This window comes from Bradyrhizobium sp. BRP19 (assembly GCF_020194195.1).
GTDB lineage: Bacteria > Pseudomonadota > Alphaproteobacteria > Rhizobiales > Xanthobacteraceae > Bradyrhizobium > Bradyrhizobium yuanmingense.
This window is the reverse complement of the sequence record NZ_JADYVZ010000006.1, coordinates 281,698-335,618: the sequence shown is the minus strand read 5'-3', so window position 1 is coordinate 335,618 and position 53,921 is coordinate 281,698. Positions and strand designations below refer to the sequence as shown.

Genomic DNA, 53,921 nt, shown 5'->3' with positions numbered 1-53,921 from the left:
CGCGGGAGTCGGCCGAGCCGGCGGAGCCGCCGCCCCCTCCCGCAGCGGCTCCGCCGGCTCGGCCGACTCCCGCGCCTGCGCCTACGGCAACACCGCCTGCTCCGACAGCCGCGCCCCCGGCCCGCCCCGGCGCGCCTGCGCCGGCAGTCACGCCGGCTCCAACGGCGACACCGACACCGACGACGCCACCTGCGCCAACCGCAACGCCGGCTCCCGGCAGCACGCCCGGCGCACCGCCGGCTGGTCGCCCCGGCGCACCTCCGCCCGGCGTACGTCCTGGCGCGCCGCCGCCCCCGCCGGGATCACCCGCACCCGGCGCCACGCCCGCTCCAACGGCAACGCCCGCGCCCGGCAGCACGCCGCCACCCCCGCCGCCCGGACGTCCGGGGTCGGCAACGCCCGCGCCCGGCGCAACCCCGGCCCCGACAGCGACGCCAGCCCCGGGGCAGCAGGGTGGAACGCCTCCTGCCGGCGCGCCCGCCGCCGGGACTCCGGCTGCGCCGCCGCAGGCTGGTGCGCCCGCCCGGCCGTCGGCACCTCCGGCCGGCGCCGCGGCTCCGACCGTGGTGCCCGGCACGCCGGCCGCAGCGCCGCCGCCCGACCGGGCACAATACAGACCGCCGACGGTCGCGCCGGCTTTCCGCGCCGCGCCGACAGTCGCCGCGCCCCTGCCGCCGCCGCCGCGTCCGCAGCAGCGTGACCTGACGCCGCTCGCGATCGGCGCGGGCGTGGTGGCCGGCGCCGTGATCGGCGCCACCATCGCCGATATCCATAACCAGCGGCGCGAGGTCGTCGAAGGCGGCCGCACCGTCTACACCGAGCCGGACCGCATCATCATCCGCGATCCGGGCGGGCAGGCTTACGTCCGCGGCAACGATCTCTATCGCTTCCGCTATGGCGCCCGCGACATCCGCACCGACACCGTCGGCGGCGAAACCCGCACCGTCGTGATCCGTCCCGACGGCAGCGAGGTGATCACCGTGGTCGGGCCGGACGGCTCGCTCCTGCGTCGTATCCGCCGGGACCCGCGCGGACGCGAGATCGTGATCATCGACAACACCTACCGCGATCCGCGGGCGGTCGGCGGCTTCTACGTCGACGTGCCGCCGCCGGTGGTCAACATTCCCTACGATCGCTACATCGTCGACGCCCAGGAGGCGCCGCCGCAGGTGATCTACGAAACGATGCGGGCTCCGCCGGTGCAGCGGATCGACCGGCGCTACTCGCTCGACGAGATCCGCTACAGCCCGAATGTTCGCATGCAGATGCCGAGCATCGACGTCAACACGATCAACTTCGAGACCGGATCGTGGACCATTCCGCCGGATCAGGCGGCGCGGCTGCAAGTGATCGCCGACGGCATCAACCAGGCGCTCCAGGCCAACCCGCAGGAGGTGTTCCTGATCGAGGGCCACACCGATGCGGTCGGCAACGAGGTCGACAATCTGTCGCTGTCGGATCGCCGCGCGCAGGCCGCAGCCGAATTGCTGACGCAGCAATTCAGTGTGCCCGCGGAGAACCTGACGTCGCAGGGCTATGGCGAGCAGTATCTGAAGGAGCAGACGCAAGGCGCGAGCCTGATCAACCGGCGCGTCACCGTCCGTCGCATCACGCCGTTGCTCAACGGCGACCAGGCCAACGCGGCGCCTCCGCCGCGCCAGTAAGACCTTCGCAAGAAGACAATGGCCGGGAGCGATCCCGGCCATTTTTCTTGTCACGCCGTCATTGCTTCCGACGGCAGGCATGCCTCGCAAACGGCGGCAACATGCCGGTGATCGGTGCCGCAACAGCCGCCGAGAATGCGCATGCCGGGGAATGCGCGCCTGAGCAAATGGTAGCGGCGGCCGAGATCTTGGGGATCACCACTGTCCAGCGCCTCCGATTCGTCGAGCTCGGCATGGCTCTTGACCGATGCATTGGCTCTGATGCCGTGGATGCGCTGCACCCACGCCTCGCCTGCGGCGAGTGCACTCTCGAAGTGAGTTGGGTGCGCGCAATTGATCAGGAAGTATTCGCAGGCACGTTCAGTTGCGTCGTCGACCGCCTCGATCGCCTCGCGCAGCGACTCTCCCCGGACGAGGCGGCCATCGGTTTCGACCGTGAAAGAGATGGCGACCGGAATGTCCTGCCTCTTGGCTGCACGGACCACGCCCACGGCTTCGTTGATGCTGTTCAGCGTGAATGCAGTCACCATGTCGGCGCCCGCCTCGGCGAAGGCCGCAATCTGGCCTGAGTGGTAGGTTTCCGCCTCCGCCGCGTCCATGTTGCCGGCCTTGTAGCCGTCGCCTCGCGGACCGATCGCGCCATTGATGACGCAAGGCGTGCCGGGCAACTCCCAGACGCCGCGCAACTCGTCGAGGAAGCGGATGGCGCGCATGTTGATGGCCTTAAGCCTGGCCGCATCATAGCCGAGCTTGGCGCCCCAATCGGGGTTGGCGCGCCAGGTCGGACTGTCGAGGACAAAGCCGAGCCCATGCTGCCGCGCGATACGCAGGTAGGCTTCGTAGTACTGCCTCAAATGCGCGCGGCCATCCGCGCTGTCGAGCAGCACGAATGCCGCAAAGTGGGGCAGCTCCAGCCCGTGCTGAAAGATGAGAGTTGTTTCCATGCCGCCATCGGTCAGGAAAATGCCGCCGCCGCGCTGCGGCAGACCATGTCTGTATCTGGCCATTGATCGCTCCATCATTTGGACGGGCCCGCTCTCTTCACTCGGTCGCGCTAGGCCCGTGTTCGGTCGCGGCATTTGGTGCCGCATAATGTCGCGTCGCTCTAGAAGCCCCGTGGTGCGGCTGAACTTCTACCCGCAAGCGGAGACAAATCAATGATTTGCACGAGTCACGCGGAGTGGGCCTTGGCCCCAAGAACCAATTTCCGCACCGTCGGTACAGTTCTGGAGACATCAATGGGAAAGGGCGAAGCGACGCGCGAGCGCATTCTCGAGATCGCGGAAGCGGCGGTGCTCGCAAAGGGCTTCGGCGCCACCTCGATCGAGGAGGTCATTGCCGAGGCCGGACTGACCAAGAGCGGGTTCTTCTATCACTTCAGGGACAAGAACGCGCTCGCACGGGAGATGCTGCGTCGCTACGTGGATACGAATGACCGCCTGTTCGACGAGATCTTCAGGCGCGGACGCGAGCTCTCCGACGACCCGCTGCAGTCGTTCCTGATCTCGCTGAAACTACTCGCTGAAGTCATGGCCGATCTGCCGAACGGCCATCCCGGCTGTCTGATCGCCAGCATCTGCTACCAGGAGCGCTTGTTCGACCGCGATGTTCGCGATCTGACTGCACAATCGGTCCGGAGCTGGAATGCGCACTTCCGCGAGATTCTCGACGGCATCGCCGCGGTCTATCCGCCCCGCGAGCCGATCGACCTCGACGATCTCGCGGAGATGATCTCGTGCGTGGTCGACGGCGCAATCATCATGTCGAAGACGCTCAACGACCCGAAGCGGCTGGAGCGACAGATCCTGCTCTTCCGCAGCTGCGTGAAGCTGGTCTTCACGCCGCCTCACTCGTCGTGAATTGATGGAACGTGAGCGGACCAGGGCGGCCCGTCCTGCCGCGCTCGCCAGCGGCAGGAATGTGATTGGGCCCAGGTTGGCCAGTCGCCCCCATCATTCTCGCGCAGCCAATCCCAGCGCCTCGGCCATGACGCGGAACACTTCGGTATTGTCCATCGAGCCGTGCACGCGCTCGCTCCCCGGGCCCGCCGCCGTGACAATGACGTCCTCGCCCGAATGCACGCTGGCGCCGACCAGCGACGACAGATTGCCGGGGCGCAGCACCGCGCCCGGGACCTCCTTGTATTTGTCGTTGGCCTTGAAGGTGCCGTCGTCGCCGGCCTTGACGGTCGGCTCGTTGGGATTGTCGAGCTTCGGACGGAACGTCTCGTAATGATCGGGCAGGCTCGCCGAGAAGATGGCAAGCCGGCGGCTCACGTCGATGCGTGACGGATAACCTTCCGCATCCGGCGCGGGATAGTTGGGGAATCCGGCCTGATCGTAGACCCCGACGCGCTCGCGCAAGGGCACGTTGGGCGTCGTGCCCATGTCGTCGTTCACCGTGCCGACCAGGCTGTTGGGGTGATTGTGATCGGCCAGCACCAGGATGAGGGTGTCGTCGCCGCGTGCGCGCGCCCATTCGCGCGTCTGACGCACCGCGTTGTCGAGCATGATCGTGTCGTAGACCGCGCGCTCCATGTCGAGCAAATGCGCGTATTTGTCGATCATTCCGGATTCGACCATCAGGAAGAAGCCGGCTTCGTTCTTCGAGAGGATTTTCAACGCCGCCTGCACCTGCTCGGTCAGATCAGGCTGCTCGGGGAATTTCTTGACGCCGCCGCCCTTGAGGAATTTGCGGTCGAGCGCGCCGTCCATGTTGCCGGTGGCGAACAGGCCGAGCAGCTTGCTCGTCTCCTGCTTGGCGGCGGAGGCGCTGAGCTCGCCCGCGGTGGTCGCCACCTGATAGCCGGCATCGCGAAACTTCGCGATGTAGTCGGTCTCGTCCTTGCGCTTGGAGCCGGCAGCCGACTTCGGCAGAAAATTCGCGCTGCCGCCGCCCATCATCACATCCGGCTTTGCCGCGAAGAACTGCTCGACGATGTCGTCATAGGCGGCACGCCGGCGGGTGTGCGCGACCATCGCCGCCGGCGTCGCGTCTTCGATCTCGGTATTGGTGACGACACCGATCGCCATGCCGAGCCGCCTTTTGGCGAGGCTGGTGATGGTTTCGACCTTGGGATCGTCGAGCGGGCTCGCGCTGCGGTCGGCATAGACGCCGAGGGCATTGACGGCGCTCTTGTGCCCGGTCGCATAGGCGCTCGCCGAGTTCGCGGAGTCCGTGATGATCGAGTCCGAGCCGGCGGTTGCCACCAGCGCCATATGGGGCATGTCGTCGATGGCGAGCTTGCCGCGGCTCTTGCCTTCCGAAATGCCCTTGGACAGGATTCGCGCGGCGACCCGATGCGCCGGCGACATGCCGTCGCCGATGAACAGGATGACGTTCTTCGCCTTGCGCGGGCCGGTGTCGTAAACCGTCCATGTGACGCTGCGCTGGCGCGTGCCGTCGCTCACATCCACGTTTACGCTGCCCGGCTTGGTCAGCGTGACGTCGCGCAGGACCAGGGCCGACTGCTCCTTGCCGTCCTCGCGCTCGACGAAGGTTCCGGAGCGGCCGAACGCGGCCGCGTAATCCGCGCCGTTCACCGTCACCTTCAACTTGGCGGGATCGATCAGCCCCGGGAGCTCGACCTTGAAGTCGAACTTGGCTCCGGCCAGGATCTCGGCGCGATCGATCGGATAGATCGTCTGCGCCGACGATGATGATGCCCAACAGAGAACAATGAGAGAGGCGAGTGCCGATCCCCTGACCATGTGCGATGCTCCGCAATCCCGTTTCCAACAGTGAAAGCGTAGCGGCCGAGAATGACAGCGTCATTAAGCTCGGTGCCCGGATGGAGCGAAGCGCAATCCGGGCTCCGGAAAGCCTCAGCCCTTGTCGCTCTCGAGCCGGAAGATCTGCGAGCCTTCGCTGCCCGACAACAGGCCGGTCTTCGAATAGAGACCGAGCTTGGTGCGGGTGTCGGCGATGTCGAGGTTGCGCATGGTGAGCTGGCCGATGCGGTCGGCCGGCGTGAAGGCGGCGTCCTCCACCTTCTCCATGCTCAGCCGCTCCGGCGCATAGGTAAGGTTGGGGCTCTCGGTGTTGAGGATCGAATAATCGTTGCCCCGGCGCAGCTCGAGCGTGACTTGGCCGGTGACGGCGCGCGCGACCCAGCGCTGTGCGGTCTCGCGCAGCATCAACGCCTGCGAATCGAACCAGCGGCCCTGATAGAGCAGGCGCCCCAGGCGCATGCCGCTGATCCGGTACTGTTCGATCGTGTCCTCGTTGTGGATGCCGGTGACGAGGCGCTCATAGGCGATGTGCAGCAGCGCCATGCCGGGCGCCTCATAGATGCCCCGGCTCTTGGCCTCGATGATGCGGTTCTCGATCTGGTCGCTCATGCCGAGGCCGTGACGACCGCCGATCGCGTTGGCCTCGAGGAACAGCGAGACCGGATCGGAGAAGGTCTGGCCGTTCAGCGCGGTCGGCTGCCCTTCCTCGAAACGCACCACGACCTTCTCGGCCTTGACTGCGCAGTCGTCGCGCCAGAACGGCACGCCCATGATCGGGGTGACGATCTTGATGCCGCTGTCGAGGCTCTCGAGATCCTTTGCCTCATGGGTGGCGCCGAGCAGATTGCTGTCGGTCGAATACGCCTTCTCCGCGCTCATCTTGTAGGCGAAGCCTTGCGCGGTCATGAATGCCGACATCTCGGCGCGGCCGCCGAGCTCGTCGATGAACTGCTGGTCGAGCCAGGGCTTGTAGATCTTCAGGCCGGGATTGGTGAGCAGGCCGTAGCGGTAGAAGCGCTCGATGTCGTTGCCCTTGAAGGTCGAGCCGTCGCCCCAGATGTTGACACCGTCTTCCTTCATCGCTGCGACCAGCATCGTGCCGGTGACGGCGCGGCCGAGCGGCGTGGTGTTGAAATAGGTGATGCCGCCGGTCGAGATGTGGAAGGCGCCGGACTGGATCGCGGCGATGCCCTCGTGGACCAGCTGCGTGCGGCAATCGACGAGGCGCGCGTTCTCGGCGCCGAACTCCATCGCCTTGCGCGGGATCTCGTTGTAGTCGGCTTCATCCGGCTGACCGAGATTGGCGGTGTAGGCGTAGCAGCGCGCCCCCTTCTGCTTCATCCAGAGCAGCGCCGCAGAGGTGTCGAGGCCGCCCGAAAAAGCGATGCCGACTTTCTCACCCTTGGGCAGGCTTTTCAGGATCGTGGTCATGGGGCTTCCAATCGGGTCTCAAGCTGATGTGATGGGTGCGTTCGACCGCGCGAATATCAAATTTCGCGGGGCTCGGCACCCCTTTAATGGCTCAAACCGAGGGCTCGGGGTCGGTCTTGCGGCCGAACAGGCGCTGGCGGAGCCGGTAAGCGGGCATGTTCAACCGGGTCAGGGCGGCATCCACCGCTTCGTCCGAGAACCGCGTCCGCGGCCAGCGGTAAATCAGCGCGTAGGCGAACCAGATCACGACGAAGGTGACGAGGCCGGCGATCGACACGTCCGTGAAAAAGTGCCCGCCGAAGGCCATGCGCAGGGCGCTGGTCAAGGCGCCGAACACCACGGCGGCGGCATAGGCGAGCGGCCGCCACGCCGGCGGCGCCAGCGCGGCCGGCGCCAGCGTCCAGAACGCCGTCGCGCCTTCGCCGGAGAAGAACGAGCAATTGCGCCCGCAAGTGCCGCGCGGATCCCACCACGGCACGAATTGCTGATCGCCGGCAAACTCGGTCACCACCACCGGACGCGGACGGCCCCAATAATTCTTGAACGTCAGGTTGGTCAAAATACCGGCCGACATGGTCATCGTCACCAGCAGGAAGATGACCGTACGCCCCGGCACCATCAGCGGCCGGTCGGGCCGGATCATCTTGACCACGAGCGCGACGATCGAGGGAAGGGCGAAGGCCCAGGCGATCCACATCGCCGCATCGCGCGCAAAGCCGGCCCAGCCGTTCAGCTTGAGCGGAAACGTCTTGGTCTCCGCGTCGAAGAACAGCGAAGCGAGCTTGAGGTCGAGCTCGGGATAGAGGCCGAAGACGACGCCGATCACGAGCCACAGCGCCAGGGCGATGAAGAGTCCAGTCCTGTTCATGGCGCGCGGTTTAGCGGAGTGGGGCGGGGATGGAAACCCCAGGGGAGGGTAGGAAACTCACCGCGGGCCCGGCCTTGAATTCGCCGGCAATGGCGGCGGTGGTTTGCGCGGGGGCGGCGGGATGCGCCAGGCGCCGGCGTTGCGGCCGGCGATCAGCCAGTAGACGAAGCCGGCAACGATGCCCGCGCCGGTCATGATCTCCAGGTGACGCCGGACGATGCCCTCGAACTGCAGCGTGTCGGAATGGAACGGAACGAGGCCGAGATAGCAGGCGAGCCCGACAAGGCCGCCGCCGACCGCATAGGCGATCGCACTGCGGATATAGAGCGCTTCGGTGATCGCGACGATCACCGCCGCCGGCACCAGCGCAAAGCCCGACACGAAGATGAAGCCGAAGCCGAGCAGGATGTCGATCGTGCCCTGGTCGACCGGACCGGCGCCGAGATCGGCGAATTCCGGAAACAGCAGCGCGACGACGACGATCATGCCGCCGACAAAGCAGGCGGCGAGGAAGCCGATGAAGATGACGACGAGGCGGCCGATCAGGGACATGACGTCAAAATCACCTCGCCGTCATTGCAAGGAGCTCGCGACAAAATTGCGCAGCAATTTTGCGCTGATGCGACGAAGCAATCCAGACTGAGGCCGCGGAGATATTCTGGATTGCTTCGCTGCGCTCGCAATGACGAGGAGGCGGGAGCGTGGGCATCCCGACCTAATCCGTCATCGCCATGGCGCGCAGCGCCTGGCGCTCGCGCGCCGAGAGCTTTTCCGTCTCCGACTTGAGCTGGCCGCAGGCGGCGAGGATGTCGCGGCCGCGCGGGGTGCGCACCGGCGAGGAATAGCCGGCGTTGAAGATATATTCGGAGAACTTTTCGATCTGGTCCCAGTCGGAGCATTCATAGGCGGTGCCGGGCCAGGGATTGAACGGGATCAGGTTGATCTTGGCCGGAATGCCCTTGAGCATCTTTACCAGCAGTTTTGCATCGTCGAGCGAATCGTTGACGCCCTTGAGCATCACATATTCGAAGGTGATGCGGCGCGCGTTCGATGCGCCGGGATAGTCGCGGCAGGCCTGCAGCAGCTCCTTGATCGGATATTTGCGGTTGAGCGGCACCAGCTCGTTGCGCAGCTCGTCGCGCACCGCGTGCAGCGAGATCGCGAGCATGACGCCGATCTCCTCGCCGGCCCGCACGATGTTCGGCACCACGCCCGAGGTCGACAGCGTGATGCGGCGGCGGGAGATGCCGATGCCTTCGTTGTCGCCGACGATCAGAAGCGCATCGCGCACCGCGTCGAAATTGTAGAGCGGCTCGCCCATGCCCATCATCACGATGTTGGTGACGCGGCGCGTGCCGTCCTCGCGATCGGCCCAGTCGTTGAGACGGTCGCGCGCGACCATCACCTGGCCGACGATCTCGCCGGCGGTGAGGTTGCGCACCAGGCGCTGGGTGCCGGTGTGGCAGAAGGCGCAATTGAGCGTGCAGCCGACCTGCGAGGAAACGCAGAGCGTGCCGCGGTCGGTCTCGGGGATGTAGACGCATTCGACTTCATGCGCCTTCTGAACATTGTCGCCGCTCGGCAGGCGCAACAGCCATTTGCGAGTGCCGTCGTTGGAGATCTGCTCGGCCACGACTTCCGGCCGGTCCACGGTGAAATGCTGCGCGAGCTCGGCGCGGATGCCCTTCGAGATCGAGCTCATCTCGTCAAAACTCTGGGCGCCGCGGAAATAGAGCCAGTGCCATAGCTGCTGCACCCGCATCTTGCGCTGGGCCGGCGCGACACCGATCTCGCCGAGCCGATCGGCAAGCTCGGTGCGCGACAGGCCGATCAGCGACGGCTTGGCCGGCGGCACATAGGTTTCGAGCGGGGTCTTCTCCACCAGGAGGCCGTTGTGCGGCTCGGTCGTCGGTTGCATTGAATGGACCTAATGGCTTGGTCGTTCCGGGATGGTCCGAAGAGATCGCGAAGCGACCCTGAGGACCAGACCCGGAACCTCGGAGATTCCGGGTTCGTGCTGTGCGCGCCCCGGAATGACGAAGAAATCTGGAACGGCCCCTATATAACAACCGGAACCGCCGATTGCGACCTTATCGCCCGCAGTCTTAACGCCGGCAATCCTGCGCGATCTTGTCGAGCGCCTGGGCGAGGCCCTTCAGCGAGAAGGTGTCGGTCGTCTCGGTCCCCTTGGCCGAGACGCCTTTGACGACGAGATCGGCGGATTTGCGCATGGCTTCGACCATCCGCTCCTCCTCGGCCGCGTTCTTGATCCAGAGCCCGTCCCCCTGCGTGTACATGGCGAAGGAAGCGCCGCCGACCTCGGCGGTCGATTCCGAGCCCGGCTTCAGCGCATAGCCGATCATGACCGAGACTTCGTTGTTGACCTTCTCGGCCGGCCGGGTCGAGACGAAGGCATAGGCGGGGTCGCGCGGCCGGTTCGGCGGGTTGGTTTTCGACGATGACGGCTTGGCCAGCGCGAAACAGACCTTCTTGCCGTTCGGCGTCGCCGAATAGGCACCCCAGGTGCCGAACTGCCCGATCAGGGTCGGCTCCGCGCCCCCCGCAACGGCCGCAGCCGGGGCCGCCGGCTTGCTCTCGGGCTTCGGGGCCGCCTTTGCGTTGGTGTTGGCCGGCGGCGCCGCCGGCTTCGGTGCCGCCTCTTTTGGAGCTGGACTGGACTTGGGCGTCGGTTGCGCCGTCTGCGCCCGCGCAGACACGGCGATTCCCCCGGCCGCCACGCCAGTCATCAAAGCTAAAATCAGCACCCGCCACATGCCGCGTTGGTTCCCTCAATATTGTGACTGGAAGATGGCCCGAGCGCGCTTTGTCCCCGGGCAGGGATAGCCGGGAAAGTTCAATTTGGGAAGGCAGTTAGCGGTATCTTCGGCGGCTAGGCCCTGGATCGGGCGGCGCGTTGCGCGGCCCATTGCGCCTCGGTCCAGCCGAGCAAATCCTCGGCGCCGGAACTGCGCAGATGCGCGCCACCGTCGATCACCACCATCTCGCCATTGATGTAGGCGGCGTGATCCGAGACCAGGAAGCTGGCGAGATCGGCGAGCTCGCCGTGCTCGCCGGTGCGGCCGAGCGGATTGCGCGAGGTCCAGCCTTCGTCGCGGCCTTCGGGACGGAGCTGCCCGGTGGCCCCTGCGGTCGGAAACGGGCCCGGCGCGATCGCCACGGTCCGGATGCCCTTCGGGCCCCATTCCACCGCAAGACTCCTGGTCATCGCCAGCAGTGCGGATTTCGCCATCGCCGAGGGAACGGTGAAGGCGCGGCCGGTAATGGTGGAGGTCGAGAGGATCGACAGCACGACGCCGCGATGGTTAGCCTCGATCCAGCGCCTGCCGGCGGCGAGCGTGCAATACATCGCGCCATGCAGTGTAGGCGCCAGGATCGCGTCCGCGGCGCGGAAGGAGAGATGCTCGCTCTGTGCGATGAAGGTGGCAGCGGCATTGTTGACGAGGATGTCGAGCGGCGCCTCGCGCCAGATCGCATCCATCATGCCGTCGACCGCCGCACCGTCGCGGATATCGCAGGCGATGGTGATGACCGTGCCGCCGATCTCGTCGCGCATCTCGCGCGCCGTCGCCTCGAGCCGCTCGAGCTTGCGGCCGCAGATCACGAGCTCGGCGCCGAGCGCGAGGAAGCGACGCCCCATCGCAGCGCCGAGACCCGAACCACCCCCGGTAATGAGGATGCGCTTGTTCTTCAGCAGGCTTGTTTTAAACATCGTTTGAATCCTTTCTCCGCGGATATCGTCATTGCGAGCCACCGGGTCCGCGCGAAGCGCGGCCCGATGACGGGCTTCGCGAAGCAATTCAGACTATTCCGCAGGACGGACTCTGGATTGCTTCGCTGCGCTCGCAACGACGGAGGATAGGCCGTCGCTGACCCCCAGACAAAGAATCCGGATTGTCGCCACTGCCTAAATCCGGCAGAAACGGCCAAACTATAATTCCACCCGAAACGCCCTCAAGGTGCCGCCATGAAAGCCATCCTCTGCTCGCAATATTGCCAGCCCGACGACCTCGTCCTGACTGAGGTGCCCGATCCGGTGGCGGGGCCCGGCGAAGCCGTGATCGCGATCAAGGCGGCGGCGCTGAATTTCTTCGACATCCTGATGATCCAGGGCAAGTACCAGATCAAGCCGCCGTTCCCGTTCTCGCCGGCCGCGGAAGTTGCGGGCGTGATCGAGAGCATCGGCGCTGGTGTCACTGATCTCAAGGTCGGCGATCGCGTGGTCGCCTCCTGCGGCCACAACGGCGCACGCGAGAAGATCGCGCTGCCGGCGGCATCGATCGTGAAGATCCCCGACAATCTCGACTACGACCGCGCGGCCGGCATCATCATCATCTACGGCACCGCGCTGCATGCGCTGGAAGATCGCGCCAGCCCCAAGCCGGGCGAGACGCTCGCGGTGCTGGGCGCAGCCGGCGGCACCGGCCTTGCGGCCTGCGAGCTCGGCAAGCTGATGGGCTTGAAGGTGATCGCCTGCGCCTCGTCGGACGAGAAGCTCGAATTCGCCAAGGCGCATGGCGCCGAGCTGACGCTGAACTACGCCAAGGAAGATCTGAAGGAAGGCCTGCGCAAGCTCACCGGCGGCAAGGGCGTCGACATCATCTTCGATCCCGTCGGTGGTGCTTACGCCGAACAGGCGCTGCGCTCGATCGCATGGGAAGGCCGCTTCCTCGTGATCGGCTTTGCCGCCGGCGACATTCCCAAGATGCCGCTGAACCTCGCGCTCCTGAAGGGCTGCGACATCCGCGGCGTGTTCTGGGGCGCCTGGACCCGGCTCAACCCGGCAAAGAATCGCGCCAATCTCGAGAAGCTGGTGAAGTGGACCGCGGAAGGCAAGATCTCATCGCATGTCGACCGCACCTTCCCGCTGGCGCAGACGGCGGATGCGCTGAAGGTGCTGGCGGGACGGCAAGCCATGGGCAAGGTGATCTTGCATCCGTGAGCTGATGCAGGTGATTGAAGTCGCGTAGGCTACGCGACTTCTGCTTTGCCGTCCGCCTCGCCGACCCCACGCTTCAGCGCGGCGCGGGCGGCCTCGCGATGCTCGTACGTGATGTGGCTGGCAACCATGCGGATGGCGGTGGCGAGCACGGCGGCGTCATCGGCGAAGCCGAGCATGGGCATCACGTCCGCGACGAAATCGAACGGCAGGACGAAATAGGCGATTGCACCGAGCAGCGAAGCCTGGACGTGACGCGGCGTCTGCCGGTCGAACGCGCAGTAATAGGCGGCAAGTAGATCCTCCGCGAACGGCAGATGCGCAGCGACCCGCTTCAGCTTGCGCCAGAAGCGGCGGCGCACGCTCTCGCGATCTTCCGCGAGCCGATCGGCCGGCTCGAAGCCAACGCTGTGCTCGGCAGCCATGCTCAAATGCTCCCCGTTCTGCGGGAGGCGGAGGACCGCCCGATCCCGGCTGATCACAAGATGGGGATGCAGCCGGTCCCTGCAAGACGTCTGCTTCAAGACGTCTGCTTGGTGTCAGCCTGCGATGGCGTTCATCGCCTTGGCGAGCGCCATGTCGCGCGCGGTGACGCCGCCGGCATCGTGGGTCGACAGCACCACCTCCACCGTCTTGTAGACGTTGCGCCATTCGGGGTGGTGATCCATCTTCTCGGCGACCAGCGCGGCGCGGGTCATGAAGCCGAACGCCTCGTTGAAATCCTTGAAGACAAAGGTCTTCCCGATGGCGTCGCGGCCTTGGACGTCAGTCCAACCGGATAGTCCGCCCAGCGCCTGCCTGCGCGCCTCCGCCGAGAGCCGTTCTGCCATGGTCGTCTCCGTCCTCTAGGGGGAACTTTACTCTAACACCGCCCCGGCGCCCCGGTTCATACGGGATTTCCTGCATCCGCTAACCATGACGGAGATGTAACCCCGCCGGACAAGAAATTTGCTACAATTGCGGGCGTAAATCGCCGGCCAAGATGAAACCGAGCCTGAAGCGCCTGTTTGGGAGACCGATGACCGGGGGATTGGACCTGGCCGAAACGCCCCCTCCGCCTTCGCCGCGATCCGCGGCGCGGAAGACGGCGCTCGTGTCTCTGGCGTTCCTGCTTGCGATCGTTGGCGTGGTCGCAGGCGGCTATTACTTCGCGATGCGTCCCGTGACGCTCAGAATCGCGGTCGGCCCCGCCAACAGCGACGACGTCAAGGTCGTGCAGGCGCTGACGCAAGGCTTCGCGCAGCACAAGAGCTATGTGCGGCTGCGCCCGATCCAGACCGACGGCGCAACCGCCAGCGCCAATGCGCTCGCCGAAGGCAAGGTCGATCTCGCCATCGTGCGTGGCGATCTCGACGTGCCGAAGAACGCGCAGGCGGTCGCGACCCTGCGCAAGAACGTCGTGGTGCTGTGGTCCGTGCCCGCCAAGGGCAAGAAGAAGGGCGCGAAGATCACCAAGGTCGCGCAACTCGCCGGCCACCGCATCGGCGTCGTCGGCCGCACCCAGGCCAACGTCAATCTGCTCAAGGTGATCCTGCACCAATACGGCGTCGACCCGGCCAAGGTCGAGATCGTGCAATTTCCCGTCAATGAAGTTGCCGAGGCGATCAAGGCGCAGAAGGCCGACGTCTATCTCGCAGCAGGCCCGGTCAACAGCAAGATCACGGCGGACGCGATCTCGGCATCGGTCAGGGAGGGCGGCACGCCAACCTTCCTCGCCATCGATTCCGCCGATGCGATCGCGCAAAACCATCCAGTCTATGAAGCGGGCGAGATCCCCGCCGGCACCTACGGCGGCTCGCCCGACCGTCCCGAGGACGAGGTCAAGACCATCAGCTTCGCGCACCACATCGTAGCGCGCAAAGGCGTGTCCGAGGCCGACATCGCAGCGTTCACGCGCCAGCTCTTCGCCGTGCGCCAGCAACTGGTGACGGAATTCCCGCTGGCGGCGAAGATCGAAACGCCCGACACCGACAAGGATGCGGTGATCCCGGTGCATCCGGGTGCGGCCGCTTTCGTCGACGGCGAGGAGAAGACCTTCCTCGACAAATACAGCGATTACATCTGGTGGAGCCTGATGGCGCTCTCGGCCATGGGCTCGGTCGGCGCCTGGTTCGCCGGCTATCTGAAGAAGGACGAGCGCGACAACAACAATCACCAGCGCGAACGCTTGCTCGACATGATCGCCGCGGCACGCAAGTGCGAGACGACCGAAGAGCTCGACCAGATGCAGACCGAGGCCGACGAGATCCTGCGCGACACGCTGCGCTGCTTCGATCACGGCGCGATCGAGGAAGCCGCGCTCACCGCCTTCAACATCGCACTCGACCAATTCCACGCCGCCGTCGCCGACCGCAAGGCTGTGTTGTTCAGCCTGCCGCCGAACCTGCAACGTGCCAGCGCGCAGTTCCGGGCCGCCGGCAACGCGTGAGCCCGAGCGCGTTATTGCTGCGTCACATTGTCTCAATATAGCTCCCAACGTCATTCCGGGGCGATGCGAAGCATCGAACCCGGAATCCATTGCGCAGCATTCGCGGGGAGACATGGATTCCGGGTCGGCGCTACGCGCGCCCCGGAATGACGGACTCGACCGCAAGCCCGGGGTCGGAGCCTCATGACCATCACATTCTCCCGCCGCCGCTTCCTCACCAGCAGCGCCGGTGCGCTCGGCACGCTGGCGATGCCGTATCTTTCGCGCGCGGCTGATCGGCCGGCGGTCACCCACGGCGTGCAAGCGGGCGACATCACCGTCGATGGCGGCGTGGTGTGGGCGCGCGCCGACCGTCCATCGCAGATGCTGGTCGAGGTCGCCACGAGCGAGTCCTTCAAGAACGTCCGCGCATTGCCGCCGATTGCGGCGCTGCCCGAGAGCGACTTCACCGCCAAGATGCTGGTCGAAAATCTACCCGCCGGCCAGGACATCTTCTACCGCGTCCGCTTCCGCGATCTCTCCCACAGCGCGATCGAGGGCGAGGCGGTGACCGGCCACTTCCGCACCGCGCCGGCCGACCGCCGCGACGTCAGCTTCGTCTGGGGCGGCGACGTCGCAGGGCAGGGCTGGGGCATCAATTCCGACGACGGCGGCATGGTCACCTTCTCGACCATGCGCAAGCACCGGCCGGATTTCTTCCTGCACTCGGGCGACACGATCTATGCCGACGGTCCGATCCAACCCGAGGTGAAGCTCGCCGACGGCAAGATCTGGAAGAATCTCACCATTCCGGAGAAAGCCAAGGTCGCCGAGACGCTGGACGAGTACCGCGCCGCGTACAAATACAATCTCACCGACGACAATCTCCGCGCCTTCAATGCCGAGGTGCCGGTCTTCGTGCAGTGGGACGACCACGAGGTCACCAACAACTGGTCGCTGTCGAAAGACTTGCCGGCCGCCTACAAGGTGCGCGACATCTCACTGCTCGCAGCTCGCGCGGGCCGGGCGTTCCACGAGATGTACCCGATGCGGGAGAGCATCACTGAACCCGGCCGCGTCTATCGCCAGATCTCCTACGGCCCGCATCTCGACGTATTCGTGCTCGACGAGCGCAGCTATCGCGGGCCGAACGGTGCCAATCTCGAAACCGCCTATGGCCCCGCCAGCTATTTCCTTGGCCCGGAGCAGATCGCCTGGCTCAAGCGCGGCCTGCTGAATTCACGCGCGACATGGAAGGTGATCGCATCGGACATGCCGATCGGCCTGATCGTCTCCGACACGCCGAAGGGCGGCTCGGAAGCCGTTGCGCAGGGCGACGGCCCGGTGCGTGGCCGCGAGTTCGAGATCGCCGACATCCTGCGCTTCATCAAGATGGCGCCGATCAGCAACACGGTGTGGCTGACCGCGGACGTGCACTACGCCGCCGCGCATTATTACGATCCGAACAAGGCGCAATTCCAGGAGTTTGAGCCGTTCTGGGAGTTCGTCTCGGGCCCGCTGCACGCGGGCACGTTCGGCCCGAACGCGCTCGACAATACCTTTGGCCCCGAGGTGCGCTTCGTCAAGGCGCCGGGCAAGGATAGCCAGAACCTGCCGCCATCCGCCGGCATGCAGTTCTTTGGTCACGTCAAGATCGACGGCGCGTCCGGCCGGATGACGGTGACCCTGCGCGATCGCGCCGACGTCGCGCTGTGGTCGACCACGCTCGATCCGAAGCTTGCGTGACGGCCAATTCGAAGCCGGATGAACCCTCCGGCCGGCCCGGACGACAATTGCGAGCGCCAGCGCATTTTCGAGGGCGTGATGCCGTCCGAGCCATGTTCGAGTTGATACCGTGCCGTTCAGCCGCCCAACGATCGTTATCGCGCTGCTGCTGAGCGCAGCATCCCCCACATGCGCGCAGACCCAAGAGAAGGCTCAGGACAGAGCGACGCTGGTGCGCGAGGCCCTCGCTTCGCCTTACGGCAAGGCGCTGACCGCCGAGCTCGGCAAGTCACTGCGCGCAAGCGCCGACCCGGCATGTCTGACGGACAAGGGGTTGGCTGCCGACCAGCTCGAACCGCGCGGCCGCGATATCGTCATCAGATGGGGCACGCATATGCTGGATGGCGCATCGGCGTTCATCGACCGGCAGACCTCCGACAATCCATTTGCCGGCGCAGCCGAATTGGAAAGCCTGAAGAGCAATCCGGATGTGAAGCGCTATCTCGCGATGGAAGAGCCGATACGTCAGGCGAAGATCCTGGATTTGATCTTCGAGCATTTCGACCGCTACAACGTGATCGCCCGCGTGAAACTTGGAGGGGTCTATCCATTGCAGACAGGCAACGAAGCTCTGCTCCGTCTCAATCCGACCGATGCAACGGAAGAGCGGTTGGAGACATTCGCCAGGAAGAGTCGCTCGAAGGCGCTGAAACGTTTCCTGCAATTGTCCGATCAAGAGGCGATTGCGCAGAGTGCGGCGATCAAGAAAGCCTCATCGCCGCCGCCGCTTCCGCACACCTTCTTCAAGGGCGTCGAGACCGCCCTCGCCGAGCTCTGCATTCGCTCCGGCAAGTAGCGATCAGGTGTCCCGTGCCTGCAGCGCCGCCTCCAGCGCCTCGCTCGAGCACGGCTTCTGCAGCCGGGGCCGGCCCGCCAATCCGGGCGGGATGCGCACCTCGGCGCCGTAGCCGGTGACGAACACGAACGGAACCTTCAGCGCAATGAGCCGCTCGGCGATCGCAAAGCTTGTCTCGCGGATCAGCTCGACATCGAGCAGCGCGAAATCGGGTCTCCGTTTGGCGATGGCGTTCAACGCCTGCGTCACCGAACCCACGGTCCGCACGGCGGCCACACCAAATCCGAGCAGGCGATCCTCGAAATCGATCGCGATGATCGGATCGTCCTCGACGATCAGAACATCGGCCGGCCAGCCTGTGCCATTGGAGTGTGCAGGTACCATGATCGCATCTTGGTTTGGGGGTTTTTGGATCAGGACTGCCGCGACACGATGCCTGCGCGCAGCGCATCGGAGGGTTCCCGGAACGAAACTCACCACATCATCGTTCTCTGGTCTGTCCACTTGTGCACACAGGAAACGGATGGAACTCGCTAAGGTGGGAGGAAGGGTGGGAGTTCAGAATGGATGCGCGTATCGGCAAGATCACCGAGGTCGAGAGCCGGCCGGCCAACAATCTGCTGCGGCGTTTGAGTCAGGTCGACTACGGCCTCGTGGCGCCGCACGTGACCGTCGAGGACTCTGCAGCCGGGCACTTGCTCTACAATCCCGGCGATGACGTGCAGGTGGTCCACTTCCCCTGCGGCCCGTCGCTCGCGACTTTCCTCGTCCCCAACGAGGATGGCCGCGACGTCGAAACCATTCTGGTCGGCCGCGAAGGCGCGGTGGGCGGCATCGTCAGCGAGGGGTTTCTGCCGGCCTATACCCGGATCTGCGTCAAATTCGGCGGACCGTTTGCGCGCATTCACGTTGCCAAGCTGGAAGCGGCCAAGCTGCGCTCGGCGTCGCTGCGCAACGTCTTTGCCCGCTATGCCGATTGCATGCTGGCCCAGATCTTCCAGTCGACCGCCTGCAACGCGATCCATTCGATCGAGCAGCGCACCGCCAAATGGATCCTGGCGGCGATGGAGCGGACCGGCGACGAGACCAGTGTGCCGCTGACCCACGAACAGCTCGCGACTTTGCTCGGCGTTGGCCGCTCCTATGCCAGCCGCGTGCTTCAGTCGTTCAAGGCCGAAGGCGTGCTCGACACGCGGCGCGGCTCGATCCTGGTCCGCAACCGCGACGGCCTGAGGCTGCGCGCCTGCCTGTGCAACGATGCGGTGAAGATGCATTTCGAGGAGGTGCTGCGCGGGGTCTATCCGACCGAGGAGCGGGAGGCCGGGTAAGCGGTTCTTGCTTTCTTCCTTCTCCCCCTGTGGGAGAAGGTGGCGCGAAGCGCCGGATGAGGGGTTCTCTCCGCGCTCACACTTGCAAATGAGTATGCGGAGAGACACCCCTCACCCCAGTGAGCCTGTGTCTGCGAGCGGTGATGCCCTCTCCCACAAGGGGAGAGGGCGCAATCATGCGCATCGCGCTGTTTGAACGTAGCCGTGCTATACTGGCCCCGCATGAGCGGGGCTTTCCTTCACACTCTCTTCGACATCCTGGCCTGGCTGGCGGCGGCTACCGCCGTCTTTTGGCTGTCGCGATGGGGCTTGCAGTTTCCCTCGCAATCCTTCGCGCTGCCCTATATCGCCACGCTGGTGTTTGGCGCAGGCCTTGGCGCCTATCTGTTCGGCTCCGCCAATCTGTGGCTGTCGGGGCAAAGCGGCATTGCGCGCTCGGTCGAGGGCGGGCTGGCGGGCGGCATCGTGGCGATCGAGCTCTACAAATGGTCCGCAGACGTCACGGTGCGAACCGGCGCGCGCTTCGCGCTGCCGCTGGCGCTCGGCATCGCGATCGGCCGGATCGGCTGTTACTTCGCAGGGCTCGACGATTTCACCTATGGCACGCCGACGGCGCTGCCCTTCGGCCATGATTTCGGCGACGGCGTTCGCCGCCATCCCGTGCAGCTCTACGAGAGCGCGGCCATGGCCCTGTTCGCGCTCGCCTATGTGGTGGCGGTCTTGAACCGGAACGCGTTCACGATCACCAATGGTTTCTACCTGGTGCTCGCCTATTACGGAATGCAGCGCTTCCTATGGGAATTCCTCAAGCCCTATGGCACGCTGGTCGGGCCCCTGACCCTGTTTCACCTACTGTCGCTGTCCGTCCTGCTCTACGCCGCATTCATGCTCGCGACGGCACCCCAAGCGAGACGCTTACAAAACGAGTCACTTGCATGAACGCGCCGTTGCGTAAGTCGCGCCCCTACATCTTCTGGGGCCAGACCCAATCTCTTTGCGAGACCTGCCTGAAGCTGGTTCCGACCAAGATCCAGATTCTCGGCAACGAGGTCTGGTACGAAAAGCGTTGCAGGGAGCACGGCGTGCAATCGACGTTGGTGTCGACCGATGCCGCCTATTGGCGGCTGTGCAAGGATTTCATCAAGCCGGGCGACCGGCCGCTGCAATTCCAGGAACGCACCCAATTCGGCTGCCCCTATGATTGCGGCCTCTGTCCCGACCACGAGCAGCATTCCTGCTTGGCGCTGATCGAGATCACCGAGCATTGCAACCTCACCTGCCCGGTCTGCTTCGCGGAGTCCTCGCCGGCACGAACCAAATTCACGCCGCTCGCGACGGTGGGGAAGATGCTCGATGCGCTGGTCGCGAGCGAGGGCGAGCCCGATCTCGTGCAGATTTCCGGTGGCGAACCGACGCTGCATCCTGACTTCTTCGAGATCCTGGATGCCGTGCGCGCCCGGCCGATCCGCCACGTCATGATCAACACCAACGGCCTGCGCATCGCCCGCGAAAAGGATTTCGTGGCGCGGCTCGCCGAGAACAAGCGCGGGCTGGAAGTCTATCTCCAATTCGATTCGCTGCAGCGCGACGCGCTGATCAATCTGCGCGGCGCGGACTTGCGAAAAATCCGCCAGCAGGCGCTGGAAAATCTCGAGCATTACGGCATCTCGACCACGCTGGTCGCGACCATCAAGCGCGGCGTCAACGATTCCGAGATCGGCGACATCGTGCGCCACGCGCTGACCTGGACGTGCGTGCGCGGGGTGACATTGCAGCCGGTCCAGGATGCCGGCCGCAACGAGAGCTTCGACAAGAATACCGACCGCATCATGCTGTCGGAGATCCGCAAGCGCGTGATCGAAACCGGCGTGTTCGGCGACAAGGACATGATCCCGCTGCCCTGCAACCCCGAGAGCATCTCGATCGGCTATGGCCTGCGCAACGGCGAGAAGGTGCTGCCGCTGACCTCGCTGATCCCGCAGGAGCAGCTGGTGGCGGTGATGCCCAACACAATCAGCCCGGAGAAATATCCGGTTCTGCGGGAAAAGTTCATCGACCTGTTCTCGCTCTCCTCAGGGCCCCTCAACACGTCCGAGCGCGTCTGCGAATTGTTGTGCTGCCTGCCGAGCTTTCAGGTGCCGGACGGGCTCACCTACGAAAACGTCTTCCGCGTCACCATCGTGCAGTTTCTCGACCGCTTCAATTTCTGCGTCGGCAACGTCAAGCGCAGCTGCATCCATTTCGTGACCGAGCAGGGGGCGATCATCCCGTTCGACACCTACAATCTGTTCTATCGGAATGGCGCCATCTCCCGGATTCGCGCCGGGCTCGAGGGGCAAACCTATCACGAGGCGAGGCAAACCGAGGAGGCACCACGATGAGCGACACGCCACCGCCGGTTCTACCGCCACCCGCACCAACGCCCGGCCCAGCTCGCAGCGGTTGCCTCACCGCCCTGATGGCGATCGCCGGGATCTTCATGCTGCTGCCGGGTGTCTGCGCGCTGCTGTTCGGCGGAGTGTCGATGTTCGAGGACGGCAAGATAGCTGGCGACATCGCGCCGTTCGTCCTTCTGGGACTGGTCGTGGGCATCGGCGGGGTCGCCATGATCTGGGCGGCCATCAAGGGGCGCAGGGTCCCCGCTCACCCCCCGACCCAGCCCTAAGCCCCGGGGATTCCCGGACAAAATTCAGTCAACCAACGGTCAAAGAACACATTGTTTTTTGGCCGTTTTTGCATATATTGCGCCGCAACGCGCAGGGCGCCCGGTCTGATATGGCCGGGCTTCCTTTTTGGGCGGAAAGCGCCCCGTTTCCAGTCTTCCAGCGTTGTTTCGAGAAGAGGTCCCGGTCCGACCGGCGAGATCGCGCTTAACCCATTGTTCGACCGCAAAGAAGCTCACTCATGAATCTTCGTAACGTCGCCATCATCGCCCACGTCGACCACGGCAAGACGACCCTGGTCGACAAACTCCTGCAGCAGTCCGGCACGTTCCGCGAGAACCAGAAGGTGACCGATCGCGCCATGGACTCCAACGATCTGGAGCGCGAGCGCGGCATCACCATCCTGGCCAAGGCGGCCTCGGTGCAGTGGAAGGACACCCGCGTCAACATTGTCGACACTCCCGGCCACGCCGATTTCGGCGGTGAGGTCGAGCGCATCCTCAACATGGTGGACGGCGCCCTGGTGCTGGTCGACGCCGCCGAAGGCCCGCTGCCGCAGACCAAATTCGTGGTCTCCAAGGCGCTTAAGGTCGGCCTCAAGCCGATCGTCGTCATCAACAAGGTCGACCGCCCTGACGCACGCCCGACCGAAGTCATCAACGAGGTGTTCGACCTGTTCGCGGCGCTCGATGCCAGCGAGGAGCAGCTCGATTTCCCGATCCTCTACGGGTCGGCCAAGCAGGGCTGGATGGCGGATAGCCCCGAAGGTCCGCAGGACAAGGGCATGGAGCCGCTGTTCGACCTGATCCTGCGCCACGTCGCCCCGCCGAAGGTCGAGGAAGGTCCGTTCCGCATGATCGGTACCATCCTCGAAGCCAACCCCTATCTCGGCCGCATCATCACCGGCCGCATCTCTTCCGGCACGCTGAAGCCGAACCAGCAGGTCAAGGTGCTGAACGCCGACGGCAAGCTGGTCGAGTCCGGGCGCATCACCAAGATCCTGGCATTCCGCGGCCTCGAGCGCACCCCGCTCGATGAAGCCGAAGCCGGCGACATCGTCGCGATCGCGGGCCTCACCAAGGGCACCGTCGCCGACACCTTCTGCGACCCGACCGTCGAGGTGCCGCTGCCGGCGCAGCCGATCGATCCGCCGACCGTGTCGATGTCGTTCATCGTCAACAACTCCCCGCTCGCCGGCACCGAAGGCGACAAGGTGACGAGCCGCATGATCCGCGACCGTCTCCTGCGCGAAGCCGAGGGCAACGTCGCGCTGCGCGTCGTCGAATCCGCCGACAAGGACGCGATGGAAGTGTCGGGCCGCGGCGAACTCCAGCTCGCGATCCTGATCGAGACCATGCGCCGCGAGGGCTTCGAGCTCTCGGTGTCGCGTCCGCGCGTCGTCTACCAGAAGGACGAAGCGACCGGCGCCACCATGGAGCCGATCGAGGAGGTCGTGATCGACGTCGACGAGGAGCATTCCGGCGTCGTCGTGCAGAAGATGAGCGAGCGCAAATCCGAGCTGATCGAGATGAAGCCCTCGGGCGGCAACCGTCAGCGCCTGGTGTTCTACGCGCCGACCCGCGGCCTGATCGGCTACCAGGGCGAATTGCTCACCGACACCCGCGGCACTGCGATCATGAACCGCCTGTTCCACGGCTATGCCCCTTATAAGGGCGAGATCCAGGGCCGCCGCAACGGCGTCTTGATCTCCAACGACCAGGGCGAAGCGGTGGCTTACGCCATGTTCAAGCTGGAAGACCGCGGCCCGATGATGATCGAGCCGGGCTGGAAGGTCTATCGCGGCATGATCGTCGGCGAGCACACCCGCGACAACGATCTCGAGATCAACGTGCTCAAGGGCAAGCAGCTCACCAACATCCGCACCACCTCGAAGGACGAGGCGGTGCGCCTGACCCCGCCGATCCGCATGACGCTGGAAAAGGCGCTCGCCTATATCGAGGACGACGAGCTGGTCGAGGTCACCCCGAAGTCGATCCGCCTGCGCAAGAAGCACCTCGACCCGAACGAGCGCAAGCGCGCGGAAAAGGCCAAGGAAGCGGTGGCGTAAGCGGGCGAATGGGGATTGGCGAGTGGCGAATAGGGCCGTTTGGCCACAGGCCCTAGTTCCGATACTCTATTCGCCATTCGCCACTCACTATTCGCTTTTTCATGTCCCTCCCCTCCTCCGTCGACGTCGCGATCATCGGCGCTGGTGCCGCCGGCCTCGGCGCGGCGCACGCGCTGGCGGGCCGTGGCCTCTCCGTCATCGTGCTGGAGGCACGTGACCGGCTCGGCGGCCGGGCCTGGACGGTGCAGGCCTCACCCGAGGTGACGTTCGACGTCGGCTGCGGCTGGCTGCATTCGGCCGACAAGAACTCTTTCGTGCCGATCGCGCGACAGCTCGGTTTCGAGCTCAACAAGGACCTGCCGCCCTGGCGCGAGCGGGCCTACGGCAATGCCTTTCCGGAAAGCGAGCGCGACGATTTCATGCGCGCAATGGACGCGTTCTATGAGCGTCTGTGGGAAGCGGCGCAAACAGGTAAGGACGAGGCCGCGAGCTCGCATTTGGAGCCCGGTAATCGCTGGAATCCGATGATCGACGCGATCTCGACCTATATCAACGGCTGCGAGCTGAAAGATATGTCGACGCTGGACTGGGAAGCCTATGAGGACACCAACTTCAATTGGCGCGTCCGCCGCGGCTATGGCGCGCTGATTGCGGCCTATGGTGCGCCCTGCCCGGTGGCGCTGAATTGCAATGTCGCGCTGATCGATCATTCGGACAAACGCGTCCACATCGAGACGTCGCGGGGCGCGCTGACCGCGGACAAGGCGATCGTCACCGTGCCGACCAATCTCATCGCGGAAGAAGCCATCCGCTTCTCGCCGCCGCTCCCCGCAAAGGTGAACGCAGCGGCGGGCCTGCCGCTCGGCGTCGACGATAAGGTGACGCTGGCCCTCGATGACGCCGAGACCTTTCCGACAGAAGGCAATCTACGCGGCGCCACCATGCGCACGGAGATGGGCACCTATCACATCCGCCCGTTCGGCCAGCCCTGCATCGAGGGCTTTTTCGGCGGCAGCTTTGCCCGCGCGCTGGAAGATGCCGGCGACGGTGCCATCGCCGCCCAAGCCATCAGCGAGATCGCGGGTTTTCTCGGCAACGATATCCGCCGCAAGCTGAAGCCGCTGTATGAATCGCGTTGGGCCCGCGATCCCTTTGCGCGGGGGTCGTATTCGCATGCGCTGCCCGGCCATGCCGGCGACCGTGCGGTGCTGGCTGCGCCGGTGGATGCACGTCTGTTCTTCGCGGGCGAGGCGACGTCGCCGACCTTCTTCACGACCGCGCATGGTGCACGGGACAGCGGCGAGCGGGCGGCGAAGGAAGTGCTGGCGGCTCTGGGCAAGCCTTAGCTGCAAGCTCCGTCATTGCGGGCTACTCGATCACTCGCGCTCGCAAATCCGCATCTGGCACGAAGCAGGCGTCATACTTTCCGAAGATGCGATAGCGGTTGCGCGCGACGAGGCTGTAGACCGCATCCCGCAGCGGCTTCGGCAACACCAATAATGCGCGCACCCAGCGCCAGCCTGGGAGTTGCGACAGCACCGTCAGCACAGCATCCGACTTCATGAACACCTCGCCGCCGTGGACAACCGCGTTGGTGTCGGGATCATCGGGGTCGATGCCGAACGTGCGCGCGAGCCGGGCGCCATAATCCGACTGGATCGGCGTGAACCGAAACTGCCTCGCCGTGTCGCGCTTGGCGACGAAGCGGACCCAGCGTGAGCAGAAGATGCAGACGCCGTCGAACAGAATGACGTCGTCCTCAGGCCATTTGGGCATCAGACTCTCTTTTTGACGCGTTTTCTTCACGCGAACCGGAATCCACTTCGCTCGAAAACGCTATCGGTTATCCAGCATCAGGAGCGCGACGACCATCAAGACGATCGCCGGCCCGGTCTTCACCAGCGCGCCAAGCGGCTCGATCCAGAGGTCGGGCGTCAGGATCGCCGCGCCCAGCATATAGCCGAGCGAAGCGAAAATACCCGCGACCAAGCCGATCGCAGCCGTTCGGCGGAAGGCGATCAAGACACCGATGCTCATGTCCATCAGGCTGGTGCCGATGGTGATGGGATCAACCAGCGCGGGCGGAAAGTTGTGCGCGGTCAAAATGCCGGCGGCGGCACCGTAGGACACGAACAAGGCGATGAAACCGGAGACGACCCAGAACGCGACCAGGCTTGCGAAAATCAGCGCCTTGACCAGGAACAGGCGCGCGAACCATTTGTCCTGGATGCTGGCAGGATGGCGTCCGATCGCCTCAGCCAGATGCTTCGGCGCGATACCCGTCGCGGCGCTCCACGCTGACGGATCGCCAGTCACGCCGCGACGCAGCTCGGCAATGGCGGTCGAGCGCATCGGCGGCGTCCAGCCGAGATAGCAGGCGACATCGCCGAGTTTCACGCCGAGATCGAGCAGGAAGCGGGGCATCGCGATGCGCGGCCAGCCGTCCGTGCCGAACGCATGGCGAAACGGCTTGATGACGCCGGCCATGGTGATCGGTTCGGCCTGCATCAGGTCCCAGCTCACCGCCCTCAACGAGGCATCGTCGATGTCGCGCGCGGCGAGCCAGGCGACGGTCGCCGTAATATCCTCGATCGCCACGGGCTGAAATGGCGTTGCCATGTCCTTGGCCGGCAAATCGATCGGAAAGGCTGCAAGCGCGCGGAGCATGGCGCTACCGCCATAGGCTGACGGTGCGACCACGAAGCCGGGCCGCAGGATGGCATGAGGAATGCCGCTAGCCCCGATCAGGCGCTCGGCCTCGCGTTTGGTCGTAGCGAAGGCGGTGCGGTCCGCCTCCGCGGAGCCGGGGATCGAGATGTGCACCAGCCGGATTGCGCGGCCGCTGCCGCCGATCGCCCGAAGCAGTCGCGCGACGAAATCGCGATGCACCGCGCTCGTGTTGCTGCCGGGGCCATCCTGGAGCACGCCGAGACAGTTCACGACGACGTCTACCCCGTGCTCGCTGAGGAGACGCGTCAGCGCGGCCGTGTCGAGGATGAGGATCGGCAGCTCGATGTCCAGCGCGCTCATCCTCTGCGCCGGCGACAGGCTCCGCGCCACGCCGACGACGCGAAAGCCCCGCGTGCGCAGATCGTCGGTGACGAAGCGGCCGATCAGGCCGGAGGCGCCGAGCACCAAAACGGTTCGCTCACTCATCGCTTCTCTCAAAACGGTTTCGCGATCATCAGCCACAGGATGGCCATCGTCGCGCCGAAGCCGGGGAAGCCGAACGCGAACCAGCGGCGGAATAGCACGAAATAGCGCTGTGGGAGCGCACTGCGCTGCGCAGCAGCCTTGCGCGCGAGGTCCCGCATCTCGATCTGCATGAACACGACCGGCACCCAGAACAAGCCGGCAATCGCGTAGAGCGCGAGTGAGGCCAGCAGCCAGCGCTCCGTGATCGAGGTCGCCGACAGCATCATCAGCACGCCGCCGCTGACCGGCTGGAGGATCACGGCCGACAGCGTGAAGATCGCATCCGCGATGACCACGACCGAAGCGGTGCGGGCGATGAACTCCGGGTCCTGCGTGCGATGCGCCATCAGCATGAAGAAGGCGATGCCGGTCCCGGTGCCGAGAATGACGATGGCGCCGAGGACGTGAACAAATTTGAACAGGAAATACAGCGTCATGGCTTCTTGGTCGCCACAGGCTTGGGCGGGTTCAGCGCCCGCGCGAGCTCGCCGCTGGCGGCTTTGACGCCGGCTTCGGTTTCGATCATCCAATGGCCTTCGCTGCCGACGGCCGGCAGCGGGCGAAACTCAGCCTTGCCGCCCGTGCCGCGAAACGCATCGACGAGTTTCTGCGAGAATGCCGGCGCGAAATAGCTGTCATTGGGCGCAACGAGCCAGGTGACGGGAATGCGCGCGGTCTTGCCGAATTCCGCTGCGGCGGCGAGCAGGGTGTGCGGCGCGCAGATTCGGTTCGGCTCATCATTGGCATGGCCGCCGCGTCCCGGTGCAAACACGGTGATGGCGGAGATCACCTTCGGATCGGCACCGGCGAGCGCCAGCGCACCCCATCCGCCGGCGGAATGGCCGATCACGATCGCGCCATCCTTGCGGATGAAATCCTGCTTTTGCAGCTGGACCAGCGCCAGTTTGATTGCGTCGGCCGTTGCGCGGCCCGAGCGCGTGTAGTCGGGCTCGCCGCAGCCGCCCTGATCCTCGAGGTAGCGGCCGCCGGTGGCACCATGGCCTGGCCGCTCCGGCACCAGCACGGCAAAGCCGCGCGCGACGAGATAGCCGGCGAGCGGGCGGTATTCCGGCTGCGGCATTTGCACCCGACGTAGCGTGTTCTGCGTCGAGGCGTGTGCGATCACCGCGAGCCGGAACGGACCTGGGCCCGAGGGGCGAAACAGCAGGGCATGCGCAGCAAGATCGGTATCCGGCGTTGGCACGCGCCATTCCTGCCGACGAAACGGTGCGCCCTCCTCTCCCGATGGACCGAACCTGACCTCTGCGCACAGAGGCGGCGCGGTCAGCAAGGCCAGCAGAGGCAGGAGCGCGATGGTATTGAGGAGCCGCATGAATTGCCGAGGGCGAATAAGAACAGCGACAGGCACACTAGTAGGAACGAATCACAATGAGCGGACTTTCTGCGGTGCCCATTGCCGTTCCTTCGTTGCCGCAAGCAACAGGAGTTTTGCACCGACGGCACGCACGCAGGTGCCCTCGGAGTTGCCGTCCTGTCTTTTTTCGGCACAACTCGGTTGAAATACTGATGCAGAAAGTCCACAGGTTAACCGATAATTAACGATAGGTCTTGCCGCCGGCGCGGCGACTTGGTTTGATCGCGTCCATGAGCACAACCCTGATCGAGGTCCGGCCGGCCAAAGCCGCAGATGCAACTGCGGTGGCGTCGACCCATGACGAAGCCTGGCGTTCGGCCTATCAGGGCATCATTCCCGGCGCCGAGCTGGAGAAGCTGATCAACCGCCGCGGTCCGCAGTGGTGGGACAGCGCGATCCGCAAGGGCAGCCGTGTCAGCGTGCTGGTGTTCGGTGACAAGATCGCCGGCTATGCCAATTACGGCCGCAACCGGGCCCGCAGCCTGCATTTCGACGGCGAGATCTACGAGCTTTATCTGCGGCCCGAGTTTCAGGGCCTCGGCTTCGGCCGCCGCCTGTTTGCCGCCGCCCGCCGCGACCTGATGCAGAGCGGGCTGAAGAGCATGGTGGTGTGGGCGCTCTCGGACAACGATCCCGCTACCGAGTTCTACCGCGCCCTGGGTGGTCGCATGGTGGCGCGCTCGTCGGAGCGTTTCGGACCGAAGGCGCTCGACAAGGTTGCCTTCGCTTGGACCAATTGAGCTGCTGAAACCCTAGCCGGGCAGCGTTCCCATCCGTCGATACCGCAGGCCGCTTGCGCCGGTGATCGCCGGATTCATTATTTCACAAAAACGCGATGGATCAGCGGGCCAAGCCCGCGTATGACAGCGCCAAAATCGCTGCCGGGCGCGATTTATCCTCGGCAACAACGGAGCCTTGAATGCGTATCGATGCGGTCTCGATCGGAAAGAACGTCCCCCACGACGTCAATGTCATCATCGAGGTCCCCGTGGGCGGCGAACCGATCAAGTACGAGATGGACAAGGAGGCCGGCACGCTGGTGGTCGACCGCTTCCTCTACACGCCGATGCGTTACCCCGGCAATTACGGCTTCATCCCGCATACGCTGTCGGATGACGGTGACCCCTGCGACGTGCTGATCATCAACACCCGCGCCATCATCCCCGGCGCCGTCATGAGCGTGCGTCCGGTTGGGGTGCTGTTCATGGAGGACGAAGCCGGCGGCGACGAGAAGATCCTGGCGGTGCCGTCGTCCAAGCTGACGCAGCGCTACGACAAGGTGAAGTCGTATTCCGATTTGCCCGACATCACGCTGCAGCAGATCCAGCACTTCTTCGAGCACTACAAGGATCTCGAAAAGGGCAAGTGGGTGAAGATCCTGCGCTGGGGCGGCCCGGAGGAAGCGCACCAGCTGATCCAAGAAGGCATCGAGCGCGAGAAGAAGAAGAAGGGCTGATCCGCACGGTCATTCCGGGGCGCGTCAGAGCGAACCCGGAATCCAGAGGTCGGGGCGCGAGATTCCGGGTTTGGCTCTGCGAGCCGCCTCGGAATGACGCTCAACTACACCGCCGGCTTCGGCAGGCCGGCGATCGCGCAGGCCGCGCGGAGCGTGTTCACCAACAGGCACGCCACCGTCATCTGGCCGACACCGCCCGGCACCGGCGTGATCGCGCCGGCAACGGCAAGCGCTTCCTGATAGGCGACATCGCCGACGAGGCGCGTCTTGCCGTCCTCCTTCGGGATGCGATTGATGCCCACATCGATCACGGTCGCACCCGGCTTCAGCCAGTCGCCGCGCACCATTTCTGGTTTGCCCACTGCTGCATAGACGAGGTCCGCTTTCTTCACGAGGCCAGGCAGGTCGCGCGAGCGCGAATGCGCGATCGTCACCGTGGCGTTCTCGTTCAGCAGCAATTGCACGAGCGGGCGGCCGACCAGGTTGGAGCGGCCGATGACGATGGCGTTCATGCCTTCGAGCGAGGCGTGCACGCTTTTGGTCAGGATGATGCAGCCGAGCGGCGTGCAGGGCGACAGCGCCTCGAAGCCGCCGGCGAGCCGGCCGGCATTGTTCGGATGCAGCCCGTCGACATCCTTGGCGGGGTCGATGGCGTTGATGACGGCCTCGGTGTTCAGCCCCTTCGGCAACGGCAATTGCACGAGAATGCCGTGCACGGCGGGATCGCGATTGAGCTTTGCGACCAGCGCCAGCAGATCTGCCTGGGAGACGTCGGCCGGCAGCTTGTGCTCGAACGAGGCCATGCCCGCGGCCTGGGTCTGGGTGTGTTTTGAACGGACATAGACTTCGCTGGCGGGGTCGTTGCCGACCAGGACCACTGCAAGGCCCGGCACCAGATTGTGCTCGCGCTTGACGCGGGCGACCTCCTCGGCGACGCGGCCACGGAGTTCCGCCGCAATGACTTTTCCATCGATGATATCAGCGGTCATGTCCGTTCTCTCAATCTGTCGGTTTGGCCGATGTGAGCTGGCGCAGGGTTTCGCCGAGACGCGCCGGATCGCCGTCGACCGCGATCTGCTTCAGCCGCGACGTGGCTCCGGATAGCAGCTTTACATTGCTCTTGGGCACGCCGAGCGATTTCGCCAGCAGCGCCAGCACGGCCTTGTTGGCCTCGCCGCCATCGGCAATGGCGCGCACCCGCACCTTGAGCACGCTGCGGCCATCCGAAAGCTGCTCGATCCCGTCGATGTCGTCGCGGCCGCCGCGCGGCGTCACCCGCAGCGCGATGCTGATTCCTGCGGCCGAGTAGCGCCAAGGGTCCTTAGGGCAAGGCTCCTGACAACAAGGCTCCTTGTTGGCAACCAAGGCGCTCCCGCCCGCTTAGACCACGTTCGGGTAGATGTAGTACAGGATCACCCGCTCGATGAACATGATGATCAGGATCAGGATGATCGGCGAGATGTCGAGACCGCCGAGGCTGGGCAGGAAATTGCGAATCGGCGCCAGCAGAGGCTCGGTGATCCGGTAGAGGAACTCCGCCACCGCCGACACGAACTGGTTACGGGTGTTCACCACGTTGAAGGCGATCAGCCAGGACAGGATCGCGGAGGCGATCAGCAGCCAGACGTAGAGGTCGAGCACGATGATGACGATGTCGAGAACGGCACGCATGGCTTATGAGGCCTCTGGCTTTTGAAAACTCTGGCTCGGTCGGGATTGACGCCCCGTTTGCTAGATATCGGTTCCGTCAGGCCCAAACAAGGGAAGTCGGCACCCTGAGAGCTAAAACCGGGTTACGCCCGTCCTTGACTTGACCTTGGCGGGGACTTAAATGGCGCCCGGTTGTCGGCCGCGTTCACCAGAGCGGCCAGCAAAGGGGCCATAGCTCAGCTGGGAGAGCGCGTCGTTCGCAATGACGAGGTCGGCGGTTCGATCCCGCCTGGCTCCACCAGCCTTCGCTCGCTTCGCGAGCTACGGCTAGGCAAGCCAGCCGTGCTCTCTCGTAGCGAAGTGAGCGAAGGCTGTCCCGCCATAGCCCGAAGGGCGACGGCGGACCCTCTCCGTGAACTCCCCCTACCTCCCCGTAAACCTCGGCGGCCGCTTCTCCATGAAGCTCGCCACGCCCTCCCTGAAATCACTCCCGTTCAGCGCCACCATCATCTCCCTGTTGGCCTCGATCGTCGCCTCGGCCAGCGTCTGGAACGGCACCTCGTAGAGCTGGCGCTTGATCACGGCCATCGCGCTCGGCGAGACGAAATCGGCGAGATCGCGCGCGTAAGTATACGTCTCTTCACGCAGCTTCTCCGGCGGACAGAGCCGGTTGACCAGCCCGATCCGCAGTGCCTCCTCGCTCGACACGCGCCGCGCCGAGAGCAGCAGATCCAGCGCATTGGCGTGGCCGACGATGCGCGGCAGCATCCAGCTGATGCCGTGCTCGGCGATCAGGCCGCGCCGCGCGAAGGCGGTGGTGAACACGGTGTTGTCGGCGGCAAAGCGAAGGTCGCAATAGAGTGCATGCACCAGTCCAATGCCTGCCGTCGCGCCGTTCAGCATGGCGATCACAGGCTTCTTGATCGAAGGATAATAGCCGTACCGCGTCTGCCAGTCTGGCCGGCGATTCATGTCGAACGGCGGCAGGTTCGAGGCGCGCCTGACGTCGTTGGGATCGAGGCCCTTCAGCGCATCCATGTCGGCGCCGGCGCAGAAGGCGCGGCCCGCGCCGGTGAGGACGATGACGCGGACATTGTCGTCGGCGCTCGATGCCTCCATCGCGTTGCGCACGTCGCGCTCCATGACCGGCGTCCATGCATTCATACGATCGGGGCGGTTGAGCGTGATGGTCGCGATCTTGTCGCTCACCTCATAGAGAATGTGTTCGTAGGCCATGACGCTCTCCCTTGTTTGCCGGCACGCGTTCGCACGCGCTCGTTAGAAGCGAGCCTAGCATACCCCGGGATGGGAGAAGGACTTGCGCCAAGGACCTGCGCCAAGGACTTGCGCCAAGGACTTGCGCGAAGCCGCGATCACTCGGCGGCTTGCGCCAGCATCGGCCGGCGCTCCAACCAGCCGTCGAGGAAATGATCGAGCCAGGCGCGTTCGGCGACATCGTAGACGGCGCGATCCGCGAAATGATGATGCCGCTGCCGTGCACCGGGCGCGCTGAATCCGTCATAGCCGCGCGTGGTCCAGCGGCACATCATCGCATAGGTCACATCGGGGTGGAACTGCACGCCGAAAGCATTGCCCGTGCGGAACGCCTGCACCGGGAAATCATCGCCTTCGGCGAGCAAGTCGGCGCCTCCAGGCAGCTCAAAGCCCTCGCGATGCCAGTGATAGACCTGCGCCGGCCAGTGCGGGCAGAGCGCGCGGCCCGCGGCGGTCGGCCTGATCGGGTAGTACCCGATCTGCGTCAGCGCCTGCGCATGCGGCGCGACACGGGCCCCGAGCTGCATCGCCAGCATCTGCGCCCCTAAGCAGATGCCGAGCAACGGGCGCTGCTCGCGGAGCGGAATTTCGATCCAGTCGATCTCACGGCGAATGTAGTCGTCGGAATCATTGGCGCTCATCGGCCCGCCGAAGATCACGACCCCGGCATGCTGATCGAGCGTCTCGGGCAGGGGATCGCCGAAGCGAGGACGGCGGATGTCGAGGCGGTGGCCGAGCGCGCGCAACGCATTGCCGACGCGGCCGGGTGTCGAGCATTCCTGATGCAGGACGATCAGAACCGGCAGCCGGGTTTCAGCGGCGGCGACGCTCGCCGCCCTCTGTGGGAAGGCGACCACCTCTGCGCCACCAAACCTGTCCGTCCGGAACGACATGGCCTCTGCGAGTGCTATCGGTTCAGACCGCCAGCATAGCTAAGCGATGGTTAACATCGTGTGAGTTTGCGCACACACGCGCACGTCTGGAAGCAAGCTCCGGGCCACTACGGACGCGGGCGGCGTTGTCAGCATGATCCGGAAAAGTGTGAAGCGGTTTTCCGAAAAGATCATGCTCAAACAAAGAGCTAAAGCGCGATGACGATTCATCGCGTTTTAGTGCCTCTGCCGCTGGAACCGGCTAGTGGCCGCCAGGATGAAGCCGCGTGGGAAGAAGCGCAGCGCGAACGGCACAATCTTGTTGCCGAGGCCGGGCAGCACTGCCCGTTTGTTGGCCATCAGAGCGCGATACGCCTCCCGCGCAACCTCGGCAGCTGAGACGTTGAGAAAGGCCGTGTCATGTTGCGAGCCGACGCCGGCGCGGGCCTGGAATTCCGTGGGGACCGGGCCCGGGCAAAGCACGGTGACACGGACGCCGCGGGGAGCGAGCTCCGCCCGCAATGCTTCGGTGAAGGAAATCACATAGGCCTTGGATGCGTAGTACACGGCCATGCCGGGGCCGGGCAGGAAGCCTGCAACCGAGCCGACATTGAGAAGACCGCCCTTGTTCCGGATGAGCTGATCGGCGAAGCGCAGCGACAGATCCGTCAGGGCGCGGACGTTGACATCGACGATACCGAGCTGCGCGACGCGATCGCGCTCGATGGCATCGCCGAATACGCCGAAGCCGGCATTGTTGACGAGATGATCGAGCTCGACGCCTTCGGCGGCAAGTGTCGCGGCGATCCTCTCACCGGCATGCGGGTCCTCGAGATCGCAGGCGATCACGATCGGCTTCTTGCCACCCTTGGCGGCGATCTCGTTCGCGAGCGCTTCGAGCCGATCCACCCGTCTCGCCGTCAATGCGAGGCGATGTCCATTGGCGGCAAACACACGCGCCAGCTCCATCCCGATGCCCGCCGAGGCACCGGTGATCAACGTTACCCGCTCATTCACGATCGAAGTCTCTTGAATTGAAGTCTGTGGTCCCGGCAATACCAGAACGAGAGCATAAGCCGTGCGCGCCAGGCAAGCGGCGCTGGCAGCATGGCTGCTTGTGAGAGCGACAGTGGAAGCAGGAAAGACCGGTATTTGCAGTCGAATCCGCAGAAGCGGGGGACCGCCGGGCTTATATTAAAGTTTCGTCATGTGGCTCGTAGGCCAGGCAATCCGCCGGGGACCGGTCCGACGGCGCGATCCTTGACCTGGCCACCGGCACGCTCCGCAATGGCGTGCTTCAGCTCGATCCGGTCACGCTGGGAGATGCCGAGCAGGTCGGACGCGCGCCAGACCACATTGTCCTCGAACTCGCTGACCTCTCCGTCGGCATAGACCAGCTCCCACATCATCTGCACGATCCGCTTGCGACCCGCTTCGTCGAGCGAGCGCATGATGACGCTGGTGAAGTGATAGAGGTCGACGGCCTCGCCTTCGACCTGGGTGGCGTCGGCGATGAGACGGTCAGCGGTGCCGCGGTCGAGCCCGAAATGGCTTTCGATCAGGCTGTGCAGCTTGCGCTGCTCGGCCGCGCTCGGCTGGCCGTCCAGCGAGACCACATGGACCAGCAGCGCGGTCGCGGCCAGCCGGTAATCGCTGTCGCCAAATGCGCGGTCCTGGGCTTGGGGACCGACAATGTCGGCGATGAATTGGCGCAAGCCGTCGAGCATAGGTCCTACCGAGATTGATGACGCCGCAAGGAGCGCGGCCGTTACCAGCATTATATGAGCAAGAAACCCAACCGGCGCAACGTGCGTCAGTTCCGCGCGCGTATTACGTTTCGGCAATCTGTTCACCGTCATTCCGGGGCGATGCCCCAGCATCGAACCCGGAATGACGAATGGTGCCTCACGGTATCTCGTACACCACCATCTTGTCGGCGATGCCACGGAGCGCGGCCTGCTTCTGGATCGGCTTGATGGCGCGCTGCTCGAGCACCTCGGCGACTGCGGGAGCGTCCAGCACCGGGCCGGTGATGTGGATCTCCTGCGCGGTCGACAGGCTCTGCACGCGGGCGGCGATGTTGACGGTCTGGCCGAAATAATCCTGCCGCTCGTTGAGCATGACTGCGAGGCAGGGGCCTTCGTGGATCCCGATCTTGAGAATGAGGTCGTTGGCGCCGCGCTGCTTGTTCAATTCGACCATCGCGGCGCGCATGCGCAGTCCCGCGGTGATGGCGTGCTCGGGCCTGACGAAGGTCGCCATCACGGCATCGCCGATCGTCTTCACGACCGCACCCTTCTCGGCGGCGATGATCTCCAGCAGCGCGCGAAAATGCGCCCGCACGAGATCGAAGGCATTGAGGTCGCCGACCCGCTCATACAGCGCCGTCGAACTCTTCAGGTCGGTGAACAGGAACGTCAGGGACGTGATCTTCAGTCGCTGGTCGACATTGAGGTTGTCGGCCTTGAAGACGTCGCGGAACGTCTGGTTGGACAGCATGCGCTTGGCGGTCAGGATCGGCTTGCGCTTGCCGATCATCTCGTGCAACGCGTGGTCGGCAATCCAGACCGAGGGCAATACGCGACTGTCCGATTGGTTCTCGAGCATGAGACGCAACGGTCCGGGGCGCATCACGGTGGTCCCCACCGGCGCCTCCAGCTTGTTGAACATGATCGACAGCTGCTGACGCTCGCTGGTCGGCTCACCCTGAACTTCCAGGAAATGGGCGGAATGGGTGACCGGCTCGAACACGATGATGAACTGGCTCGGCAGATTGAGTGAGAGGATCGCCTTCTCGCCGGCGGGCAATTCGAGGGCTTCGAGCGTTACCTGGTTGATCAGGCGGGAAAAGGATTCGTCGTTGATGTCGACGCCTGAGCTCCAGAACATCTGCCGCACATACTCCCAGATCGGCAACGTGTCGGGATCATGAGCACCGATGCGGCGGACCCGCGGGCTGACGGTGAAGGCCACTTCGACCATCTCGTCGACGGAGGCCTCGTATCCGGCGGCGCAGAGCGCGCAATTGTAGTCGTCGTGCTTCAACGACTTCAGTGTGGCGTGGGCGCCCAGCACACCTCCGCAGCCGGGACACAGCACGTTCCAGCTCATGTCGAACAGGCCGAGCCGCGAGGCGTGCAGGAAGCCGGAAATGACCTTCTCCTGGTCGAGCCCGGTCCGGTCGGCAAAATCCAGCGCATTGATCCGGTTGAGATCGCGATCATGACCGTTGGCGATCAGCTGCGCGATGGCCTCCACCACAACGGAATCGGCGGTCTGCTTCAGAACGGAGAACTGGGCCTGGATGTCGCTCATGGCGGAACTCTATGTAGGCTGGGTCACGCCAGCGGCCAGACGCGAGCCTGTCACCGACGCGTGATGCGGAACAGGGGTGAATGGTCCGGCTGGGTGGTGACGACGCCGAGCGGGATCACGGGGGTCGCGGGGTCGGCAAGCTCGATTCGGTACGCTCCGATCAGCCGCGCCAGCGCCAGCACGGATTCGGCTTGGGCAAACGGTGCGCCGATGCAGACGCGCGGACCTGCGCCGAACGGCAGGTAGGCAAAACGGTCCGGCGCCTCCTGCGACATGAACCGTTTTGGAATGAAAGCGTTCGGCTGATCCCACAGCTTCTCGTGCCGATGCAAGAGCCAGGGCGCGATCATGATGATGTCGCCCTTGCCGATCTCGACGCCCGCCGCATTGTCCCTATCGCGCGCGGCACGCGCGACCAGGAAGGCCGGCGGATAGAGCCGCATGGTTTCGTCGATCACCGCGCGGGTGAATTTCTGGCGATCGATGTCGGCCATGCTGTCGAGATGCTCGCCGCGGGTCTCGGACGCCACCTCCTCCTGCGTATCGGGATCGAGCGCGAGCAGGTAGAGCGCCCAGAACAGCGCCGTCGCCGTGGTCTCATGACCGGCGAGAATCATGGTCGCGACCTCGTCGACCAGCTGCTCGTCGGAGAAGCCCTGGCCCGTCTCGGGATCGCGTGCCTCGTCCATGAGATCGAACAAATCGCGCGGCGGCGCACCGTCCTTCTTGCCCGCCTTACGCCGCTCGGCGATCAGCATGGCCACGAACTCGGTCCAGCGCTTGCGGAAACGGGCGCGGGCAAAATCCATCGGGCTCGGCCAGGACACCGGCAGCACCATGTCGAGGAAGTACGGACGCCCCAACCGCGCGGCATATTCCATGATGAAGTTGCGCAGGGTTGCGCCGTGCTGGTCCATGCCGAACGAGAACATCGTGCGACCGGCGATCTCAAGCGTCATGCGCTGCATGATCGCGCGCAGGTCGACCGGCTCACCGGTTTGCGCGTCCAGCTTGGCGATGGTTTCGTCGAGCACGGCCGTCATGTGCGGAACGAGGTTTGCGGTCGCGCGCGGCGTGAAGGCCGGGGCGAGCGTGCGGCGCTGAAACGTCCAGGAATGACCTTCCGCAATCAGAAGGCCGTCGCCGAGCACGGGGCGCAGCATGCGGATGCCGGCCGGCGTGCGCGTGTAGTTCTCGTAATTGCTGAGCAGGACGTGCCGGATCGCGTCCGGCTGGTTCAGGATGAAACTGTTGCGGAAGAAGAAGCGGCCAGAAATGACCTCTTCCTCGTAGGCGCGTTGACCCCAGGTCGCGATCATATTCTGCCTGATGACCGCGAGCCGGCCGAAGAACGACATATCGTCTGGCGCCCGCGGAGGAGCCGGAGGGGTGATGGGCCGACGCACGCTGGCGATATTCATGGCTCTCTCCCGCAAGGTGGGACGCAGGTAAATAGCTAGTAAGTCAGCTCGGCGATGGCAATCCGGTTCTCGGACGCAGCCCAGGCGCGTGCCACAATCCGTTCTTCGCCGAATTGGGCCACGATGTTACGGCCAACCTCGGTGGCGGGAAGCCGCAGGGTGGCTGCCGCATCCGTGGGCACGCCCGCCTTGACGTCGGCCGGCTCCTTGCCGTCGAGCAGCACCACGTCGCGCGGCAGGCCGAAATAGCCGCGCGGGCGCGACATGATCACGACGGCGCCGGCGGCCTTGTCGGCCGGCCCGAGCGGCCGCGCGGGCCGCAGATGCACAAGCTCGGACGAGCGCGGGAAGGGCGAGCGGTAGATGTGCGTCGTCGGCGCATCCGGCGAGGTCAGCACGAATTCGAGCGACCAGGCGGGATCGACCTGCGCCGGCCCCCAACGGCCATCTGAGCCTGTTGTCGAGCTGTACAGCGCACCGTCTTTGCGCTCCCCGGTATCAGGATCGACACGGAAGACATCGACGATTGCACCCGCGACCGGACGATTGGTCGGCACGCCGCCGGGCGTACCCGTGACGAGGCCGCTCAATCTCACGCTGGTCTCCGGCACGATCGCGATGCGCGCAGGTTCGCGCCCCGCGATGAACTTGTAAATCTCGCGGAACGCGCGCGGGTGAAACGCCACCTCGCGATGGTCGAGCGCGCCGAGCACGAGATTGGTGGCGCCCTTCAGCTCCGGCCCTTCGGCGGTGACATTGGTCGGCATGCCAGGCTTGCCGATAAAGCGGCCATCGGGTTGCGCGAATTTGTCCAGACCGTCGCTGCGCAGCGTGAGGAAAGCGACTCCCGGCGTCACCTCACTCTCGCCCTCGTTCAGTCCGCGCAGGAACGTGCCGCGGCCATTGAATTCGTTGTTCGGCTGGTCGTCTGTTGCGAACACGCCGTGATTGGGCGTACCGCACAGCACCGCATGGCTGACATCACCGGCGCCGCCGTTCTTGATGACGTTACGGATCGCGTAGCCGCCGCGCGAGCTGCCGACCAGCGCCACGCGAGGTGCGCCGGTGCGGCGCTTCAGCTCAGCAACCGCAGCAGCGAGCTCGCGGCGCTGGTCCTCGGTCGAGGAGCGACCCGCCTGCTCGACCTTGTCGTCGGTGCGCGCCAGCGGGTCGGTGAAATTGATCGCCATGATGCGATCGCGCGCGATACCGTTGGACTCCATCCGCCAAAGCGTCGTCATCCAGAGCGCGCCGTAATCGCCATTGCCGTGGACGAACAGAATCGGCGGCAGCTCCGTGGCGGGCGCGGTCTGCGCCAGCGCGCCCGTCCGCAAGCTCGCAAGTGCGAAAGGCACGCTCGCAGCCCCTCGCAAAATCGTCCGTCGCGACAGCTTCATCAGTTCCTCCCGGCAAGCCTAGCTCTTTGCACTGCTTATACCGGCCTAAGCACTGGACAGCGAAGGACTTTCGCGGGCATCACTGAATTGGCCGGAATCACCACGACCACTTCTGCCATCCGACATGGAAGGGGATATGACCGAGCAGCCGAACCGCCCGAAAATGGCCGCCGACGGCATCACAGCGCCCCTGCGGTACACCGTGTTCCGGCGGATCTGGCTCGCCAGCCTGCTCTCCAATCTCGGCCTCCTGATCCAGGGCGTGGGTGCGGCCTGGGCGATGACGCAGATGGCGGCCTCGGCAGACAAGGTGGCCCTGGTGCAGACCGCGCTCATGCTGCCGATCATGCTGATCTCGATGCCGGCCGGCGCCATCGCCGACATGTATGACCGCCGCATCGTCAGTGTGATTTCGCTGTCGATCGCGCTGATCGGCGCGAGCGTGCTCACCGTGCTGGCCGGCTTCAACCTGATCACCCCGGAATTGCTGCTCGCCTTCTGCTTCATCGTCGGCAGCGGCAATGCGCTGTTCGGTCCGGCCTGGCAGTCCTCGGTCAGCGAACAAGTGCCGCCCGAGGCATTGGCGTCCGCGGTGGCGCTGAACGGCATCAGCTACAACATCGCGCGCAGCTTCGGTCCGGCGGTCGGCGGCGTCATCGTCGCTGCGCTCGGTGCGGTGGCTGCATTCGCCTGCAATGCGATCCTCTATCTGCCACTGCTGGTGGTGCTGCTGCTCTGGCGCCGCAACACCGAGGTGTCGCGCCTGCCGCGGGAAAAGCTCAACCGCGCCATGGTCTCGGGCGTGCGCTACATCACCAATTCGCCGCCGATCAAGATCGTGCTGTTGCGCACGCTGGTGATGGGCCTGATCGGCGGCGCGGTGATGGCGCTGATGCCGCTGGTCGCGCGCGACCTCCTGCATGGCGGCGCGCAGATGTATGGCATCATGCTCGGCGCCTTCGGCATGGGCGCGGTGATCGGCGCGCTCAACATCCACGAATTGCGCAAGCGCATGAGCGGCGAGGCCGCGATCCGCGCCTGCACCATCACGATGGCCTTCACCATGGCCGCCCTCGCTTTGAGCACGGAGCCGGTGCTGACGGCGGCCGCGCTGGTGCTAGGCGGCGCAGTCTGGATGGCGGCGATCGCGCTGTTCAATATCGGCGTGCAGCTCTCGGCCCCGCGCTGGGTCGCCGGTCGCTCGCTCGCAGCCTTCCAGGCCGCGATCGCCGGGGGCATCGCGATCGGCGCCTGGGGCTGGGGCCATCTCACCGACTATGCCGGCGTCGAGATCGCATTGCTGACCTCGGCCGGCCTGATGCTGATCTCGCCGCTGCTCGGCATCTGGCTCACGATGCCGCGTGTCGGCGCCCGCAACGAGGATGCGGACATGCTGGCCGATCCCGAGGTGAGGCTGTCGCTGACAGGGCGCAGCGGCCCGCTCGTGGTCGAGATCGAATATCGGGTTGCGCAAGAGAATGCGCGCGCGTTCCACAACGTGATGCAGGACGTGCAGCTCTCGCGCCAGCGCAACGGTGCCTATGGCTGGTCGATCGCGCGCGACATCGCCGACCCCGAGCTGTGGACCGAGCGCTATCACTGCCCGACCTGGCTCGACTATTTGCGTCAGCGCAACCGTGCGACCCAGTCCGAACGCGCGCTGCATCAGCAGGCGATCGATTTCCACATCGGTCCCGAGCCGGTGCGAATCCGCCGCATGCTGGAGCGCCCCTTCGGTTCGGTGCGCTGGAAGGACGACACGCCGGACCGCGCCAACAGCGAGGTGCTGCCGGTGGTCGCGACCGCGGCGGGAAGCAGTACGTAGGCCTCTCGTCATTCCGGGGCGCGCCGTAAGGTGCGAACCCGGAATCCATTTATCGCAGGAGTTGGTCGCGCGATGGATTCTCAGGTGCGCAGTTGCGCACCATAGTTCGCGCTTCGCGCGCCCCGGAATGACGATCACTGCCCGTGCTGGGTCAGCACCTTGTCGCAGGCCTTGCTCAGCTTGGTGCGGTTCTGCTTCAGGCAGGCCAGCACGGCACCGTCGCCATTGTCCATTACGGGACGGCAGAAGCGCGTGACGTCGCGCGCGCAGGCATCATGGCCGGGCTGCTGTTGCGCGGAGGCGCTCGATGCGCACAGGAGCAAGGAAATAACGAAAAGCAGTCTGGTCATCGCGCAATTGCCTCTTACCCGGAAAGACGTGCGGGCGAAGCTAGTGCGACGATCCCGCACCTGCAACGGCTTTGTTGACTAGCTGCAGGGCGCCGCCGCATCACCCCGGCTTCATGCCGGGGGGCATGACGAGGGGAGCTGCAGCGTCTTGGTTACTGTGTGTCCTGAGCGTCAGCGACCTTGCGCGAGGCGCCCTTGGCGAGGGTCTTGTCCATCACCGCGCGGCATCCGGCGCTGAGGTCCGAGCGATGCTTGATCATGCACGCGGTGATCTTCGGGATATTGGGGATCTCGGCCGAGCAGAGACGGAAGGCATCGCCCGTGCACATCTGCTGCGCCTCGGCCGAGAAGGCGAAGCTCGCGCCCGTCGAAGCGATCGAGACGATGGCGGCAAAGCCCAGGGCCAGGCTGGTGTCGCGGATCTTGCCGGTAAACGACTTGGTCATTTGAAGCTCCCGTTGGCGCCGCCTCAGCGGGCCCGTTGTCGATGGGAGCTACGATGCTCCGGCAAAACCGTTTCCACTGTGATGACGCTCACGGGAGACCCGTCCTCTGTGATCTCAGTCACTCAGACGCAGCCCACTGAAATTCCTTCGCAACCGCTGTCGTGTTGGTGTCACGTTAACTCTTACTTCGCATTAATGGCTCGTCGCGCGGGAAATTCCGCCGGTTTGGTTGCGTAATTGGAAAGAGTAACGATGCGTAATGCGTTGGGCCTGATGCTGGCCAGTGTAGTTGCGGCGGTCGTGATCGCCGCCGGCGGTTGGTTTTATTATTCCGCGCGCGCCGACCAGGGCGCTCCCAAGACAGTTGCCGCCCGTGCCGCCGACCCATTGCCGGCACAGGCGAAGCTCGCCGCCAAGGACGACGTCGAGACCACCGCGGCCGTCGCGGCCAAGCCGGCCGCAGCAGCTCCAGCACCTGCCCCCGTGCCGGTCATGCCGATGCAGCCGAAGCAGGCCTGCGCCAATCCGAACGCGCTGGGCGTGTTTCGCGTCGTCGAGATCGACACGACGGGCGGCCCCGGCTTCGGCTTCGAGCATTTCAAGCAGTTCGACTTCCTGACCGAGAAGGAGGTCGTGCTGACCTTCGACGACGGTCCGTGGCCGGTCAACACGCCCACGGTGCTGAAGGCGCTCGCGGACGAATGCACCAAGGGCCTGTTCTTCTCGGTCGGCAAGCACGCGACCTACCATCCGGAGATCCTGAAGCAGGTGCTGGCCCAGGGCCACACGGTGGGCACGCACACCTGGTCGCATGTCAATCTGAACAGCAAGAAGTTGACCGAGCAGCAGGTCAAGGACGAGGTTGAGAAGGGCTTCAGCGCAGTGAAATTCGCGCTCGGCACCAACCCGGCGCCGTTCTTCCGCTTTCCGCAGCTTCAGCACAATCCCGCGATGGTGAGCTATTTCGGCACCCGCAACGTCGCGATGTTCTCGACCGAAATCGACTCCTTCGACTTCAGGAAGGGCGCGACGCCGGAGAAGATCGTCGAGACCGTGATGACGAGGCTGGACAAGCTCGGCAAGGGCATCATCCTGATGCACGACTTCCAGAAGAACACGGGCCTCGCCCTGCCGACGCTGCTCGCGCGGCTGAAGGCCGGCGGTTACAAGGTCGTGCAGATGAAGGCCAAGACGAGCCTCCAGACGCTGCCGGAATATGACGAGGCGCTGATGAAGGACATGAAGGTGCCGACCGCAGGCACGAACTCCCGTCCGATCGCGAGCGTCGTGCAAACGATCTCGCAATAAGCGCCAAATCCAAAACTCTTGCGTCATGGCCGGGCTTGTCCCGGCCATCCACGTTTTAGGATCAGGCGCGGAGACGTGGATGCCCGGGTCAAGCCCGGGCATGACGGCGAGATCAGGGTACAGGTCGGCGCCTCACCAATAGATGCCGTGGCGATGCAGCTCGCTGATGATGCGGCGCTCGGTCCAGCTGCGCTTGGGCTTCGGCTTGTCCGCCTTTGCCGTGGTCTTGGCGGCGGGCTTGGGCGTCGTGACCGGCGCGGAGGCCGTCGCCGGTGTGGTGACCGTCGGAGTGGTCGCCACTGTCGGCGCGGAGAGCGACACCGCCGGCGGACGATCATGATATTTCTGAACCTCGGTGGCCGGCGCGGCTTCGCTCACCTGCGCCGTCACGGTGCTCGCCGATGTCGTGGTTTGCGGAGTGGAGGTCTGTTCGCCTGCCGCGGCGAGCGACAGACCGCGGGAGCCGCCTGCCTGGGCGGAGGCCGAAGCCAGCAGCATGGCGGCAATCAGAATGATCTTGCGCATGTGAAGTCTCCCCGTGTTGGCGTGACAGGACGTTAGGGGAGCCATGTCTGCGATTATGTGATCGCGATCACGCAGCCGAGCGAGCCCTGATGCAGGCTGATGCCTGGTCATCGGAGCGCTTGGGGTCGGATGAACCGGGGCGCTGGTGCCGCAAGAGGGATTCGAACCCCCGACCCCGTCATTACGAATAACGGATATAGTCCAAACAGCACCGAACACTTTCGAACGCAAATACCGCGTTAACCCCCATATCTAACAGGGTTTTTGCTGAGTTGTGCGGCCGAGCGCCCCACGCTATCTAACACCCTATTCCGGCCGATCTTCTTACCCCTAGCTTACCCCGGCCGCGTTGGTAGGGCTCCGAATGAGCGAAGGTGCAACCGTAGAGAAGAAGCCCCGCGGCCCGGCCCGAGCGTTGCCGACGCTGACGGCCAAGACCGCGGCCAGTGCCAAGGGCGACCCCGCGGGCCGCTATGAGCTTCGGGACGCCGGTAAGGACCACGTACGGGGCCTAGGGCTGGTCGTGCAGCCCTCCGGCAGCAAGACATGGGTTCTCCGATACGAAGCGGCAGGCGTGCCCCGCAAGCTCACGCTGGAGCCCTATAGCGACGAATTTGGACTGGCCGCCGCTCGGAAGCTCGCCAGCCGGTTCCGCACTAAGATCGCCGAAGGGGCCGATCCGGCCGCCGAGAAGGCGGAGGCCCGGCGCAAGGCCGCCGCCGGTATCGACCACGGGGCGATGTTCTCGACGGCGTGGACCGACTGGACGAACGCGCCGAAGCCCAAGAGCCGCAGCAAAAAGGGCTGGCGGCCATCCACAGCCTTGCGAGCCAAGCAGGACTATGAGCGGCGTCTTGAGCCGGTATGGGGCAAGCGGCGGCTCGATGAAGTCACCAAGGCGGACGTGTCCGCTCTGTTGGACGGCATCGCTAAGAAGCACCCCCAAGCCGCAGCGCGGCTGCATCGGGTCTTGGCGTCGTTCTTCAATTGGTGCGTAGCGAAGGGGCGCATCCAAAAATCGCCGTGCGAAGGCTTGGAGTCGGCGAAGCGCAACAAACGGAAGCGCAAGCTGACAGACGCCGAATTGCGTTGGCTATGGCTTGCTTGCGACAAAGAGCCGTTCCCGATGGGCTATTTTGTGCGCTTGCTGATTCTGACGCTCGCGCGCCGCAACGAAGTCGCTGGCGTTCGTAAACGCGAACTGCATATGGGGAATCGCCGCACGTGGATCATTCCCGCCGAGCGAACGAAGAATCACCACGAACACGAAATCTTCCTGACCGACGCCATGCTAGACGTCATCAAGGCGATTCCGACCGTAAAAAACGACACCGGGTATCTGTTCTGCACCGATGGGGAAAATGCCTTCTCAGGATTCTCGAAGGCAAAAAGGCGGCTCGACGCTGCCATGCTCGAAATCGCGCAAGCAGAAGACCCGGACGTAGCCTCGATTCCGAACTGGACGCTCCACGACTTGCGCCGAACGGGCTCAACTCGCATGCAGCGTCTGGGCTTTGACAACGAAGTCGCTGAAGCTTGCCTCAACCACGTGGACGATGACGCGTATCTGCAACACGACTTCTACGAACAGAAGGTTCGTGCGTTCGAAGCGTGGTCGGCGGAAGTTCTCCGAATTGTCGGACTCCCGCTGAGTAGTCCCTAACAAGTGTTACTTGGACAGAAAAGTGCAGAACTGTTAGATGATGTCTGACAACGCTTGTAGGTCGGACATGGAAGGCGGACAACGGCGCACGGGGGCGCCTTCCGGACCGCAAGCGACGAAACCGAACGGGGCGGCGCTTAGACGCCGGTAAGGCCGTGGTTGCGCTTCACTGCAACCGCCCTACGAGGGCGGCGCATGGAGTCGCGTCAATGGCCTACACTCCTCGCCCCGGCGATGAAGCCGAATACGTCACGTCTGCCACGATCAAGCGGCGCTTTGATGGCGCCTCCGATATGTGGATTCATCGTCGCATGCGCGACGATCAATTTCCGCAACCGGTCTATCTCGGCACACCGACGCGCTATTGGCGCATGTCCGACATCGTCGCTTGGGAAACGGCGATGATCGAAAAAGGCTGCACACCGACGAAGCGTCGCAAGGTGCGCCCATGACCGAACCCCAATGGACCGATGAGATGCTGACTCGATTGATCGACGAGGGCTCGCTTGCGTCTCTCGCCGAGCACGCAAACGACCCTTGGCTGAAAGTACGTCTGCGCGCGACCACAACGAAGGTCCGAATGTTTCCGACCTACGTGAAAGCACAGGTTTACGCATATGTACTGCGCGATCGATTCAAGTACACGCCCGCCTCTCGCGAAGCGTTCTTGGTTCGGCATGTTTTGCCGAACAGCGGAGTAATCGCCGCATCCATCGCGAACTTGTATCGGGACGACCAGATCACTAACGCCGCAAATTCCATTTACTCGCACCTCAAAGCCGACCCAGCGGCCATGGAGGCGATGATCGCCGAAGTTAAGTCCTTGATCGACCAACCCCAAAACACCCCACGGCGTTTGTGACGTAGTCGATCTGCGTCCGTCTCGCCTAGACCTTGGTCATCGAGATCAACAAACCCCGGAGCTTTTCAGATGACTTCCGCATTGCCCAGCAAATCTGCACCGCCGGCCGGAATCGAGCTTCCGCGATATCCAGCGGACCGCCTCGGTCCGAAGGCGCATTCAATCTATCGAACGTACGAGCGTCTCGGCGAGCGGAGGACTGCGGCGTCGAAGTCGCATCAGCAGAGGCTGGATGAATTACGCGCCGAGAAGGTGCCGCTTCAGCGTGGACTTCGCGAAGAAACCGATGGTCGCCTGCCGCGAATCGACGCGGAGCGAGTCGCTCACTTCGAAGCCGCACTCGCCGACATCGATCGCCGAATTCGAGCTGAGTATGAGGCGCAAGCTGCCGACCCGCTAAACAATATCGTCGGACTCAACCAGATCGACGAAACGCTTCGTGCGCAGCACGGTACTCTCAAGGATCGGAACACGACGGACACGGCGATCGATGGCAAATCGTTAGAGGAGATGCACGAACTGCGCGGTGACCAAATCGCGCAATTCGAATACGAAGTGGAGGGCCTGTGGCTACAGCCCGTCTCTCGCACGGAAATCGAAGATCGCATCGTCAGGGACGTGAACGATCTCGCCAGCGGCGCTATCAATGTCGAAGGCGTGAAGTACATGCGCCCGCGCGGCATCCGCGGCCGTCCGTTGCAAGGTCATGTGAAGTTTCCGATGGCTCTCTTGGCCGGCAAAGAGATCGTGAACGTTGCCGCCGTTCTGCTCTCGGTCCCCGCCATCAAGAAACTGTTGATTGAATCCCTCGTCGCGAAGGCCCTGGCCGATCATGACGAATCACGCGCAATGACACCGATGCAACGCGAGCAGGCCGTGGCAGCGGCGCGCGAAGCACAGCGTGAGGCGCGCTATAAGTGTGCATTTTGGTATCGCAAGCTGATCGATCAAGGACGGTACGTTCCGGCACGCACCACTGACGCGCTCGCGCTGTTGGACGTCGAGTAACCGATACCTGACGCACTGTGCTGTGGTTGAAAATCCTCTTGTTGTGGCGTGGTGCGTTGGGGAGCTGCGGTCATCCGAATCCAGCCGCAGCGAGGCGAACGGCGCGCAATCACCTTCGAAGACCGCACATCGCGGGCAGGTATGGAAACGATGGTGATTGCGCCGCCGGGCGTTTTCGAAATGGGTTCTGAGCGAACAGGGAAGTATGATCATGACCGACAACACTGAAATGGCGCCGCTGAAGCGGGCCTATCTTAGCGCCCTCGCCGCGCGAGGCCGTGAAGCGGCCGACAGGGCGCTTCAGCCGTACACGAACGGTGCACGAGGCCCGCACGCGTGGAGGAAGGTCGCAGAGGCCGACGTCGCGAAGGCGGTGGCCACCCTTGAGCAATTGACGTTCCACGGTGATGGGGGCCAAGCGAAGACGGAGTCGCGCTTGCGGACGATCGCTAATGCCGCTTACGGCCGCGAGCAGCCGAAGCCGCCACGCGAGCTTGACCCCGTCGCCATCTTTGAGCGTTGGAACAATCCGCCGATGGCGAACCGCAGCGAGTAACGCGAGAGTGCAGCGCTCCCCAAGCTGCCAACATTGAAGGTGCATCATGTCCGAAGAATCCAAATGGCCGCCTCTGATCGGCAAACAACGTGCTCGCTATCTTTGCTATCGGTTCGGCTCCGAAGATGGCACGCTTAGCGGCATTGCGAATCCGTTCACCCGTCGCCGATGCAAAGCTCGGATCGATTATGAACGTGGCTACGCCCGCACTTGGCAAAACGACGCGACGCGCGCTTGCAATACCGCAGAAGACATCGAAGCCCAAAAGCGGATTGCACATTTGAGCTTCGCCGCCTTGCAGGCCGGCAACGCTGATCTGATGAAGCGGCCCATCCTGCTGCGCGGCGATGGGCGCGAATTCTGCGACCCCTTCGAGAATTCGATGCCTCTCGACTACTATACGGAATGGGGGCACGCGAGCGACCTCGCTACCACGCCCAAGTTTGTGCTGAACGACGCGCGGAAAGAATATCTGGCTGTGCGATGGCATAGCCCGGACGGCACCGCGCGGCATGTACCCGACGATTATCGATCGGCATTCGAAGCGCAGATGGACTATCACACGCAGGCGCTCGAAGCGAACCGCGAGAACATCGCGAAGCATTACGGCTCGCCTTACGGCAGTTGGCGCGGCATTCCGCAGGCCCGTCTCGCGGCGGCGAACCGTTATGCGCGACTCTGGCTGGGAAGGTTCGAATCTCGCTGCGAATTTGAATTGGCCTTATTGCGCATCACAATCGATGAGATGGACGCCGAAGAACGCGAACGAAAGGCCGAAGAGCTTATTGACAGTATCGAGCGCCAGATCGAGGACGTGGCGCAGGACATTCTGCAAGACATCTTAGCCGAAGGGGTGACGCCGTGACTCGGGACTTCAAGGCCGCGATGCTCCGGAGAATGCGGGCGCTCTACGGTCAAGGGTCTTACACCCAGCACAAGGTGTGGCGGCTCGCGCCGGAGCTTGGGGCTGGGTATCTCTTGGAGGCGGCTAGCGAATGGCCCTTCTGCGTGAACGATGCCGAAGATCGGAAAACGCTAGTCTCGCGCATGGCTACGGCCATTGAGAACGATGAGATCAGCTGATGAGCATCATATGTTACTTTGACTTTTAAAAGCAACCATGGCCACATGGCCGTACAATAGGACAAGGACGATGAAGACGCTTTCCCTTTCTGATGTCGTGCCCACCGCCGAAGCTCACGTCGTGGCCGGCTGCCCGACCGTGGATTCGTTCCGGAAGCATATGCAACGGGACCCGAAGGCGCCGGCTCCGTTCAAAATCGGACTGGCGAATTTCTATCAGCGTGCCGACTTGCTCGCATGGAAGCGGAGGCGCGACGCCGCGCGCAAGGCGAAGTAGGACGAAGCTAACAGACGCGCTCCCCAGCGACTCAAACGAAAACCCCGGCCGCGCTGCGAACGCGGTCGGGGCTAGTGATAAGCATGCGTGGAGCAAGGCAATGAGTATGAACGATAGCGCTCATAAGCGCAAAGGAACAAAGCCCAAGCCCTTCATTGGGTACGATACACGCGCCTTCGAGTTCATCCCGCTGCACAGGCCCAAGGCTAAGAAGACATACCCCAACGGCAAGACCAAAGAGGTAGGCAAGGCGCCGCTGCACGCACAATGGACGACTAAGCGGTACGACTCCAAGGCCGTGAAAGCCCGCTGTCTCGAAGAAGAGAGGAACGGCGGCATCCGTCTCAAGGCGACTCAGTTGGTCGTCGATATCGACCCGCGCAACGGCGGCGATGAAGGATGGCTTCAGTTGTGCGCCGATCTTGGCATTGATGACTCTAAGTATCCCAAGGTCATCACCGGCAGCGGCGGCGTGCATCTCTACATGTCGAAGCCCGAAGACCTGCTTATCCGGGACACGCTCGACAGCGAAGAGTATAACGGCGTCGAGTTCAAGACCAAGGGCCGGCAGGTCGTAGCGGCCGGTTCGATCCACCCCAACGGAACGCCGTATAGGTGGGATGACTCACACCCGCCCATCTCCGCCGAACTGCCGCCCGCGCCGCGTCGTCTTCTGAAGGCGATCGAACGGCCAGCGCGCAGCGGCGTCACAGGCGGCGGACAGTACACGCCCGACAAGATCGCCGAAGCGCTTTCTAATCTCGACGCCGAAGACTTCAGCGATCACGGCAAATGGTTGCAGATCATGCAAGCCTGTCACCACGCGTCGGCAGGCGAAGCGCGCAGTGAATTTGTCGAGTGGTCCACCCAAGACCCGGCCTATGCGAAAGACGCCTATATCATCGGCAAGCGTTGGGACTCATTGCACGCCGAGAAGAACGACGGCGTCACCTTCCGCACGCTGAACAAGTTCTTGCGCGATGCCGGCGCGAGCGCCCACACCGTCGCGGGCAGCGTCACCGAAGACGACTTCGAAGATGACCCGGACTTCGACTATGGCGGCGAAGACGACCTGGACTTCGACACACCCGCCAAGCTGTCAGAAGCATATTCGATGTTTGATGTTCCCGACGATGGGGTCGCGCCTGAGCCATCCAAATTCGCCGTGCTCGACGAATGGCAATTCATCACGGACTCGATGCAGTTCGTTCACAATGACGGCCTGCAGACGTGGAATAAAGATCAGTTCGCGATGCAGTATGGCTACCTATCGCGCAAGGGCGACGTCATCACTGACATCAAGCGCGGCAAGATTCCGCTGCGGAAGTACGACAGGCAGGTCTACATTCCCAATGCAGACCCTGTCGTGACCTATGAAGGCGCGCCAGCGTTCAACACTTGGCGCCCGTCCGCGATGATCCCGAAGAAGGGCGACCACCAATGGTTCTTGGACCACGTCGCCTTTATGTTTCCCGATCGAACGTCTCGCGGTTATGTGCTCGACTACATGGCTCAACTGATCCAGCATCCCGAAGTGAAGATTCATTTCGCGCTACTCATTCAAAGCGCGCAGGGTGTCGGCAAGGGCGCGCTTGCGATGGTGCTGCGAAAGATCATTGGCAAGCGGAACTGCGTGGAGCCCTCGAACGACGAAGTGACCAAGCATTGGACCGGTTGGCAGGAAAGCGCACAACTCGCGATCATCAACGAACTGATGGCCGGCGGCAGCGCTGTGGTGTTGAACCGCCTGAAAGCGCCCATCACCGAAGACTCGCTGAGAATTGAAAAGAAGTTCGGGAACACGTTTTCGATTCCGAATCATATGAACATCTTCGGCATGACCAATTTCAAGGACGCTCTGCCTATCACAAACGACGATCGGCGATGGCTTATCCTGTTCTCGAACGTGGAAGCCAGGCCGGCCGACTACTATGAGTCGCTGTTCACCAACATTGCCGATGACGACAAGGTGGCGGCGGTGATGCACTACCTTATGAATCGCTTCATCGCACTGAATCCCAAGGGCAAGGCGCCCTCGACGGCCGCAAAGCGCGAGATGGAGCAACGGGCGAAGTCCGACGAACTGATTAAGCTCGGCGACATGTTCGAGGAACGGCGCGCGCCCTTTCACTTCGATCTTGTCCGCGTGGCTGACATTGTCGCCCGAATCGAGGAGACGCCCGGCGGCAGGCGCGGCGCTAACAGCATCGCCCTACGATTCTTGGATCAGATCAAGGCGCAAAAGCTCAAGCGCTACACGCACGGTCGAAACGGCATGAAGGCCTACCAACTGTATGCGGTCCGCGATCACGCACGATGGAAGACGACAAGCCCGCTGAGTGCGATCGAGGCATTCCGGGAAGCGTGTCCCGACTTGGACGAATAGACCCCGGAGACAAAAGGGGTTGTCTCCGACTTCACCCCTTTATTTATAGGGTTTTTGTGCGTTTTGCCCGGTATCGGAGACAAGGGCGAAAGTGGGGGTTGTCTCCGACTTTAGCCTATAAAAACAGGGGTTTTTGCGATTCGGAGACAAGGAGACAAGCACTCGGTCAAACCCTATATAAGAATCACTCCCCTCCCTCCTATATGATTCCATCTCTCTCATTGGAATCTGTACATGCTAAATAGTGAGAAGTGGTTGTCTCCTTGTCTCCGATGCACGAAAACCCCTTTAGTTATAGGCTAAAGTCGGAGACAACCCCGATTTTGAGTCCTTGTCTCCGCTACACCCCGGAATCACGAAAACACTGCAAATAAAGGGCTGAAGTCGGAGACAACCCCGAATTTTTCGTGCTTGTCTCCGCTCGCTGGGAAAAGGCCCCACCCCTACCTACCCGGCGGCGCCCCATCTATCCACGTCTCCGCGGCTATGCGCAGCATCAGTGGCATCGCCTCCGAGCGTGTGCAGGCGCACAGGACAATGATTGTGCTTAACCAATGCATCCCGCCCGAAGGCAAGCAAACCACGTTGATCTTGGCTTATCGGGAGATCGCGTTGAAAACTGGCTTTGTTTCTTAAGCTCAATCACTTGCTACATAAAACATAGCACGCCAATCGTCCGCTCAATTGCGCAATCAATATGTGCGACGCTCTCGACAACGCGGCTTGTCGCCCCGCCCGCGTTTGTCGAGAAATGTTTCTTATAAGAGAAATTGTTTCTCGATCGAAGTCGTCATCATAGTTAAGAAATTTCTTAAGGTACTTCCAGCCCGAAAAGAGCTATGAGGGCAAGAACGGAGCGCAGGACACGATCGGACGTCATAGAAAAAATAATTCCCTAGGTAATGGGTAAGTCGGGTCTCCGTTCTTCGACTCTATTCGTAATGTCGCTCTCCGCGACGCGCGAGTGTTTGTTACTTTTGAGATTGGCGCTCGCGCTGGTAGTTTCGTCCAACCACTGAAGGGACGGGACGATGACCACGCGCGCAGACCTGTTCAACCGCTACAACGAATTCGCCGCGAAGTTCGGAGTCGACGCCGCGCGTCATGTCGTTGCGTGGCGGGGCTACTGCGCAAGCGCCGACGTCCGCCGCGTGGTACCGGGCGTCTACAATAGCTTGGTCCAATCCTTCGACGACATCGAGTCGGGCAAAGAGCGACTTCCGAGATATCGGCCTAGCTTTGATCAGCCACGACCACGCGCGAGCCGGTTGTTTGACCGGCGTTCCCTTTTTCCATGGCTGTAAAGGAGTCTCCCGACATGACGATGACTAAGAAAGCGTTCTGCACCACGTTCGGCATCGCTCGCGGTGATCTAGTCGGGGCGCCTGATGCCTTCGATGCGAGCGCAATGCTCTGCAAGCTTATTTCTAAGCACGACCCGGAACATGCCGCTGAGATTGTGGTCGGGATCATGCAAACATTGGAGCAGAACAATGTCCCGCAAGCCGCTTGAAAGGCCGAAGCTCGGCACGGGCTCTGAACGCATCAGCGTACGATTGCGTCGTGATCAGGTGAAAGCCATCCGCAAGCTGTCCGGTCCGCCGCCTTTCCGGCCGTCCGATTCAGAGATCGTCCGCCGCCTTTTGGATAAGGCGCTAAAGGCGACCCAGCGATGAGGATTCGTGCCTGCGCGCATTGTGGCGAGCCGTTCGCATTGGATCACGCGCATCGGAAGTATTGCTCTGAGAATTGCCTCGGCGCCGTACGCCGGCAACAGAGGTGGGCGCAATATGCCACGCGCAATGGCGAAAGGGCTGCACTCCACCCGTTCGATTTCCTAACTGCGTAGTGTGCGACACGGCGCTACACGACGGGCAGCGCAAGTTCTGTAGCAATCGGTGCAGGCGACTCGACTTCAAGCGGCGGCATTGCGATGAAGCGCAGCTCGACGCAGAAGGCGAGATTCTAGTTCGAGACC

General features: G+C 63.8%; 55 protein-coding genes and 1 tRNA gene. 28 read left to right on the top strand and 28 right to left on the bottom strand.

Annotated elements, in window-relative coordinates:
• On the top strand, window positions 1–1,664 hold a 1,664-nt coding region (locus I6F36_RS21525; protein ID WP_225172101.1), incomplete at its 5' end, for an OmpA family protein.
• Window positions 1,665–1,714: 50 nt separating this feature from the next.
• Here I6F36_RS21525 and I6F36_RS21520 read toward each other — a convergent pair.
• Complete coding sequence (locus tag I6F36_RS21520; RefSeq protein ID WP_036002790.1) at window positions 1,715–2,671, bottom strand: homocysteine S-methyltransferase family protein; 957 nt, start codon at window positions 2,669–2,671, stop codon at window positions 1,715–1,717.
• Between the two features lie 231 nt (window positions 2,672–2,902).
• On the opposite strand from I6F36_RS21520, the gene I6F36_RS21515 reads away from it, so the two are divergent.
• Window positions 2,903–3,523, top strand: coding sequence for a TetR/AcrR family transcriptional regulator (locus I6F36_RS21515; RefSeq protein WP_074447591.1), 621 nt, complete (start codon window positions 2,903–2,905; stop codon window positions 3,521–3,523).
• Between the two features lie 93 nt (window positions 3,524–3,616).
• Here I6F36_RS21515 and I6F36_RS21510 read toward each other — a convergent pair whose 3' ends face one another.
• From I6F36_RS21510 to I6F36_RS21480, 7 genes are all read right to left on the bottom strand, one after another.
• Window positions 3,617–5,374 (bottom strand): alkaline phosphatase, encoded by a 1,758-nt coding sequence (locus I6F36_RS21510; RefSeq protein WP_036024183.1) that lies wholly within the window; start codon window positions 5,372–5,374, stop codon window positions 3,617–3,619.
• 114 nt (window positions 5,375–5,488) lie between these two features.
• Entirely contained in the window at window positions 5,489–6,826 is a 1,338-nt protein-coding gene (argG, locus tag I6F36_RS21505) for an argininosuccinate synthase (RefSeq protein ID WP_036024185.1), read from the bottom strand.
• Between the two features lie 91 nt (window positions 6,827–6,917).
• The gene (locus I6F36_RS21500) at window positions 6,918–7,694 is read right to left on the bottom strand and encodes a phosphatase PAP2 family protein (RefSeq protein ID WP_109142015.1); all 777 of its coding nucleotides are present in this window, start codon (window positions 7,692–7,694) and stop codon (window positions 6,918–6,920) included.
• 57 nt (window positions 7,695–7,751) lie between these two features.
• Window positions 7,752–8,246 (bottom strand): hypothetical protein, encoded by a 495-nt coding sequence (locus tag I6F36_RS21495; RefSeq protein ID WP_225172100.1) that lies wholly within the window; start codon window positions 8,244–8,246, stop codon window positions 7,752–7,754.
• A 163-nt stretch (window positions 8,247–8,409) separates the two neighbouring features.
• Entirely contained in the window at window positions 8,410–9,612 is a 1,203-nt protein-coding gene (rlmN, locus tag I6F36_RS21490; protein ID WP_036002808.1) for a 23S rRNA (adenine(2503)-C(2))-methyltransferase RlmN, read from the bottom strand.
• A gap of 187 nt (window positions 9,613–9,799) precedes the next feature.
• On the bottom strand, window positions 9,800–10,468 hold the full coding sequence (locus I6F36_RS21485) for an invasion associated locus B family protein (protein WP_036002810.1): 669 nt from the start codon (window positions 10,466–10,468) through the stop codon (window positions 9,800–9,802).
• Window positions 10,469–10,584: 116 nt separating this feature from the next.
• Window positions 10,585–11,424: an SDR family oxidoreductase gene (locus tag I6F36_RS21480; protein ID WP_225172099.1), complete on the bottom strand. Its 840-nt coding sequence runs from the start codon at window positions 11,422–11,424 to the stop codon at window positions 10,585–10,587.
• 255 nt (window positions 11,425–11,679) lie between these two features.
• On the opposite strand from I6F36_RS21480, the gene I6F36_RS21475 reads away from it, so the two are divergent.
• The gene (locus I6F36_RS21475) at window positions 11,680–12,654 is read left to right on the top strand and encodes an NADPH:quinone oxidoreductase family protein (protein WP_036002812.1); all 975 of its coding nucleotides are present in this window, start codon (window positions 11,680–11,682) and stop codon (window positions 12,652–12,654) included.
• A 29-nt stretch (window positions 12,655–12,683) separates the two neighbouring features.
• Here the strand turns inward: I6F36_RS21475 and I6F36_RS21470 are convergent, their stop codons facing one another.
• Together I6F36_RS21470 and I6F36_RS21465 are read right to left on the bottom strand one after the other, a co-directional pair.
• The gene (locus I6F36_RS21470; protein WP_225157740.1) at window positions 12,684–13,076 is read right to left on the bottom strand and encodes a YkvA family protein; all 393 of its coding nucleotides are present in this window, start codon (window positions 13,074–13,076) and stop codon (window positions 12,684–12,686) included.
• A gap of 114 nt (window positions 13,077–13,190) precedes the next feature.
• Window positions 13,191–13,481 (bottom strand): 4a-hydroxytetrahydrobiopterin dehydratase, encoded by a 291-nt coding sequence (locus I6F36_RS21465; RefSeq protein ID WP_036002826.1) that lies wholly within the window; start codon window positions 13,479–13,481, stop codon window positions 13,191–13,193.
• Between the two features lie 152 nt (window positions 13,482–13,633).
• Here I6F36_RS21465 and I6F36_RS21460 point away from each other — a divergent pair, with 152 nt between their 5' ends.
• The 3 genes from I6F36_RS21460 to I6F36_RS21450 all read left to right on the top strand — a co-directional run bounded on the left by I6F36_RS21460 (window position 13,634) and on the right by I6F36_RS21450 (window position 17,639).
• A complete protein-coding gene (locus I6F36_RS21460) occupies window positions 13,634–15,079 on the top strand; it encodes a TAXI family TRAP transporter solute-binding subunit (RefSeq protein ID WP_225172098.1) in 1,446 nt (481 codons plus the stop codon).
• A 183-nt stretch (window positions 15,080–15,262) separates the two neighbouring features.
• A complete protein-coding gene (locus I6F36_RS21455; protein ID WP_109142011.1) occupies window positions 15,263–16,804 on the top strand; it encodes an alkaline phosphatase in 1,542 nt (513 codons plus the stop codon).
• 211 nt (window positions 16,805–17,015) lie between these two features.
• Window positions 17,016–17,639: a hypothetical protein gene (locus I6F36_RS21450; protein WP_225172097.1), complete on the top strand. Its 624-nt coding sequence runs from the start codon at window positions 17,016–17,018 to the stop codon at window positions 17,637–17,639.
• A gap of 3 nt (window positions 17,640–17,642) precedes the next feature.
• Here the strand turns inward: I6F36_RS21450 and I6F36_RS21445 are convergent, their stop codons facing one another.
• The gene (locus I6F36_RS21445) at window positions 17,643–18,023 is read right to left on the bottom strand and encodes a response regulator (RefSeq protein WP_057025841.1); all 381 of its coding nucleotides are present in this window, start codon (window positions 18,021–18,023) and stop codon (window positions 17,643–17,645) included.
• Window positions 18,024–18,202: 179 nt separating this feature from the next.
• Here I6F36_RS21445 and I6F36_RS21440 point away from each other — a divergent pair, with 179 nt between their 5' ends.
• The 6 genes from I6F36_RS21440 to I6F36_RS21415 all read left to right on the top strand — a co-directional run bounded on the left by I6F36_RS21440 (window position 18,203) and on the right by I6F36_RS21415 (window position 25,044).
• Window positions 18,203–18,967 (top strand): Crp/Fnr family transcriptional regulator, encoded by a 765-nt coding sequence (locus I6F36_RS21440; protein WP_036002835.1) that lies wholly within the window; start codon window positions 18,203–18,205, stop codon window positions 18,965–18,967.
• A gap of 222 nt (window positions 18,968–19,189) precedes the next feature.
• Complete coding sequence (locus I6F36_RS21435; protein WP_225172096.1) at window positions 19,190–19,906, top strand: prolipoprotein diacylglyceryl transferase family protein; 717 nt, start codon at window positions 19,190–19,192, stop codon at window positions 19,904–19,906.
• Entirely contained in the window at window positions 19,903–21,348 is a 1,446-nt protein-coding gene (locus I6F36_RS21430) for a radical SAM protein (RefSeq protein ID WP_225172095.1), read from the top strand. The genes I6F36_RS21435 and I6F36_RS21430 overlap by 4 nt, the downstream gene beginning before the upstream one ends.
• Window positions 21,345–21,632: a hypothetical protein gene (locus I6F36_RS21425; protein WP_225172094.1), complete on the top strand. Its 288-nt coding sequence runs from the start codon at window positions 21,345–21,347 to the stop codon at window positions 21,630–21,632. Before I6F36_RS21430 ends, I6F36_RS21425 begins: the two co-directional genes overlap by 4 nt.
• Before the next feature lie 239 nt (window positions 21,633–21,871).
• The gene (gene typA / locus I6F36_RS21420; protein WP_036002847.1) at window positions 21,872–23,698 is read left to right on the top strand and encodes a translational GTPase TypA; all 1,827 of its coding nucleotides are present in this window, start codon (window positions 21,872–21,874) and stop codon (window positions 23,696–23,698) included.
• Between the two features lie 101 nt (window positions 23,699–23,799).
• Window positions 23,800–25,044, top strand: coding sequence for an NAD(P)/FAD-dependent oxidoreductase (locus tag I6F36_RS21415; RefSeq protein ID WP_225142342.1), 1,245 nt, complete (start codon window positions 23,800–23,802; stop codon window positions 25,042–25,044).
• Window positions 25,045–25,066: 22 nt separating this feature from the next.
• Here I6F36_RS21415 and I6F36_RS21410 read toward each other — a convergent pair whose 3' ends face one another.
• From I6F36_RS21410 to I6F36_RS21395, 4 genes are read right to left on the bottom strand one after another with little or no spacing between them, the layout of a single operon-like run.
• Window positions 25,067–25,474, bottom strand: a complete 408-nt coding sequence (locus I6F36_RS21410) for a thiol-disulfide oxidoreductase DCC family protein (protein WP_225172093.1) — start codon at window positions 25,472–25,474, stop codon at window positions 25,067–25,069.
• Between the two features lie 60 nt (window positions 25,475–25,534).
• Window positions 25,535–26,854: an SDR family oxidoreductase gene (locus I6F36_RS21405; protein ID WP_225172092.1), complete on the bottom strand. Its 1,320-nt coding sequence runs from the start codon at window positions 26,852–26,854 to the stop codon at window positions 25,535–25,537.
• An 8-nt stretch (window positions 26,855–26,862) separates the two neighbouring features.
• Window positions 26,863–27,330 carry a DUF2269 domain-containing protein gene (locus I6F36_RS21400; protein ID WP_057025834.1) on the bottom strand — a complete coding sequence of 156 codons (468 nt, stop codon included), beginning with the start codon at window positions 27,328–27,330 and terminating at the stop codon, window positions 26,863–26,865.
• Window positions 27,327–28,226, bottom strand: a complete 900-nt coding sequence (locus I6F36_RS21395) for a S9 family peptidase (protein WP_225172091.1) — start codon at window positions 28,224–28,226, stop codon at window positions 27,327–27,329. The genes I6F36_RS21400 and I6F36_RS21395 overlap by 4 nt, the downstream gene beginning before the upstream one ends.
• 272 nt (window positions 28,227–28,498) lie before the next feature.
• Here I6F36_RS21395 and I6F36_RS21390 point away from each other — a divergent pair, with 272 nt between their 5' ends.
• Both I6F36_RS21390 and ppa read left to right on the top strand, forming a co-directional pair.
• On the top strand, window positions 28,499–29,008 hold the full coding sequence (locus tag I6F36_RS21390; protein WP_024338772.1) for a GNAT family N-acetyltransferase: 510 nt from the start codon (window positions 28,499–28,501) through the stop codon (window positions 29,006–29,008).
• Window positions 29,009–29,187: 179 nt separating this feature from the next.
• On the top strand, window positions 29,188–29,724 hold the full coding sequence (gene ppa, locus I6F36_RS21385; protein WP_036002867.1) for an inorganic diphosphatase: 537 nt from the start codon (window positions 29,188–29,190) through the stop codon (window positions 29,722–29,724).
• A gap of 104 nt (window positions 29,725–29,828) precedes the next feature.
• Here ppa and folD read toward each other — a convergent pair whose 3' ends face one another.
• The 3 genes from folD to I6F36_RS21370 are packed head-to-tail and all read right to left on the bottom strand — an operon-like array spanning window position 29,829 to window position 31,395.
• Entirely contained in the window at window positions 29,829–30,713 is an 885-nt protein-coding gene (gene folD / locus I6F36_RS21380) for a bifunctional methylenetetrahydrofolate dehydrogenase/methenyltetrahydrofolate cyclohydrolase FolD (protein ID WP_225113187.1), read from the bottom strand.
• A 10-nt stretch (window positions 30,714–30,723) separates the two neighbouring features.
• Window positions 30,724–31,089 carry a DUF167 domain-containing protein gene (locus tag I6F36_RS21375; RefSeq protein WP_051056859.1) on the bottom strand — a complete coding sequence of 122 codons (366 nt, stop codon included), beginning with the start codon at window positions 31,087–31,089 and terminating at the stop codon, window positions 30,724–30,726.
• 15 nt (window positions 31,090–31,104) lie between these two features.
• Window positions 31,105–31,395 (bottom strand): YggT family protein, encoded by a 291-nt coding sequence (locus I6F36_RS21370; RefSeq protein ID WP_036002872.1) that lies wholly within the window; start codon window positions 31,393–31,395, stop codon window positions 31,105–31,107.
• A gap of 204 nt (window positions 31,396–31,599) precedes the next feature.
• Here I6F36_RS21370 and I6F36_RS21365 point away from each other — a divergent pair.
• A tRNA-Ala gene (locus I6F36_RS21365) sits at window positions 31,600–31,675 on the top strand.
• A 122-nt stretch (window positions 31,676–31,797) separates the two neighbouring features.
• On the opposite strand, the gene I6F36_RS21360 is transcribed toward I6F36_RS21365, so the two are convergent.
• The 7 genes from I6F36_RS21360 to I6F36_RS21330 form a co-directional block, all read right to left on the bottom strand.
• Window positions 31,798–32,610 (bottom strand): enoyl-CoA hydratase, encoded by an 813-nt coding sequence (locus tag I6F36_RS21360; RefSeq protein ID WP_036002884.1) that lies wholly within the window; start codon window positions 32,608–32,610, stop codon window positions 31,798–31,800.
• Window positions 32,611–32,747: 137 nt separating this feature from the next.
• Entirely contained in the window at window positions 32,748–33,542 is a 795-nt protein-coding gene (locus I6F36_RS21355) for a glutamine amidotransferase (RefSeq protein ID WP_225172090.1), read from the bottom strand.
• 216 nt (window positions 33,543–33,758) lie between these two features.
• Window positions 33,759–34,538 (bottom strand): SDR family oxidoreductase, encoded by a 780-nt coding sequence (locus tag I6F36_RS21350; RefSeq protein ID WP_225172089.1) that lies wholly within the window; start codon window positions 34,536–34,538, stop codon window positions 33,759–33,761.
• Window positions 34,539–34,726: 188 nt separating this feature from the next.
• Window positions 34,727–35,248, bottom strand: a complete 522-nt coding sequence (locus I6F36_RS21345; protein WP_036002890.1) for a TerB family tellurite resistance protein — start codon at window positions 35,246–35,248, stop codon at window positions 34,727–34,729.
• A 178-nt stretch (window positions 35,249–35,426) separates the two neighbouring features.
• Window positions 35,427–36,836, bottom strand: coding sequence for an adenylate/guanylate cyclase domain-containing protein (locus tag I6F36_RS21340; RefSeq protein WP_225172088.1), 1,410 nt, complete (start codon window positions 36,834–36,836; stop codon window positions 35,427–35,429).
• Between the two features lie 50 nt (window positions 36,837–36,886).
• Window positions 36,887–38,257, bottom strand: coding sequence for a cytochrome P450 (locus I6F36_RS21335; protein ID WP_036002897.1), 1,371 nt, complete (start codon window positions 38,255–38,257; stop codon window positions 36,887–36,889).
• A 35-nt stretch (window positions 38,258–38,292) separates the two neighbouring features.
• On the bottom strand, window positions 38,293–39,654 hold the full coding sequence (locus tag I6F36_RS21330) for a hydrolase (RefSeq protein WP_225172087.1): 1,362 nt from the start codon (window positions 39,652–39,654) through the stop codon (window positions 38,293–38,295).
• Window positions 39,655–39,790: 136 nt separating this feature from the next.
• Here I6F36_RS21330 and I6F36_RS21325 point away from each other — a divergent pair, with 136 nt between their 5' ends.
• Window positions 39,791–41,479, top strand: a complete 1,689-nt coding sequence (locus I6F36_RS21325; protein ID WP_036002980.1) for an MFS transporter — start codon at window positions 39,791–39,793, stop codon at window positions 41,477–41,479.
• 134 nt (window positions 41,480–41,613) lie between these two features.
• Here I6F36_RS21325 and I6F36_RS21320 read toward each other — a convergent pair whose 3' ends face one another.
• Together I6F36_RS21320 and I6F36_RS21315 are read right to left on the bottom strand one after the other, a co-directional pair.
• Entirely contained in the window at window positions 41,614–41,829 is a 216-nt protein-coding gene (locus I6F36_RS21320) for a hypothetical protein (RefSeq protein ID WP_036002903.1), read from the bottom strand.
• Window positions 41,830–41,981: 152 nt separating this feature from the next.
• The gene (locus I6F36_RS21315) at window positions 41,982–42,275 is read right to left on the bottom strand and encodes a hypothetical protein (RefSeq protein ID WP_036038816.1); all 294 of its coding nucleotides are present in this window, start codon (window positions 42,273–42,275) and stop codon (window positions 41,982–41,984) included.
• A gap of 252 nt (window positions 42,276–42,527) precedes the next feature.
• Here I6F36_RS21315 and I6F36_RS21310 point away from each other — a divergent pair, with 252 nt between their 5' ends.
• A complete protein-coding gene (locus tag I6F36_RS21310) occupies window positions 42,528–43,583 on the top strand; it encodes a polysaccharide deacetylase family protein (protein ID WP_225172086.1) in 1,056 nt (351 codons plus the stop codon).
• A gap of 132 nt (window positions 43,584–43,715) precedes the next feature.
• Here the strand turns inward: I6F36_RS21310 and I6F36_RS21305 are convergent, their stop codons facing one another.
• The gene (locus I6F36_RS21305; protein WP_036024216.1) at window positions 43,716–44,108 is read right to left on the bottom strand and encodes a hypothetical protein; all 393 of its coding nucleotides are present in this window, start codon (window positions 44,106–44,108) and stop codon (window positions 43,716–43,718) included.
• Window positions 44,109–44,472: 364 nt separating this feature from the next.
• Between I6F36_RS21305 and I6F36_RS21300 the strand changes: the two genes are divergently transcribed.
• From I6F36_RS21300 to I6F36_RS21250, 11 genes are all read left to right on the top strand, one after another.
• Window positions 44,473–45,771: a site-specific integrase gene (locus tag I6F36_RS21300; RefSeq protein ID WP_225172085.1), complete on the top strand. Its 1,299-nt coding sequence runs from the start codon at window positions 44,473–44,475 to the stop codon at window positions 45,769–45,771.
• A gap of 209 nt (window positions 45,772–45,980) precedes the next feature.
• Window positions 45,981–46,223 carry an AlpA family transcriptional regulator gene (locus tag I6F36_RS21295; protein WP_225172084.1) on the top strand — a complete coding sequence of 81 codons (243 nt, stop codon included), beginning with the start codon at window positions 45,981–45,983 and terminating at the stop codon, window positions 46,221–46,223.
• Window positions 46,220–46,633, top strand: coding sequence for a hypothetical protein (locus tag I6F36_RS21290; RefSeq protein ID WP_225172083.1), 414 nt, complete (start codon window positions 46,220–46,222; stop codon window positions 46,631–46,633). The genes I6F36_RS21295 and I6F36_RS21290 overlap by 4 nt, the downstream gene beginning before the upstream one ends.
• A gap of 69 nt (window positions 46,634–46,702) precedes the next feature.
• Window positions 46,703–47,641, top strand: coding sequence for a hypothetical protein (locus I6F36_RS21285; RefSeq protein WP_225172082.1), 939 nt, complete (start codon window positions 46,703–46,705; stop codon window positions 47,639–47,641).
• A gap of 211 nt (window positions 47,642–47,852) precedes the next feature.
• Complete coding sequence (locus tag I6F36_RS21280) at window positions 47,853–48,197, top strand: hypothetical protein (protein WP_225172081.1); 345 nt, start codon at window positions 47,853–47,855, stop codon at window positions 48,195–48,197.
• Window positions 48,198–48,243: 46 nt separating this feature from the next.
• The gene (locus I6F36_RS21275) at window positions 48,244–49,062 is read left to right on the top strand and encodes a hypothetical protein (RefSeq protein ID WP_225172080.1); all 819 of its coding nucleotides are present in this window, start codon (window positions 48,244–48,246) and stop codon (window positions 49,060–49,062) included.
• A 288-nt stretch (window positions 49,063–49,350) separates the two neighbouring features.
• Window positions 49,351–49,557 (top strand): hypothetical protein, encoded by a 207-nt coding sequence (locus I6F36_RS21270; protein ID WP_225172079.1) that lies wholly within the window; start codon window positions 49,351–49,353, stop codon window positions 49,555–49,557.
• Between the two features lie 100 nt (window positions 49,558–49,657).
• Window positions 49,658–51,943, top strand: coding sequence for a bifunctional DNA primase/polymerase (locus I6F36_RS21265; protein WP_225172078.1), 2,286 nt, complete (start codon window positions 49,658–49,660; stop codon window positions 51,941–51,943).
• Window positions 51,944–52,974: 1,031 nt separating this feature from the next.
• Window positions 52,975–53,247 (top strand): hypothetical protein, encoded by a 273-nt coding sequence (locus I6F36_RS21260; protein ID WP_225172077.1) that lies wholly within the window; start codon window positions 52,975–52,977, stop codon window positions 53,245–53,247.
• 14 nt (window positions 53,248–53,261) lie between these two features.
• Window positions 53,262–53,456, top strand: coding sequence for a hypothetical protein (locus tag I6F36_RS21255; protein ID WP_225172076.1), 195 nt, complete (start codon window positions 53,262–53,264; stop codon window positions 53,454–53,456).
• The gene (locus I6F36_RS21250; RefSeq protein WP_225172075.1) at window positions 53,437–53,619 is read left to right on the top strand and encodes a hypothetical protein; all 183 of its coding nucleotides are present in this window, start codon (window positions 53,437–53,439) and stop codon (window positions 53,617–53,619) included. Before I6F36_RS21255 ends, I6F36_RS21250 begins: the two co-directional genes overlap by 20 nt.
• Window positions 53,620–53,921 lie beyond the last annotated feature (302 nt).

Bases quoted from the DNA above. Each gene is read 5' to 3' on its own strand.
- I6F36_RS21510 (WP_036024183.1), bottom strand. From the start codon at position 5,374: ATGGTCAGGGGATCGGCACTCGCCTCTCTCATTGTTCTCTGTTGGGCA.
- I6F36_RS21370 (WP_036002872.1), bottom strand. From the start codon at position 31,395: ATGCGTGCCGTTCTCGACATCGTCATCATCGTGCTCGACCTCTACGTC.
- typA (WP_036002847.1), top strand. From the start codon at position 21,872: ATGAATCTTCGTAACGTCGCCATCATCGCCCACGTCGACCACGGCAAG.
- I6F36_RS21475 (WP_036002812.1), top strand. From the start codon at position 11,680: ATGAAAGCCATCCTCTGCTCGCAATATTGCCAGCCCGACGACCTCGTC.
- I6F36_RS21445 (WP_057025841.1), bottom strand. From the start codon at position 18,023: ATGGTACCTGCACACTCCAATGGCACAGGCTGGCCGGCCGATGTTCTG.
- I6F36_RS21455 (WP_109142011.1), top strand. From the start codon at position 15,263: ATGACCATCACATTCTCCCGCCGCCGCTTCCTCACCAGCAGCGCCGGT.
- I6F36_RS21275 (WP_225172080.1), top strand. From the start codon at position 48,244: ATGTCCGAAGAATCCAAATGGCCGCCTCTGATCGGCAAACAACGTGCT.
- I6F36_RS21515 (WP_074447591.1), top strand. From the start codon at position 2,903: ATGGGAAAGGGCGAAGCGACGCGCGAGCGCATTCTCGAGATCGCGGAA.
- I6F36_RS21435 (WP_225172096.1), top strand. From the start codon at position 19,190: ATGAGCGGGGCTTTCCTTCACACTCTCTTCGACATCCTGGCCTGGCTG.
- I6F36_RS21280 (WP_225172081.1), top strand. From the start codon at position 47,853: ATGACCGACAACACTGAAATGGCGCCGCTGAAGCGGGCCTATCTTAGC.
- rlmN (WP_036002808.1), bottom strand. From the start codon at position 9,612: ATGCAACCGACGACCGAGCCGCACAACGGCCTCCTGGTGGAGAAGACC.
- I6F36_RS21325 (WP_036002980.1), top strand. From the start codon at position 39,791: ATGACCGAGCAGCCGAACCGCCCGAAAATGGCCGCCGACGGCATCACA.
- I6F36_RS21500 (WP_109142015.1), bottom strand. From the start codon at position 7,694: ATGAACAGGACTGGACTCTTCATCGCCCTGGCGCTGTGGCTCGTGATC.
- I6F36_RS21340 (WP_225172088.1), bottom strand. From the start codon at position 36,836: ATGAGCGACATCCAGGCCCAGTTCTCCGTTCTGAAGCAGACCGCCGAT.
- I6F36_RS21465 (WP_036002826.1), bottom strand. From the start codon at position 13,481: ATGGCAGAACGGCTCTCGGCGGAGGCGCGCAGGCAGGCGCTGGGCGGA.
- I6F36_RS21355 (WP_225172090.1), bottom strand. From the start codon at position 33,542: ATGTCGTTCCGGACGGACAGGTTTGGTGGCGCAGAGGTGGTCGCCTTC.
- I6F36_RS21345 (WP_036002890.1), bottom strand. From the start codon at position 35,248: ATGCTCGACGGCTTGCGCCAATTCATCGCCGACATTGTCGGTCCCCAA.
- I6F36_RS21320 (WP_036002903.1), bottom strand. From the start codon at position 41,829: ATGACCAGACTGCTTTTCGTTATTTCCTTGCTCCTGTGCGCATCGAGC.
- I6F36_RS21315 (WP_036038816.1), bottom strand. From the start codon at position 42,275: ATGACCAAGTCGTTTACCGGCAAGATCCGCGACACCAGCCTGGCCCTG.
- I6F36_RS21410 (WP_225172093.1), bottom strand. From the start codon at position 25,474: ATGCCCAAATGGCCTGAGGACGACGTCATTCTGTTCGACGGCGTCTGC.
- I6F36_RS21260 (WP_225172077.1), top strand. From the start codon at position 52,975: ATGACCACGCGCGCAGACCTGTTCAACCGCTACAACGAATTCGCCGCG.
- I6F36_RS21290 (WP_225172083.1), top strand. From the start codon at position 46,220: ATGACCGAACCCCAATGGACCGATGAGATGCTGACTCGATTGATCGAC.
- I6F36_RS21305 (WP_036024216.1), bottom strand. From the start codon at position 44,108: ATGCGCAAGATCATTCTGATTGCCGCCATGCTGCTGGCTTCGGCCTCC.
- I6F36_RS21470 (WP_225157740.1), bottom strand. From the start codon at position 13,076: ATGGCTGCCGAGCACAGCGTTGGCTTCGAGCCGGCCGATCGGCTCGCG.
- ppa (WP_036002867.1), top strand. From the start codon at position 29,188: ATGCGTATCGATGCGGTCTCGATCGGAAAGAACGTCCCCCACGACGTC.
- I6F36_RS21295 (WP_225172084.1), top strand. From the start codon at position 45,981: ATGGCCTACACTCCTCGCCCCGGCGATGAAGCCGAATACGTCACGTCT.
- I6F36_RS21255 (WP_225172076.1), top strand. From the start codon at position 53,262: ATGACGATGACTAAGAAAGCGTTCTGCACCACGTTCGGCATCGCTCGC.
- I6F36_RS21390 (WP_024338772.1), top strand. From the start codon at position 28,499: ATGAGCACAACCCTGATCGAGGTCCGGCCGGCCAAAGCCGCAGATGCA.
- I6F36_RS21270 (WP_225172079.1), top strand. From the start codon at position 49,351: ATGAAGACGCTTTCCCTTTCTGATGTCGTGCCCACCGCCGAAGCTCAC.
- I6F36_RS21310 (WP_225172086.1), top strand. From the start codon at position 42,528: ATGCGTAATGCGTTGGGCCTGATGCTGGCCAGTGTAGTTGCGGCGGTC.
- I6F36_RS21395 (WP_225172091.1), bottom strand. From the start codon at position 28,226: ATGCGGCTCCTCAATACCATCGCGCTCCTGCCTCTGCTGGCCTTGCTG.
- argG (WP_036024185.1), bottom strand. From the start codon at position 6,826: ATGACCACGATCCTGAAAAGCCTGCCCAAGGGTGAGAAAGTCGGCATC.
- I6F36_RS21300 (WP_225172085.1), top strand. From the start codon at position 44,473: ATGAGCGAAGGTGCAACCGTAGAGAAGAAGCCCCGCGGCCCGGCCCGA.
- I6F36_RS21425 (WP_225172094.1), top strand. From the start codon at position 21,345: ATGAGCGACACGCCACCGCCGGTTCTACCGCCACCCGCACCAACGCCC.
- I6F36_RS21400 (WP_057025834.1), bottom strand. From the start codon at position 27,330: ATGACGCTGTATTTCCTGTTCAAATTTGTTCACGTCCTCGGCGCCATC.
- I6F36_RS21405 (WP_225172092.1), bottom strand. From the start codon at position 26,854: ATGAGTGAGCGAACCGTTTTGGTGCTCGGCGCCTCCGGCCTGATCGGC.
- I6F36_RS21480 (WP_225172099.1), bottom strand. From the start codon at position 11,424: ATGTTTAAAACAAGCCTGCTGAAGAACAAGCGCATCCTCATTACCGGG.
- I6F36_RS21415 (WP_225142342.1), top strand. From the start codon at position 23,800: ATGTCCCTCCCCTCCTCCGTCGACGTCGCGATCATCGGCGCTGGTGCC.
- folD (WP_225113187.1), bottom strand. From the start codon at position 30,713: ATGACCGCTGATATCATCGATGGAAAAGTCATTGCGGCGGAACTCCGT.
- I6F36_RS21265 (WP_225172078.1), top strand. From the start codon at position 49,658: ATGAGTATGAACGATAGCGCTCATAAGCGCAAAGGAACAAAGCCCAAG.
- I6F36_RS21485 (WP_036002810.1), bottom strand. From the start codon at position 10,468: ATGTGGCGGGTGCTGATTTTAGCTTTGATGACTGGCGTGGCGGCCGGG.
- I6F36_RS21360 (WP_036002884.1), bottom strand. From the start codon at position 32,610: ATGGCCTACGAACACATTCTCTATGAGGTGAGCGACAAGATCGCGACC.
- I6F36_RS21335 (WP_036002897.1), bottom strand. From the start codon at position 38,257: ATGAATATCGCCAGCGTGCGTCGGCCCATCACCCCTCCGGCTCCTCCG.
- I6F36_RS21285 (WP_225172082.1), top strand. From the start codon at position 46,703: ATGACTTCCGCATTGCCCAGCAAATCTGCACCGCCGGCCGGAATCGAG.
- I6F36_RS21520 (WP_036002790.1), bottom strand. From the start codon at position 2,671: ATGGCCAGATACAGACATGGTCTGCCGCAGCGCGGCGGCGGCATTTTC.
- I6F36_RS21330 (WP_225172087.1), bottom strand. From the start codon at position 39,654: ATGAAGCTGTCGCGACGGACGATTTTGCGAGGGGCTGCGAGCGTGCCT.
- I6F36_RS21250 (WP_225172075.1), top strand. From the start codon at position 53,437: ATGTCCCGCAAGCCGCTTGAAAGGCCGAAGCTCGGCACGGGCTCTGAA.
- I6F36_RS21495 (WP_225172100.1), bottom strand. From the start codon at position 8,246: ATGTCCCTGATCGGCCGCCTCGTCGTCATCTTCATCGGCTTCCTCGCC.
- I6F36_RS21460 (WP_225172098.1), top strand. From the start codon at position 13,634: ATGAAACCGAGCCTGAAGCGCCTGTTTGGGAGACCGATGACCGGGGGA.
- I6F36_RS21440 (WP_036002835.1), top strand. From the start codon at position 18,203: ATGGATGCGCGTATCGGCAAGATCACCGAGGTCGAGAGCCGGCCGGCC.
- I6F36_RS21430 (WP_225172095.1), top strand. From the start codon at position 19,903: ATGAACGCGCCGTTGCGTAAGTCGCGCCCCTACATCTTCTGGGGCCAG.